The organism is Evansella tamaricis, from assembly GCF_019042215.1.
Lineage (GTDB): Bacteria > Bacillota > Bacilli > Bacillales > Salisediminibacteriaceae > Evansella > Evansella tamaricis.
Window position 1 is genome coordinate 1 of sequence record NZ_JAHQCS010000100.1, and the last position, 57671, is coordinate 57671.

At 39.0% G+C, this 57671-nt stretch carries 53 protein-coding genes and 1 other annotated feature; of the genes, 49 read left to right on the forward strand and 4 right to left on the reverse strand.

Going from position 1 to position 57671, the window contains the following annotated elements; genetic code table 11:
* Nucleotides 1-567 precede the first annotated feature (567 nt).
* Complete coding sequence (locus tag KS419_RS11695; RefSeq protein WP_217066586.1) at nucleotides 568-1800, reverse strand: nucleotidyltransferase; 1233 nt, start codon at nucleotides 1798-1800, stop codon at nucleotides 568-570.
* A 425-nt stretch (nucleotides 1801-2225) separates the two neighbouring features.
* On the opposite strand from KS419_RS11695, the gene KS419_RS11700 reads away from it, so the two are divergent.
* The 4 genes from KS419_RS11700 to KS419_RS11715 all read left to right on the forward strand — a co-directional run bounded on the left by KS419_RS11700 (nucleotide 2226) and on the right by KS419_RS11715 (nucleotide 4494).
* Complete coding sequence (locus KS419_RS11700; RefSeq protein ID WP_217066587.1) at nucleotides 2226-2732, forward strand: YceD family protein; 507 nt, start codon at nucleotides 2226-2228, stop codon at nucleotides 2730-2732.
* Nucleotides 2733-2788: 56 nt separating this feature from the next.
* On the forward strand, nucleotides 2789-2962 hold the full coding sequence (gene rpmF / locus KS419_RS11705; RefSeq protein ID WP_088075815.1) for a 50S ribosomal protein L32: 174 nt from the start codon (nucleotides 2789-2791) through the stop codon (nucleotides 2960-2962).
* Nucleotides 2963-3028: 66 nt separating this feature from the next.
* Nucleotides 3029-3775, forward strand: coding sequence for an enoyl-CoA hydratase/isomerase family protein (locus KS419_RS11710; protein ID WP_217066588.1), 747 nt, complete (start codon nucleotides 3029-3031; stop codon nucleotides 3773-3775).
* Nucleotides 3776-3930: 155 nt separating this feature from the next.
* On the forward strand, nucleotides 3931-4494 hold the full coding sequence (locus KS419_RS11715; RefSeq protein WP_217066589.1) for an RsfA family transcriptional regulator: 564 nt from the start codon (nucleotides 3931-3933) through the stop codon (nucleotides 4492-4494).
* Nucleotides 4495-4613: 119 nt separating this feature from the next.
* Here KS419_RS11715 and KS419_RS11720 read toward each other — a convergent pair whose 3' ends face one another.
* Complete coding sequence (locus KS419_RS11720) at nucleotides 4614-5090, reverse strand: N-acetyltransferase (protein ID WP_217066590.1); 477 nt, start codon at nucleotides 5088-5090, stop codon at nucleotides 4614-4616.
* Between the two features lie 191 nt (nucleotides 5091-5281).
* Between KS419_RS11720 and KS419_RS11725 the strand changes: the two genes are divergently transcribed.
* The 31 genes from KS419_RS11725 to ileS all read left to right on the forward strand — a co-directional run bounded on the left by KS419_RS11725 (nucleotide 5282) and on the right by ileS (nucleotide 37894).
* The gene (locus KS419_RS11725; RefSeq protein WP_217066591.1) at nucleotides 5282-6172 is read left to right on the forward strand and encodes a 2-dehydropantoate 2-reductase; all 891 of its coding nucleotides are present in this window, start codon (nucleotides 5282-5284) and stop codon (nucleotides 6170-6172) included.
* Nucleotides 6165-6557, forward strand: coding sequence for a DUF3397 domain-containing protein (locus KS419_RS11730; protein ID WP_217066592.1), 393 nt, complete (start codon nucleotides 6165-6167; stop codon nucleotides 6555-6557). The genes KS419_RS11725 and KS419_RS11730 overlap by 8 nt, the downstream gene beginning before the upstream one ends.
* Before the next feature lie 86 nt (nucleotides 6558-6643).
* The gene (gene bshC, locus KS419_RS11735; RefSeq protein ID WP_217066593.1) at nucleotides 6644-8272 is read left to right on the forward strand and encodes a bacillithiol biosynthesis cysteine-adding enzyme BshC; all 1629 of its coding nucleotides are present in this window, start codon (nucleotides 6644-6646) and stop codon (nucleotides 8270-8272) included.
* Nucleotides 8273-8565: 293 nt separating this feature from the next.
* A complete protein-coding gene (mraZ, locus tag KS419_RS11740) occupies nucleotides 8566-8997 on the forward strand; it encodes a division/cell wall cluster transcriptional repressor MraZ (protein ID WP_217066594.1) in 432 nt (143 codons plus the stop codon).
* 26 nt (nucleotides 8998-9023) lie between these two features.
* Nucleotides 9024-9965, forward strand: a complete 942-nt coding sequence (rsmH, locus tag KS419_RS11745) for a 16S rRNA (cytosine(1402)-N(4))-methyltransferase RsmH (protein WP_217066595.1) — start codon at nucleotides 9024-9026, stop codon at nucleotides 9963-9965.
* Nucleotides 9966-9980: 15 nt separating this feature from the next.
* Nucleotides 9981-10346: a cell division protein FtsL gene (gene ftsL, locus KS419_RS11750; RefSeq protein ID WP_217066596.1), complete on the forward strand. Its 366-nt coding sequence runs from the start codon at nucleotides 9981-9983 to the stop codon at nucleotides 10344-10346.
* A 26-nt stretch (nucleotides 10347-10372) separates the two neighbouring features.
* Nucleotides 10373-12583, forward strand: a complete 2211-nt coding sequence (locus KS419_RS11755; protein ID WP_217066597.1) for a penicillin-binding transpeptidase domain-containing protein — start codon at nucleotides 10373-10375, stop codon at nucleotides 12581-12583.
* An 89-nt stretch (nucleotides 12584-12672) separates the two neighbouring features.
* A complete protein-coding gene (locus tag KS419_RS11760) occupies nucleotides 12673-14610 on the forward strand; it encodes a stage V sporulation protein D (protein ID WP_217066598.1) in 1938 nt (645 codons plus the stop codon).
* A 143-nt stretch (nucleotides 14611-14753) separates the two neighbouring features.
* A complete protein-coding gene (locus tag KS419_RS11765) occupies nucleotides 14754-16223 on the forward strand; it encodes a UDP-N-acetylmuramoyl-L-alanyl-D-glutamate--2,6-diaminopimelate ligase (protein WP_217066599.1) in 1470 nt (489 codons plus the stop codon).
* A 1-nt stretch (nucleotide 16224) separates the two neighbouring features.
* Nucleotides 16225-17142, forward strand: coding sequence for a Mur ligase family protein (locus tag KS419_RS11770; RefSeq protein ID WP_217066600.1), 918 nt, complete (start codon nucleotides 16225-16227; stop codon nucleotides 17140-17142).
* Between the two features lie 275 nt (nucleotides 17143-17417).
* Nucleotides 17418-18392: a phospho-N-acetylmuramoyl-pentapeptide-transferase gene (gene mraY, locus KS419_RS11775; protein ID WP_217066601.1), complete on the forward strand. Its 975-nt coding sequence runs from the start codon at nucleotides 17418-17420 to the stop codon at nucleotides 18390-18392.
* On the forward strand, nucleotides 18393-19754 hold the full coding sequence (gene murD, locus KS419_RS11780; protein WP_217066602.1) for a UDP-N-acetylmuramoyl-L-alanine--D-glutamate ligase: 1362 nt from the start codon (nucleotides 18393-18395) through the stop codon (nucleotides 19752-19754).
* Between the two features lie 75 nt (nucleotides 19755-19829).
* Nucleotides 19830-20930, forward strand: a complete 1101-nt coding sequence (gene spoVE, locus KS419_RS11785) for a stage V sporulation protein E (protein ID WP_217066603.1) — start codon at nucleotides 19830-19832, stop codon at nucleotides 20928-20930.
* 417 nt (nucleotides 20931-21347) lie between these two features.
* Complete coding sequence (murB, locus tag KS419_RS11790; protein ID WP_217066604.1) at nucleotides 21348-22262, forward strand: UDP-N-acetylmuramate dehydrogenase; 915 nt, start codon at nucleotides 21348-21350, stop codon at nucleotides 22260-22262.
* A gap of 253 nt (nucleotides 22263-22515) precedes the next feature.
* On the forward strand, nucleotides 22516-23298 hold the full coding sequence (locus KS419_RS11795) for a cell division protein FtsQ/DivIB (RefSeq protein ID WP_217066605.1): 783 nt from the start codon (nucleotides 22516-22518) through the stop codon (nucleotides 23296-23298).
* Nucleotides 23282-23989, forward strand: coding sequence for a DUF881 domain-containing protein (locus tag KS419_RS11800; RefSeq protein ID WP_217066606.1), 708 nt, complete (start codon nucleotides 23282-23284; stop codon nucleotides 23987-23989). Before KS419_RS11795 ends, KS419_RS11800 begins: the two co-directional genes overlap by 17 nt.
* A 2-nt stretch (nucleotides 23990-23991) precedes the next feature.
* A complete protein-coding gene (locus KS419_RS11805) occupies nucleotides 23992-24690 on the forward strand; it encodes a DUF881 domain-containing protein (RefSeq protein WP_217066607.1) in 699 nt (232 codons plus the stop codon).
* A 1-nt stretch (nucleotide 24691) separates the two neighbouring features.
* Nucleotides 24692-25066: a small basic family protein gene (locus KS419_RS11810; protein WP_217066608.1), complete on the forward strand. Its 375-nt coding sequence runs from the start codon at nucleotides 24692-24694 to the stop codon at nucleotides 25064-25066.
* Nucleotides 25067-25348: 282 nt separating this feature from the next.
* Entirely contained in the window at nucleotides 25349-26635 is a 1287-nt protein-coding gene (gene ftsA / locus KS419_RS11815) for a cell division protein FtsA (RefSeq protein ID WP_217066609.1), read from the forward strand.
* A 39-nt stretch (nucleotides 26636-26674) separates the two neighbouring features.
* Nucleotides 26675-27817, forward strand: a complete 1143-nt coding sequence (gene ftsZ / locus KS419_RS11820) for a cell division protein FtsZ (RefSeq protein WP_217066610.1) — start codon at nucleotides 26675-26677, stop codon at nucleotides 27815-27817.
* Nucleotides 27818-27945: 128 nt separating this feature from the next.
* Nucleotides 27946-28224 (forward strand): hypothetical protein, encoded by a 279-nt coding sequence (locus KS419_RS11825; RefSeq protein ID WP_217066611.1) that lies wholly within the window; start codon nucleotides 27946-27948, stop codon nucleotides 28222-28224.
* A gap of 86 nt (nucleotides 28225-28310) precedes the next feature.
* Nucleotides 28311-29222, forward strand: coding sequence for a sigma-E processing peptidase SpoIIGA (gene spoIIGA / locus KS419_RS11830; protein WP_217066612.1), 912 nt, complete (start codon nucleotides 28311-28313; stop codon nucleotides 29220-29222).
* Between the two features lie 32 nt (nucleotides 29223-29254).
* Nucleotides 29255-29974, forward strand: coding sequence for an RNA polymerase sporulation sigma factor SigE (gene sigE / locus KS419_RS11835; RefSeq protein WP_217066613.1), 720 nt, complete (start codon nucleotides 29255-29257; stop codon nucleotides 29972-29974).
* 15 nt (nucleotides 29975-29989) lie between these two features.
* A complete protein-coding gene (gene sigG / locus KS419_RS11840) occupies nucleotides 29990-30889 on the forward strand; it encodes an RNA polymerase sporulation sigma factor SigG (RefSeq protein ID WP_281419798.1) in 900 nt (299 codons plus the stop codon).
* Nucleotides 30890-31058: 169 nt separating this feature from the next.
* Complete coding sequence (locus KS419_RS11845) at nucleotides 31059-31325, forward strand: YlmC/YmxH family sporulation protein (RefSeq protein WP_217066615.1); 267 nt, start codon at nucleotides 31059-31061, stop codon at nucleotides 31323-31325.
* A gap of 514 nt (nucleotides 31326-31839) precedes the next feature.
* Nucleotides 31840-32520 (forward strand): YggS family pyridoxal phosphate-dependent enzyme, encoded by a 681-nt coding sequence (locus KS419_RS11850; protein ID WP_217066616.1) that lies wholly within the window; start codon nucleotides 31840-31842, stop codon nucleotides 32518-32520.
* Between the two features lie 37 nt (nucleotides 32521-32557).
* The gene (locus tag KS419_RS11855; RefSeq protein ID WP_217066617.1) at nucleotides 32558-32968 is read left to right on the forward strand and encodes a cell division protein SepF; all 411 of its coding nucleotides are present in this window, start codon (nucleotides 32558-32560) and stop codon (nucleotides 32966-32968) included.
* 30 nt (nucleotides 32969-32998) lie between these two features.
* On the forward strand, nucleotides 32999-33265 hold the full coding sequence (locus KS419_RS11860) for a YggT family protein (protein WP_217066618.1): 267 nt from the start codon (nucleotides 32999-33001) through the stop codon (nucleotides 33263-33265).
* Between the two features lie 29 nt (nucleotides 33266-33294).
* The gene (locus tag KS419_RS11865) at nucleotides 33295-34068 is read left to right on the forward strand and encodes a YlmH family RNA-binding protein (RefSeq protein ID WP_217066619.1); all 774 of its coding nucleotides are present in this window, start codon (nucleotides 33295-33297) and stop codon (nucleotides 34066-34068) included.
* A gap of 93 nt (nucleotides 34069-34161) precedes the next feature.
* Complete coding sequence (locus tag KS419_RS11870) at nucleotides 34162-34671, forward strand: DivIVA domain-containing protein (RefSeq protein ID WP_217066620.1); 510 nt, start codon at nucleotides 34162-34164, stop codon at nucleotides 34669-34671.
* A 121-nt stretch (nucleotides 34672-34792) separates the two neighbouring features.
* Nucleotides 34793-35016: a binding site (T-box leader), on the forward strand.
* 112 nt (nucleotides 35017-35128) lie between these two features.
* Nucleotides 35129-37894 (forward strand): isoleucine--tRNA ligase, encoded by a 2766-nt coding sequence (gene ileS / locus KS419_RS11875; protein ID WP_217066621.1) that lies wholly within the window; start codon nucleotides 35129-35131, stop codon nucleotides 37892-37894.
* On the opposite strand, the gene KS419_RS11880 is transcribed toward ileS, so the two are convergent.
* Nucleotides 37891-38079 (reverse strand): hypothetical protein, encoded by a 189-nt coding sequence (locus KS419_RS11880; RefSeq protein WP_217066622.1) that lies wholly within the window; start codon nucleotides 38077-38079, stop codon nucleotides 37891-37893. The genes ileS and KS419_RS11880 overlap by 4 nt on opposite strands.
* A gap of 168 nt (nucleotides 38080-38247) precedes the next feature.
* Here KS419_RS11880 and lspA point away from each other — a divergent pair, with 168 nt between their 5' ends.
* The 14 genes from lspA to KS419_RS11950 all read left to right on the forward strand — a co-directional run bounded on the left by lspA (nucleotide 38248) and on the right by KS419_RS11950 (nucleotide 55758).
* On the forward strand, nucleotides 38248-38709 hold the full coding sequence (gene lspA, locus KS419_RS11885; protein ID WP_217066623.1) for a signal peptidase II: 462 nt from the start codon (nucleotides 38248-38250) through the stop codon (nucleotides 38707-38709).
* Between the two features lies 1 nt (nucleotide 38710).
* Entirely contained in the window at nucleotides 38711-39643 is a 933-nt protein-coding gene (locus KS419_RS11890) for an RluA family pseudouridine synthase (protein WP_217066624.1), read from the forward strand.
* A 296-nt stretch (nucleotides 39644-39939) separates the two neighbouring features.
* Entirely contained in the window at nucleotides 39940-40494 is a 555-nt protein-coding gene (pyrR, locus tag KS419_RS11895) for a bifunctional pyr operon transcriptional regulator/uracil phosphoribosyltransferase PyrR (protein WP_217066625.1), read from the forward strand.
* A 151-nt stretch (nucleotides 40495-40645) separates the two neighbouring features.
* Nucleotides 40646-41965, forward strand: a complete 1320-nt coding sequence (locus tag KS419_RS11900; protein WP_217066626.1) for a solute carrier family 23 protein — start codon at nucleotides 40646-40648, stop codon at nucleotides 41963-41965.
* 200 nt (nucleotides 41966-42165) lie between these two features.
* Nucleotides 42166-43077 carry an aspartate carbamoyltransferase catalytic subunit gene (locus KS419_RS11905; protein ID WP_217066627.1) on the forward strand — a complete coding sequence of 304 codons (912 nt, stop codon included), beginning with the start codon at nucleotides 42166-42168 and terminating at the stop codon, nucleotides 43075-43077.
* Nucleotides 43061-44365, forward strand: coding sequence for a dihydroorotase (locus tag KS419_RS11910; RefSeq protein ID WP_217066628.1), 1305 nt, complete (start codon nucleotides 43061-43063; stop codon nucleotides 44363-44365). Before KS419_RS11905 ends, KS419_RS11910 begins: the two co-directional genes overlap by 17 nt.
* Complete coding sequence (gene carA, locus KS419_RS11915) at nucleotides 44362-45456, forward strand: glutamine-hydrolyzing carbamoyl-phosphate synthase small subunit (RefSeq protein WP_217066629.1); 1095 nt, start codon at nucleotides 44362-44364, stop codon at nucleotides 45454-45456. The genes KS419_RS11910 and carA overlap by 4 nt, the downstream gene beginning before the upstream one ends.
* Entirely contained in the window at nucleotides 45449-48658 is a 3210-nt protein-coding gene (gene carB / locus KS419_RS11920) for a carbamoyl-phosphate synthase large subunit (RefSeq protein ID WP_217066630.1), read from the forward strand. Before carA ends, carB begins: the two co-directional genes overlap by 8 nt.
* On the forward strand, nucleotides 48655-49434 hold the full coding sequence (locus KS419_RS11925) for a dihydroorotate dehydrogenase electron transfer subunit (RefSeq protein WP_217066631.1): 780 nt from the start codon (nucleotides 48655-48657) through the stop codon (nucleotides 49432-49434). The genes carB and KS419_RS11925 overlap by 4 nt, the downstream gene beginning before the upstream one ends.
* Nucleotides 49431-50366 carry a dihydroorotate dehydrogenase gene (locus KS419_RS11930; RefSeq protein ID WP_217066632.1) on the forward strand — a complete coding sequence of 312 codons (936 nt, stop codon included), beginning with the start codon at nucleotides 49431-49433 and terminating at the stop codon, nucleotides 50364-50366. Before KS419_RS11925 ends, KS419_RS11930 begins: the two co-directional genes overlap by 4 nt.
* On the forward strand, nucleotides 50342-51058 hold the full coding sequence (pyrF, locus tag KS419_RS11935; protein ID WP_217066633.1) for an orotidine-5'-phosphate decarboxylase: 717 nt from the start codon (nucleotides 50342-50344) through the stop codon (nucleotides 51056-51058). The genes KS419_RS11930 and pyrF overlap by 25 nt, the downstream gene beginning before the upstream one ends.
* A 4-nt stretch (nucleotides 51059-51062) precedes the next feature.
* Complete coding sequence (gene pyrE, locus KS419_RS11940; RefSeq protein WP_217066634.1) at nucleotides 51063-51695, forward strand: orotate phosphoribosyltransferase; 633 nt, start codon at nucleotides 51063-51065, stop codon at nucleotides 51693-51695.
* 455 nt (nucleotides 51696-52150) lie between these two features.
* Nucleotides 52151-53905, forward strand: coding sequence for an ABC transporter ATP-binding protein (locus KS419_RS11945; protein ID WP_217066635.1), 1755 nt, complete (start codon nucleotides 52151-52153; stop codon nucleotides 53903-53905).
* Nucleotides 53906-53922: 17 nt separating this feature from the next.
* The gene (locus tag KS419_RS11950; RefSeq protein WP_380086928.1) at nucleotides 53923-55758 is read left to right on the forward strand and encodes an ABC transporter ATP-binding protein; all 1836 of its coding nucleotides are present in this window, start codon (nucleotides 53923-53925) and stop codon (nucleotides 55756-55758) included.
* Nucleotides 55759-55806: 48 nt separating this feature from the next.
* Here the strand turns inward: KS419_RS11950 and KS419_RS11955 are convergent, their stop codons facing one another.
* Nucleotides 55807-57510: an Rqc2 family fibronectin-binding protein gene (locus tag KS419_RS11955; RefSeq protein ID WP_217066636.1), complete on the reverse strand. Its 1704-nt coding sequence runs from the start codon at nucleotides 57508-57510 to the stop codon at nucleotides 55807-55809.
* Between the last annotated feature and the right edge of the window lie 161 nt (nucleotides 57511-57671).

A 57671-nucleotide genomic window follows, 5' to 3' on the forward strand; every position in this document is an offset into this window, starting at 1 on the left:
GTAGCCGTCGCAATCTTTAAAAAGCATGATAGGAGTGGTTTTCTCCTATCATGCGAGCGACGAGCGCAGCCATTGCCATACTAATAAAAGGAACTCAAAAAGTGGTTTTAAACTTTTTCAGTTCCTTCCTACTCGCTACGGGGCACTTCGGAAGTGACAACTGAAGTCAAAGAGCGGACTTCTGTTGTCATTCCTCCACTGCCCTACGCTCGTGTTCATAGGCGCTTGCGCTTTTCTTATTGTCTAGCTCCAGCGCCTACTCGCATGGGAACTGAAAAAGTGGTGCTTTTCCACTTTTACAGTCCCTAAGCAATGAGAGTAGCCGTCGCAATCTTTAAAAAGCATGATAGGAGTGGTTTTCTCCTATCATGCGAGCGACGAGCGCAGCCATTGCCATACTAATAAAAGGAACTGAAAAAGTGGTTTTAAACTTTTTCAGTTCCTTCCTAATCACTGCGGGGCACTTCGGAAGTGACAACTGAAGTCAAAGAGCGGACTTCTGTTGTCATTCCTCCACTGCCCTACGCTCGTGTTCATAGACGCTTGCGCTTTTCTTATAATCAGATCTCATTTCCTGTCAGCTAACTTGTTCTTTTCCAACTGAATTGGAATTGCCTTATATTCCTTCAATAAAGAATCCTTTTTCACCAAAGGCAAGGAATGGATGTGGCTTGCTAAAGTATCTTTTGCTAAGACAGGATGATTTGATTCTCCGGCCCTTGTAATGAGTGGAATAGGTAAAGAATTTTTGACACTGGATAAGTAATTTCTCCCTTCGGATGACATTCCCAGCACTCGAATATATGGTGGGGACAAGGGGTGACAATGTTCCTCCATAAAAGATTTTGGCGTGTTCATTAAAATATGTACAAATAAGCGTTGCAATCTTGTCCATGTATATCTTTTCGTTTTCACAGACTCCATAAATTCCTGAAAGGAAGAACATTGATTTATATGTTTTTTCAGACGATATTCTAATCCCTCTTCACACTCATAAATTTTCCCTAGTGATTCTGTTGGTTCAGTTAAAATACGATACTGCAAAAAGGGAAAGTATAATTCCCAATGGGCAAATGATCCAATTTCCTCCATATGGGTTTGTAATTCATGTAACGTCGTTTCAGGAAGGAAATGGTCTATTTGGTCCAATGGTTTGCCTTTCTGTATAATCTCATTTCGGATAGCGGTTGCACTGGCAATCTGATTTGTAAGTTCCTTCTGATGATACCCTGCCTTTTCTCTTAAAATTGTATGAGCTTGCATAGAGGATGATAGCTTTTTTATGGCCTTTACATAATGGTAACCAAGAATGTTATTTGGCTTTGTTAAATCCAGTATCTCCTCCCCTTGAAATAGAGTTCGGAAAGCAACGGAGAACGCTTTAGGATAACTATAACCGGCTTTCATGTTTTCTTTTAAAAGTGTGTCAAGTTCCCCTTCCCTTACTTCGATGGCATTCACAGTATTAACAAAGGAAGTAATATCACCTGATTCACTTCCAAAGCAAAGATGATTAACCTCTAACGTATTCAGAAGGCTGACTGCTCCGTCAGAGAATATTTCAGCTTTCTGGGTGGAATAAATGTAGGGTAGTTCGATGACTAAATCAACACCAGATGTTAAAGCCATTTTTGTTCTTTTCCACTTGTCAATTAAAGCAGGTTCACCCCGTTGTAATAAAGATCCGCTCATAACCGCAACTGTAATATCCGCGTCTGTCTTTTTCTGGGAGGCTTTTAAATGATGAAAATGGCCATAATGAAATGGGTTATATTCCACAACAATACCAAGAATATTCAAAGATGTATTCCCCCTTTCTTTGGGACAAAGTTTTCAAATGGGGATATCGTCCCCTGTTATTGTCCATTCTAAACAGAAACAAAGAAAAATAACACATAAAAGGATCAAAAGGAGTATAAAATAACCTGAATTACCCTCGTTAATCTTTTTTGTATTAGTACTGATTTAGAAGAAACGAAACGAAAATTATTACCCTCTCTCCATTTGATACTAAATTCGCATCAGATTCACTAAATATGTTATCCTAGGTAGTATAAGATTTTCCAGATGACTTTCGCTTTTTTTTAGAGAGAAGAAGGATAAGAGGCACTGCCCTACGCTCGTGTTCATCGTCGCTTGTGCTTTTCTTACTTTGTAAAGAAATTAACTTGACAAAAAAAAAAACGAAAGCTATAATTACATTTGTTGTCTTGAGGTGAAAACCTATGAAATGGTCGGTTCCACAGTTGATGGTCTTTAAAGAAAAGGGCCTTCACATTGATGAAAAAGTTGATGTGAGTGGAATAAAAGAATTAGACCGTGAATGCAACATTGATTCTGTTCGTGTAACTGGCGATGCTTACTTCTCAAAGGAAGCTATTACGTTTCGCCTAACGATAACAGGAACAATGATATTGCCATGTGCCAGAACATTAAATGATGTGGAGTATCCATTCTCCATTGATGCTACTGAAATATTTCAGTTAGTTGATTGGGCCACCTTCCAGGAAGATGAAGAAATTCACAAGGTGAAGGAAAATACGGTTGATTTAATCCCTTATATTAAAGAGCGAATATTATTGGAAAAACCAATGCAAGTCTTTTGTAATAAAGACGATGGTCCTGCCCCTGCAACAGGCAGTGGTTGGGAGTTGCAAACAGAGGAACAAGAGAGTACAAATCAAATTGATCCTCGTTTAAAAGACTTAGAAAAATTTTTTGATGGAAAATAACATGACCTGGTAACTCAGCATGTTTTTTGAATGATCTCCAAGGAGGTGGGACGAAGATGGCAGTACCTTTTAGAAGAACAAGTAAGACAAAGAAAAGAATGCGCCGTACACACATTAAATTACGTGTACCTGGTATGGTAAAATGTCCTAACTGTGGTGAAATGAAACTTTCACACCGTGTTTGTAAGGAATGTGGTTCATACAAAGGCGAGGACGTTGTAAACAAATAGTTCTAGTACACAAAACAGAGAGGGCAATAACCCTCTCTGTTTTTTATGTAGAAAGGGAGGAAAATGATGAAAGTTTACAGTGGGAAGAGGTCAGAAACCGTAGCGGAAATCGTTATCAATCGTCCAGAAGTACGGAATGCAGTAGATTTTGATGTCATTAGTCTTCTTGAGAAGAATGTAAAGGAAATCAAGCTGGATGAAAAGATAAGAGTCTTGATCATTCGTGGAGAAGGGGAGGCTTTCTGTTCCGGAGGCGACCTTCATGCCTTCCATCAGTTAATGACAATGGAAGAGGCCAAAACCATGTTAACGTCAATGAGTAAGGTTTTAAAGGAAATTGTTGCCTTTCCAGGGATCACAGTATCATATTTAAACGGGTCGGCGGTTGGAGGAGGTGCTGAATTGGCAGCAGCAACTGACTTTTCCCTATCCAATGGGACAGGGAAGTTAGGTTTTATCCAAGGTTCCCTTCATTTAACGACTGGTTGGGGAGGTGCATCGCTTCTTTCCCGTCGTGTGGGAAAACAAGCCGCCTTATCCATGTTGGGAACAGGGGAAACTTTCACCATGGCCACTGGGATGGAGTTAGGTTTTATTCAAGACATCGTTCCCGATCTCGAGGGAGTGGATCGTTGGACAAAGAAGTGGCTAACACGGGATGTCATTCAAGCGTACAAGGGAATTATTTATCCAAAAGGGGAAATGGAAGAATTGTTTCTATCGATTGATAAGGAAGTAGAGGCCTGTGCTAGTCTTTGGGAAAAAAAAGAGCATCATGATGCTGTAGCACGATTTTTACAATCTAAAAAATAGACTTGATCCCTCTTTTTTTCACTAAAAAATCCTTCATGATAGCTTGTGAATGTTAGAAAAGAGAAAGGTTCATACTATTTCTAGAACATAAGTCTATCTTTTCTACTAATTGCATACATATAAGGTGATAAAAGAAAGAAGGAGGGATCGGTTCATTGGTAAGGCAGGATGCATGGAATCAAGATGAAGATTTGCTCTTGGCAGAAGTGGTATTGAGACATATTAGGGAGGGAAGTACCCAATTAACAGCTTTTGAAGAAGTGGGAGAGAAGTTATCTCGTACTCCTGCGGCATGTGGTTTCCGCTGGAACTCCTCTATTAGAAAAAAATATGAATCAGCCATCCAGTTAGCTAAGAAGCAAAGAAAACAGCTGAAAATGAAAGATATGAAATTAGATCTCAATGTGCATGATGTACAAACTGCAGAATTATCATCTGTAGGGGAACGCTCCGACAGCTCACTGGTTCAAACGATTGATGAGATGGTGAATTGGCTTCTTGAGAAGAAAAAGGAAATTGACGCGAAAGAAGAAGAAACACAGCAAATTACTGGTGTTTCCAGTCAATTAAGAGAATTAATGGAAGAGAACGAAGCGTTAGAAAAGGAATTGGCAAAACTGAAACATGAATATGAAATTGTTAAAAATGATTACCAATTAATGATCAATGTAATGGAAAGGGCAACGAAACGAAATCAAAATACATTGTCTGCTAAATAGAAAGAGGTTGGGACAAAAGTGTTTTACGATGTAAACACTTTAGTTGTGTCCCAGCCTCTTTCTATAGATAACTGTATATGGTAATATGCAACGTACCCCTTTAGTTTAAAACTTTATTTTTAATTTTCTTGCTCAGATACTCCTTCAGGAAACCATACATAAGGGTTTTCTCCCCGATCACGGTCGGAATGATAAGTAATTGGCTCGAACCCCATTTTTTCCCAAAAACTGTCCGATCGTTGACGGGCATTTGTTTTAACAGGGAGTCCAAGGCTTTTCGAGAAGTTTACAAGACTTTCACCAATCCCCTTTCCCTGATATCCAGGCAAAACTTCTAACTTCCATAACTCATAATAATCTTGAGGAGGATCAAAATAACGGTCAAATTTCTTATCTATTTTGTATAAACTCATCCGTCCTACTAATTTATTCCCGAAATAAACGCCATAAAAAGGTGACTCAATATCATTTTCAATAATATTACCTTCTAAATCTTCTTTCATGGATAACTCCTGCTGTCCGTACTCCCTAAAATTTTCAAACTCTTCTAATGTCTTAAAATTAATATTTAGTCGTACAACTTCATGTTTTTCCAAAGAGATCTCCCCCATTTATGTTAGCAGTCTTAATTGAAAAACAATAGCTTGAATTATCTATATATTATTATAATTTAAAAAAGAATAAAAAGAAAACGATTTCTCCTTTATTTATCGCTAAATTCGACATATTTTGTGCTAAAATAAGGAAAACGGCGGAAACCAAAAGTCCTAAGTGAGGTGATAGTCCTTTGAGAGTTTCCATTATTGGTGCAGGAGCAATTGGCCTCTTGACAGCCAGTCATCTGTCTTTTCAAGGATATGATGTACAACTGATCACTAGAACTAAAGAACAAGCGGAAAAAATCAATGAATACGGCATTACTTTGAAAACAGAAGGACAGAGTCGAACTGTGCCTATTTTTGCATCGAACCATGTGGAGAATAGGAGTTTTAACGATCTTTGGATCATTACTTTAAAACAATGGAAATTAAAAGAATTCTTTCGTGATTGGGAGAACAAAACGCCTTTACCACAAATGTTGTTTCTTCAAAACGGTATGGGGCACCTAGAAGCGGCAGAATCTTTCTTTCCATCGGCGCCACTATTTGCAGGTATTGTAACTCATGGTGCAATGAAGCTTGATGAAAGGACTGTTCGGCACACTGGCATTGGGGAGATAATTATCGGAACATGGAAGGGGTCCAATTCAATACCACTTATGGAAACTCATACGAAACCTTTTCCAATTTTATGGTCCCATGACATTTTGAAATCTATGAAACAAAAGTTATTAGTGAATTTGGTAGTGAATCCATTGACAGCTCTATATGGAGTTAATAATGGAGAGTTATTGACACGTCCTGCTCTTAATAAAAATGTATACGCCCTTTTTAAGGAAGGGATCATGGCGCTGGAACTTCCTGAAGGAGAATGGGGTACTGTTTTACGCGTCATTCAGCAAACTGCTGAGAATGAATCATCCATGTTGAGGGATATAAAACAGGAAAGATCAACAGAAATTGAATCTATTACAGGATATGTTCTGAAATTAGGGGAACAAAAGGGGCTACATTTACCAATAACTTCTTTTGTTCATCAATCAATCTTAGGATTAGAGAGGAGGGGAAAAGATGAGTGAAGTGATTGTCTATATTGCCGCAACATTAGTTACGGTTCCAATCCTTGGGCTTTATGCTGTATATATTATTGCGGTAAAGTCGACACATAATAAAATCTTTTCTCTAAAATTGGCGGTTGATTGCACGACACTTCTTTTCATGGTTGCTGTTTATTTTATTATTTTTCAAATATGGAATGTAAATCTCACATGGCTATTTGTGTTATTCTTCTTAATTACTGGTGTCGCATTTACGTTACTTCATTGGAAGCTTTATGATGACATTAATATCCAAAAGGTAATGAAGGGAGTATGGAGATTCCAGTTTTTTGTTTTCTTCCTTTTGTACTTTTTACTTTTACTATTTGGCATCTTTTCGCACATGTATGCATATGCCAAAGGATAGGCAAGTTTTTTGGTGGGGGTATCAAACTTTGATATAATGTAACAGATTACTATCCCCATCTATTGATGTGAAAGGTTGAATAGAATATGAAACTGGTTTCTAAGGATTTGAATGATCCACAGTCCTTTATTAGTAAATACATAAATGAAGACAAATTACTAATGGATTTTTATGATTATTCCTTAAGTATAGAGGATCTACATAAACGATACGGGGAATTATCCAATAGAAACTATCAGAGGGCGGAACTGGTAGTAGCCTTAACTGACTATAACAAAAAATATACTTCATCAGAAAAGACATTTTCGCAAATTAACCGTTTATTGTCTGACGATACTGTTGTTTTGGTCGGGGGGCAGCAGACAGGTGTTCTATCAGGCCCCATCTATACCCCTAATAAAATTATATCTATTCTTCATTATGCGGAAACAATGGAACAACAGTTAAATAAACCAGTTATTCCTATATTCTGGTTAGCTGGAGAAGATCATGATGTGGATGAGATAAACCATACGTATGTACATCATGGTTCTTATGTCAAAAAGGTTCGTATACTGGAGCGTAATGACATAAAGACGCCTGCTTCAGAGAGGAAAATTCCCCGAGCAGAGGCACTTGAAATGATTAAAACGATGTTTCGGAGTTTGCGAGAGACAGAGCAGACACCGGAGTTATATCAATCTCTAGTTCGTGATCTAGACAAGGAATTGACGTATGTGGACTGGTGTTCCCTGATCCTTCACCGATTATTTAAAGATACGGGAATTATTTTAATGGATGCTCACGATCCACAAATTCGCGCTTTGGAAAAACCATATTTCAAGGACATGATCAAGAAGAATAATATAATAAGGGAAGAGTTTTTAAGTGGTGCAAATCGGTTTAAGTTAGCGGGTTTTGGTGAACCGATTGAAATGGACGAAGTAAATGCGCATCTGTTTTTTCATGAACAGAAACAACGATTTCTTCTGGAGTCTAGCGGTAATATCTTTAAGGAGAAAAATGGAATAAGATCATGGGAGACCTTGGACTTGTTGCGATTATTTGATGATGACCAAATAGAGTTAAGTAACAATGTGGTAACACGGCCGATAATGCAAGATCTTCTCCTTCCTGTCATTGGATTCATGGCTGGCCCAGGGGAATTAAAGTATTGGGGTACATTACAAAAAGTTTTCCATACATTTCAAATCAAAATGCCACCAATTATCCCAAGACTTCATATTTCTTTTGTTTCTAGAAGAACGAAAAAAAACTTATTTTGGATAGGTGTGAATCCGGATACTGTCTCACAGAGAGGGGTGCAGGATCTCAAGGAAGAATGGATTGTGAAAAATAAAAGTACTGATATACAAGACAGTTTCGTTGTTGTAAATAAAACAGTAGAGGATATTTTTCTAAAACTGGGAACAACTATAGATCCATTTGGAGAAGAGGGTAAAAACATTCACCATAAATATAAAAAAATTGTACAGGATCAGTTTGCTCAATTTGAAAGGAAATTGGACGATCTTATCGTTGGCCAACTTACCCACGGGACCAGGCGATTTGATGAAGTGGAAGCAGAATTATTCCCAGATGGGAACTTACAGGAACGGTACTTAAATATTTATCCATTTTTAAATGAGTATAGTACAGATTTACTTCAGAGAGTAGTTAAGGAATTAAGACCAACTATGGATTTGAAAGGAAAGCATTTATATATCTATCTGTAACGGAATAACGTTTGTGGAGGCTGTTTCCAGGAGAGAATTCTCTTGGAAGCAGTCTTTTTTTAAAAGGTAAAGAAAGTATAAGTTTTTGCACCTTGGGCAATGTCTAGCTCCACTGCCCCACGCTCGTGATCTTAGGCGCTTGCGCTTTTCTTAAGCAAACCAGAATCTCACTACACTCTCGAAACCCAAAAATAGGTAAAATCTATGAAAATATCTAAATTTTAAAACAAAAGTGGTGAAAAGTGGGGGGATGTGGTAAATTAGTGTTAGAAAGTGGGAGAGGGGTGGATTCTATGTTCATGGGCGAATATCATCATACAATTGATGAAAAGGGACGGATGATTATTCCGGCCAAATTCCGTGAAGAATTGGGATCCACTTTCGTTGTAACAAGAGGGATGGACAAATGTTTATTTGTTTATCCTGAAAAAGAATGGAGACAATTAGAACAAAAGCTAAAATCCCTTCCTTTCACCAAAAAAGATGCCAGGGCATTTACACGATTTTTCTTCTCTGGTGCCACAGAATGTGAACTGGATAAACAAGGACGTGTGAACATCGCACAGACTCTTAGGTCCTATGCAATCCTTGAAAAAGAGTGTGTTGTCATCGGGGTATCCAACCGTGTGGAAATTTGGAGTAAAGGAATTTGGGAAGAGTATTTTGCAGAGTCTGAAGATTCTTTCGCAGAAATTGCAGAAGGAATTGTTGACTTTGAACTATAATGCACCGTTAGAGGAGGTCTCATTCTTTGGTTGAGCAGTTTGAGCATGAAACAGTATTGAAAGAAGAGACAGTAAAAGGATTGAATATTAAAAATGATGGTATATATGTGGATTGTACGTTAGGTGGTGGTGGACATAGTGAACGAATCCTTTCGGAATTGGGGGAAGGTGGGAGACTGATTGCTTTTGATCAAGATGAGATTGCATTAGCTCATGCCCAAAAACGTTTAGCTGTCCATGGGAATAAAATCACTTTTGTTCATAGTAACTTTAAGAATTTAAAAAGGGAATTAATTGATTTAGGAATAGAAAGTGTGCAAGGTTTTGTGTTTGATTTAGGAGTATCGTCCCCCCAATTTGATGAACCGGAAAGGGGATTTAGCTACCGTTTTGATGCCCCGTTGGATATGAGAATGGATCGGGGACAAACGTTGACAGCTCACGAAGTATTGAATTACTGGTCGTTTGAAGAAATAGTAAAAATCATAGCAAGATATGGAGAGGAACGGTTTGCAAAACAGATCGCCAGAAAGATAGAGAAAGCTAGGGAGAAAAAACCGGTAGAAACGACTTTTGAATTGGTCGATTTAATCAAGGATGCCATTCCGGCACCTGCCCGCAGGAAAGGTGGGCACCCTGCAAAGCGAACCTTTCAGGCGATCAGAATTGCAGTTAACAATGAACTGAATGTATTTGAAGAAGCGTTGAATGATGCAATTGACATGACAGCATCGGGGGGGAGAATTGCAGTAATAACTTTTCACTCCCTAGAAGATAGAATCTGCAAACACGTATTTAAATTTAGAAGTTCACCGCAAGAACTTCCTAGGGGGTTTCCAGTTATACCTGAAGGGTATGAACAGGAACTTAAATTAGTAAACCGTAAACCAATCCTTGCAAGCGAGGAAGAATTAGAACTGAATTCCCGTGCTCAGTCCGCAAAATTAAGAATTGCAGAGAAAAACTAAAAGGAGGAATGTACCATGAGTCCATTAGTGCAAAAACAACTTCATCAACCTAATCCAACACCTTCTAAAGGAAAAAAAGTAGGTAAAAAGAGTGCATACAAATCACGTATTACAAAGGGAGAAAAGTTCATTTATGCAGTTGCCCTTGTGGGGATTGTATTTGCTTTTTTTCTTGTATTAACAAATTATGCCTCAATCTATATGACAAATCATCAAATTCAGCAAACGGAAACGGACATAAGAGAGCAATTAAGTGTTAATGAAGGGTTAGATCTTCAAGTGATGGAACTATCCGATCCGGAACGCATTTTGGCCATGGCAGAAGATATGGGAATGGTTTTAGACGAGGAGAATGTAAGATATACTCATTCAAATGATTGACACATTTCGGGAGAGGGAGGCTTTCCATGGGAAGGAAAAAAAGTAGAAAAGTCACCATTAGAGCACTAATTATTTTAGTCATTTTTCTCCTCGGTGTTTCAGGAATGTTTTCCCGTTTTGTATACATACAGGCTTCAAAAGAAGTACAGGGACACAACTTACAGGAATTGTTGGAGAGACGGTGGACTACTTCCGTAACTCTAGACGGAAAACGGGGAACCATTTTTGACCGAAATGGGGAGTCGTTGGCGGAAGAGATCCCATCATATACGGTGATCGCCATCCTTGATGAACGATTTGACAACCGGGTAAAGGATCCAGTAGAGACTGCCAGGCAGTTAAGTTCTGTACTTGAAATTGATGCTGAAACAATCGAAGGATTCTTAACGAGGGGAATAGATGATGGAAGGGTCCAGGTAGAATTAGGTCCACGTGCGAAATATTTAAGCTTTGAAAAAAAGGAAGAAGTAATGGCACTAGAGTTGTCTGGTATACAGATGCGTGCAGACCCAAGGAGGTTTTATCCTAAACAGACGTTTGCATCCCATATCCTTGGGTATACGGAGAGGGATATGTCTACCGCCAGGATGGGTCTGGAATACAGACTGGATGAATATTTAAAGGAAGAGGATGGACGAATTTCTTATCAAAAAGATGGAAAAAATCGACGTCTGACCAATGCCAACGAAGTGATAGATCCCCCAAAAAATGGTGATGATGTTTATTTAACATTAGATACTCGAATTCAGATGACGATTGAACAGACTATGAATCAAGTAGAGGCAGAATTTTCTCCGGAGCGGATGATGACCATTGTGGCAAATGCCAAAACAGGTGAGATTCTAGGAATGTCAAACCGTCCCACTTTTAATCCTAACCAATATGAATCGATAGAAAATTATACGAACTTTAATGTTCAGTCCCGGTTCGAACCAGGTTCAACCATGAAGATTTTCACCCTTGCTGCTGCGATTGAAGAAGGCGTCTATAATGGGGAAGAGTTCTATCAGTCAGGCTCAATCCAGGTGGGTCCAGATACGATTAGGGATCATAACCGTTATGGTTGGGGCCAGATTACATTCGATGAGGGTTTTCAGCGTTCCTCAAACGTGGCATTTTCTATTCTTGCTTTAGAAAGACTAGGTTCTGATAGACTTTATCATTATGTTGATGCATTTGGGTTTACAAACCCAACTGGTATTGACCTCCCAAACGAAGCTAATGCATTAATAGCTAAAGGTGCCAGGAGTGATGTGGCTACTACTGCATTTGGTCAAGGGACGGCCGTAACCCCCATCCAAATTGTGCAAGGGGCGACTGCGATAGCAAATGGCGGGAAAATGATGAAACCTTTTATAATTGATCGAATAGTGGACGGAAACAGCAATGAAATAGTGATGGAGAACATTCCAGAAGTGGTGGGAGAACCAATTTCCGAAGAGACATCAAAAGAAGTATTGAGATTAATGGAGTCTGTTGTTTCTGCAGAAGTGGGGACAGGGCGACCATTTGCAATCGACGGTTTTCAAGTTGCAGGAAAAACAGGAACTGCTCAAATAGTAGGGGATAATCGGAGATATATGACAGGACATGGGAACTCTATTTTTTCCTTTATTGGTATGGCACCTGCGGAAGATCCGGAAATAATCGTCTATGTAGCAATAGATCGGCCTAAATTAGCTGAATATGAAGTGGGCTCTACACCAGTAGCCATGATCTTTAAATCTGTTATGAAACAAAGTTTGCAATATTTTAATATTTCTCCAACGGAAGGGTCAAGAGACAGGGAAGATAATGAAATCATACTAGATGACTATACAGGTTATTCCGTTTCTGAAACAACAGCTTTTCTAAAGCAAAATGGAATGGATGTTATTGTTATTGGCGATGGTAATCTGGTGGAAACCCAATATCCGACGAGTGAGATTGCAATTATTCCTGGTGAGCGGGTTCTACTAAAGACAGATGGAGATCAAATGCAAATCCCTGATTTAAGTAATTGGTCTCTACGACACATATACGCTTTTCAAGAGTTAATAGGTATTCCTGTTGATGTCACAGGACATGGATTTGTTCATGAACAGATGCCTGCTCCGTTGATGGAAATTTCTAACGTGGAGAGGATTAAAGTCTCTTTATACCTTCCAGGAGATGCTCCAATCGAAGAAGTTGTGAATGAATGGGAAGAAGATTTGGAATCGGAAGATGGAGAAGAGGAAAGTTTCTTTATGGATTAATAGGAAAAATGTAATGGACGGGTTCTAACCTGTCCATTTTTTTCATATGACTGAACCAAGCCAAAGTGTTTAAACATGGGAGGTTCACGATGAAACGAGTATCTAATGTAACGGTTCGTAAACGATTAATATTTGCTTTAAGTATTGGATTAATCGTCTTTATTGTCATGATCATCCGATTAGGGGTAGTACAGCTGATAATGGGGGACGAAATTTCGTCAAAAGCAGAAGACTTATGGAGCAGAAATATACCCTTTGAGGCAAAGCGCGGAGAGATTCTTGACCGAAATGGGGTCCCATTGGCGACGAATATCAGTGCTCCATCAATTCTTGTTGTTCCTAGACAAATTAGCGATCCAACCAGTGTGGCAAAGCAATTAGCTGACGTTCTCTCAATGGATAAGCAGAGGGCATATGAATTTATAACAAAAAATGAATCAATCGTTCGCATCAATCCTGAAGGAAGAAAAATCAGTAATGAACTCGCCCATGAGGTAAGAAGTCTCAACATAGAAGGGATCTATATTGCGGAGGATAATAAAAGGCACTACCCAAACGGAAAATATTTATCTCATGTACTTGGTTTTGCCGGAATTGATAATCAAGGTTTAACTGGTTTGGAATTGTTTTATGAAGAACGTCTTTCTGGTGAACCGGGACATGTCTCCTTCCATTCCACAGCAAAAAATACACGAATGCCTAACTTAGCGGATGAGTATACAGCGCCAATTGACGGACAACACTTAAAACTGACAATTGATTCTAATATCCAGACGATAATTGAGCGTGAACTGGATATCGCAGAAGCAACCTATAATCCTGATGGGGCAATTGCAATTGCGATGGACCCTAATACAGGAGAGGTATTAGGAATGTCGTCTAGACCAGATTATGACCCAGAACGCTTTAGAGAGGTGCCACCTGAAATATATAACCAAAATAAGCCTGTATGGAGTCAATATGAGCCAGGTTCTACATTTAAAATCATTACCCTTGCTGCAGCATTGGAAGAAGGAATTGTTGATTTAGATGAAGATGACTTCCATGACCCCGGTTACATAGAAGTGGCTGGTAGAAACATCAAGTGTTGGAAAAAGGGTGGACACGGTTCTCAAACGTATTTAGAAGTAGTTCAAAATTCCTGCAACCCTGGGTTTGTGGCATTAGGGCAAGAGCTAGGGAAAGAAACCCTTTTTGATTATATTCATAATTTCGGTTTCGGTAAGAAAACGGGAATTGATTTACAAGGGGAAGGGACTGGGATATTATTTGATATAGAGAATGTGGAGGCTTTAGAATTAGCAACAACATCCTTCGGTCAAGGTGTATCCGTGACACCCATTCAACAAGTGGTGGCAGTTGCAGCAGCTGTGAATGGGGGGTATTTATATAAGCCTTACTTGGCTAAGGAGTGGGTAGACCCGGAAACAGAAGAAGTGATATCACGGAATACCCCTACGATGAAGCAGAGAGTAATATCTGATGCAACATCTGCGGAGGTTCGAAGAGCATTAGAACATGTAGTGGCAAAAGGTTCAGGTCGAGGGGCTTATGTGGACGGATATCGTGTTGGTGGAAAGACAGGTACTGCACAGAAGGCGAAAGACGGAAGATACTTAGAAAATAATCATATTGTATCCTTTATTGGATTTGCGCCTGCAGATGATCCTCAAATTGTAGTTTATGTGGCAATCGATAATCCGAAAGATACGATTCAGTTTGGTGGAGTAGTTGCAGCACCTATAGTGGGGAATATTATGGAGGACAGTCTACGAGCATTAGGTGTAGAGAAGAGGGATGGACAAATTGAGAAAGAATTGCAGTGGAACGATGAACCCCTCGTTGAAACTCCTGATTTACTTGGACTTTCCATAAAGGAAATTAATCAGGCTTATTATGAACTTCAATTAGATCTTTCTGGAGATGGCAAAGAAGTAGTTGTTCAATCTCCTGAACCAGGTGTCAAGGTGAAAACAGGTTCCACTATCCGTGTTTATATGGGTGACAAGGAAGACGAGGAACAGTAAAATGGTATATGGACATGATAAGTATCAAATAGTATGATCATCAGAGAATGTTTTTTCCATACAATACATGCCCGCAAGGAGCGGGCATGTATTTACAATGAATTAATCCAAAAGCTTTTTAAAGGAAAGAGAGTTGAGACATTTTGAAACGTCTAGATTCACTAATATCTGCACTGCCATCTTATGTAACAGATGCGGTTGATTATCCCATGATTAAAGACTTACATATGGATTCAAGGGATGTTACAGAAGGAAGTCTATTCTTTTGTATATCAGGATATACAGTGGATGGACATGATTATGCTCCACAGGCCGTAAAAAATGGAGCTGTGGCAATAATCAGCGAAAAAAAATTAGATGGAATTGATGTCCCTGTAATAATTGTAAGAAACTCTAAGCGTGCGATGGCTATTATCTCCTCCTGTTTCTATGATTATCCAACGGAAAAACTCAAAGTTATTGGGGTTACAGGAACGAACGGTAAGACAACAACAACCCATCTAATCGAAAAAATACTGTCTGACCATCACAAGAAAACAGGTATAATCGGTACAATGTATATGAGGTATGATGGGAAAGAAGTCCCTGTAAAAAATACCACACCTGAGTCACTCTTACTTCAAAAGGGTTTTTCACATATGGTGGAAAGTGGCGTCGAAGCAATCACCATGGAAGTTTCATCCCATGCCCTTGAAATGGGAAGGGTACATGGAACAAATTTTGATGTTGCTGTATTTACCAACTTATCCCAGGATCACTTAGATTATCACGGAACAATGGAACGCTACGCCCACGCGAAGGGGCTATTATTTGCCCAACTAGGCAACGGATACCGTAATGGGAATCAACCACTAGCAGTCATGAACATGGATGATGAGTATTTTACACAGTTAGAAACAATGACTGCAGCCCCAATTATGACATTTGGGATAAATGGGGAAGCGGATATGAAGGCGGTGGATATAAATATCCATGAAGAAGGGACGAACTTCAAGCTTGTATTGGGTTCTAACTCCGTTCCGGTAAACATGAAAATGACAGGAACATTTTCTGTCTACAATGCATTAGCTGCTGCTGCTGCCTGTTATTCTGTGGGGATTAGTCTGGAAAATATCTCAAAAAGCTTAGCTTCACTGGAAGGGGTATCCGGTAGGTTTGAAAGGGTGGAGTTAAATCAACCTTTTCATGTTATTGTTGATTACGCCCATACACCTGACAGCCTCGAAAATGTATTACATACAATTCGGGAGTTTGCCAAAGGTAAAATCTCTGTTGTTGTGGGATGTGGAGGAGACCGGGATAAAACGAAACGCCCGCTGATGGCAGAAATAGCTGAACGTCTTTCTGACTATGTTTATTTAACTTCCGATAATCCAAGGTCTGAAAACCCTATGGATATATTAAAAGATATGGAACATGGCATGAAGGGGAAGGATTATAAAGTAATAAAAAGCCGTAAAGAGGCAATCTATGAAGCAGTTAGAAATGCGGAAACGGATGAAATTATATTAATCGCCGGTAAAGGACACGAGACATACCAGACGATAGGAACTGTCAATCACCATTTTGATGACCGTCTCGTTGCGAAGGAAGCGGTAGAGGAGTGTCGTTAATATGATAAATGAGCTAATTAGGGAAATTATTGATCCTCGAGAGGGAACGATTCGAGGTGTGTTTTCGGATGACCTTCCTATGACTAATCTTAGTTTTGACAGTATGACCATTAAGGAAGGAGAAGTCTTTGTCCTTGTTTCCAAAGACACGGCAGATGAATCAGTCAATATGTTACGGGCTATCGAACGAGGTGCTTCTGCTGTACTTATGGAAAAGGATTTGAAGCACTCAGTAAAGTTCCCAGATCACTTTCCAGTTATAGAAGTAAATAATGTAACGTCGATTATCGAAAAAATGGCAAAGAAATATTTACTTGAAGTGGATCCAACCATTATCACAGTTTTAGGGTGTGATGGGAAATTAGTAACGAAGAATCTACTATACGATATGTTAAAAAATGATTTTCAAGTCTTGAAAACGAAAGAAAACGGGAATTTCTATGATACAGCTAAATCAATTTTTCAAATGGACAGGTCTACGGATATTCTCTTATGTGATATACCGATTATAGAGAAAAATACAGATCTTGAAGAATACCGAATTATTGAACCTAACTTTGCAATTGTGACTGATCTTGGAAGTGATGAAGAACTGCGGGAAGCTGTTGTAAGATTGGAAAGCAAAATGAAACCAAGTGCTGTGTTTGTCATTGATGGGGATGATCCGTTAATGAAGATGGAGTGGAAGTGCGATGTGGTTACTTGCGGTAGAAAAGAAGGAGCATTATTTCAAATCCATGAACAGACTCAAAAGGGTAATTTTACTGAGTTTTCCCTACAAGGAATCCGGATGCCGTTTTCGATTCCCAGTACTTCTGAGTATAACGTTAAATATGCAACCTATGCCATCGCTATCACAGTTCATCTAGGGATGCTGCCTGATAATGTGGTTAATGTATTAAAAAATTATAAGTTTTAGTGGGAAAATACATAATAAGTATGTTAGGTAAATTTCCTTATTTTATAGTTATTCATAGAGACCATGATTCAGAAGAAAAAAACCTTTTTTCACTCTATGGGCATTAATTTCCTTCGGAGTAGATAAAATGTATAAAGACTACTATCAGATTAGTCTATTATCATTAATAAAATTCGGGTTGTTATACGTTTACTGTTTATTTTCGCTGCTACTAAATAGCACTATTAACATAGCTTTTTATTAAATTCAACCGTAGTAAGAAAGGAGTTCCTACAATGTTGGAACAAGGTTTACTGTTTACATTATTACTGTCATTTTTAATATGTGTTTTATTATCTCCCATTTTTATTCCTTTTTTAAGACGGTTAAAATTCGGGCAAAGTATTCGTGAGGAAGGTCCTCAATCCCACCAAAAGAAAAGTGGAACACCAACAATGGGTGGCCTGATGATTTTACTCGCCATTATCATGTCTACTTTTATTATGAGCTATCAGTTTCAATCCGTAGATGTGGAAATATGGCTCCTGATTTTTGTTTCATTAGGGTTTGGTTTACTGGGATTCCTTGATGATTTTATAAAAGTAGTAAAAAAGAGGAATTTAGGTTTAACATCAAAACAGAAATTTTTAGGGCAGGTTGCCATATCTGTGATAGTTTTTTTTGTGTTACTTCAAGGAGATCTTTCAACGGCGATTACACTTCCTGGAACGTCATTATCCCTCGATATTGGATGGTTCTACCTCCCCTTAATAGTATTTATGCTAGTAGGGACTTCCAATGCGGTTAACTTAACAGATGGATTAGATGGTCTTGTTGCAGGATCTTCCGCCCTGGCTTTTGGTGCTTTTGCGATTATTGCGTTTGATCAATCCATGTTTACGGTATCCCTATTTTCAGTTGCTGTAGTTGGAGCAGTGCTGGGTTTTCTTGTTTTCAATTCTCACCCTGCAAAAGTATTCATGGGAGATACAGGTTCCTTAGCATTAGGAGGGGCACTTGCCATGATCGCCATTTTAACTAAAATGGAGATTGTACTTATTATCATCGGTGGGGTTTTTGTTATTGAAACTTTATCCGTAATTATACAGGTTATATCTTTTAAATCCACAGGAAAACGTGTATTTAAAATGAGTCCACTTCATCATCATTATGAACTTTCAGGATGGAGTGAGTGGCGGGTAGTTGTAACGTTTTGGATGGTAGGTTTATTACTTGCCGTTACAGGAGTATATTTAGAGGTGTGGATGTAAATGAAGAAGATTAGTCAGTTTAAAGACAAGCAGGTTTTAGTACTGGGGCTCGCAAAAAGTGGGACTGCCGCGGCAGAACTATTATTGAAACTTGGAGCGAACGTTACAGTTAATGACAGAAATCCCCTTAAAGAGAATCCAGATGCTCAACGACTGCAAGAGTTAGGAGCAGAGGTAATTTGCGGTTCTCATCCCATCGAGTTGATTCATGCTCAGTTAGATTATGTTGTAAAAAATCCAGGCATACGTTATGACAATTCCTTAGTTGAGAAGGCAATATCGTTGGAGATTCCGGTTATCACCGAAGTGGAGCTGGCTTTTTTAATTAGTGAGGCAGATATCATTGGTATAACAGGCTCTAATGGTAAAACCACTACCACTACTTATATTTATGAAATGATGAAAGGGAGTAAACGAGAACCTTTTATTGCTGGAAATATAGGCAAAGTGGCATGTGAAGTTGCTCAAAAAGTTACAGAAAAAAATGTAATGGTCACAGAATTGTCCAGTTTTCAATTAATGGGAATCGAAAAATTTGAACCCAAAATTGCCTTATTATTAAATATAGTTGAAGCACATATCGACTATCATGGTTCCCTGAACGAATATATGACGGCAAAAGCAAAAATCTTTAAAAACCAAACAGAAATGGATTATTTAATTTACAATGCTGACGATGTGGGTGTTTCTGAATTAGTAACATCGGGACAAGCTAAATCCAAACTGATTCCCTTTTCCACCACAAATCCAGTGAATTGGGGAGGTTGTGTAAAAGATGGATGGTTAGAAGTTTTTGGAGAATCATTGATTCCATTGGAGGACATGTCCCTCCCAGGAGAGCATAATGTGGCAAACGGTTTAGCTGCTGCTTGTGCGGCGATTCTTTCAGGGGCGAAAAAAGAACAGGTAATTGAGGTTTTAAAGAGTTTCCGTGGGGTTGAACACCGGCTACAATTTGTTGCATCACATGAGGGACGGAAATTTTATAATAACTCAAAAGCAACAAATGTTCCTGCCACAATAACGGCATTGAAAGCGTTTGAGCAACCCGTTATTCTACTGGCGGGGGGATTGGATCGTGGTCTTTCTTTTGATGGGCTTCTTCCTTATTTAAAAGGGGTCAAATCTGTTATTACCTATGGAGAAACAGCTGAAAAAATTGCAGCAACTGCCAGGGAGGCTGGGATAGATAATATACATGTTAGACCATCCCTAGATTTGGCAGTTCCCACAGCATTTGAGCAATCGGAACAAGGTGATGTCATTCTCCTGTCACCAGCATGTGCGTCATGGGATCAATTTAAGACTTTTGAAGAGAGAGGTAACCATTTCGTCCAGGCAGTAAAAAAGATTGTCCAGTAGAAGTCATGTTTGTCCATATCAAACATAAATATAGGTAATAGAGAGATAATGCATATGAAATTGAGGTGTTCTCTATTGCCGAAAAAAATAAAAACAGCACCTGATATTTTGTTAATTACAGCAACGCTAAGCTTACTCGTAATTGGGTTAATAATGGTTTATAGCGCAAGTACTGTTTGGGCCCAATATAATTTTGGGGATTCTTTTTTCTTTTTAAAGCGACAGTTATTTTTTGCTATCTTAGGAATTATAGCCATGCTTTTTATGATGAACATTGATTACTGGACATGGCGCCGCTTTACAAAGTTTCTGATTTTAACTTGTTTTGCCCTTCTCATCATTGTGCTAATTCCTGGAGTAGGTCTTGTTCGTGGAGGAGCACAAAGTTGGCTAGGTGTAGGTGCCTTCTCCATTCAGCCATCAGAATTTATGAAAATGGCAATGATCTTTTTTTTAGCAAAATATTTATCCGAAAATCAAAAGTATATTACCACTGTGAAATACGGACTGTTTCCAACATTGGGTTTAGTTATGTTAGCTTTTGGCTTAATTATGCTTCAACCTGACTTAGGAACAGGAGCAGTCATGGTGTTAACGAGTGTTGTCATGATTTTTATTGCAGGAGCCAGGATAAAGCATTTTGTCATTTTGGGAGTAGTAGGGCTAGTTGGATTTGTTGGGTTAATTTTATCTGCACCATACCGGTTACAACGAATTGTCTCCTTTTTGGATCCTTGGCAAGATCCCCTTGGTGCAGGTTTTCAAATTATCCAATCACTCTATGCCATTGGGCCAGGTGGGTTTTTAGGATTAGGATTAGGCGCAAGCAGGCAAAAGTACTTTTATTTACCAGAACCTCAGACCGACTTTATCTTTGCGATTCTTTCTGAGGAATTAGGTTTTATTGGCGGAGCATTTGTTTTAAGTTGTTTTGCAGTCCTCCTTTGGCGCGGGTTACGGATTGCATTGTATGCACCAGACTTATATGGCAGCTTAATGGCAACTGGTATCATTGGAATGATAGCCATACAAGTGATGATTAATATTGGGGTGGTTATAGGCTTAATGCCTGTAACGGGTATTACGTTGCCATTGTTAAGTTACGGAGGATCTTCCCTTACCCTTATGTTAACTTCCATTGGTGTATTACTAAATATCAGTAGGCATATGCGTTAAGTTTTCAGCTAGATCTTATAAAATAACTCTGATTTATGTTATAATGACATTTGCTTCCATAAGCAAGTGTCTTTTTTATAAGGTAATAATTAATAAGTTTTGGCACCTTCGGGCAAGGTGTCTAGCTCCAGCTCCTACTCTCGATCGAAGTTAAATGATCTTCCAAAATAAATGCACTTGCTTGTCGTTCGTGTGCAACGGGCTTATGCTATTGTTATTAATGAAGGGAACAATCGGGAATAATTAGGAAGGTAAAACAATTTACTTCTGTAGATTTTTTGTTTATTCTAAGTCGAGCGGAATTCATTTTTTTAATAATCAAGACAGGTGGTTTTTAGGCTATAATATAGTAAGAAATTGACTCTGTCGATTGATAAAGGAACAGTTGAACAAGAAACAACGATGATGGAGGGTTATATGAATTCTTTAAAACAAATTCTTGATTCATTGAATGTGGGTAAGGTAACTTCTAATGAACCATTAAAAAACCATACAACGTGGAAGATCGGCGGCCCTGCAAAGTTATTCTTTGAACCTTCGTCTATTGAAGGTTTAAAACTTGCAATGGAAGAGATTAATAAGTCTGGGGAAACGTGGTTTATTATCGGAAAAGGATCAAACCTTCTAATTTCAGATGAAGGTATTGACGGTGTTGTTATAAAACTTGGTGAGAGCCTCACTGAAATAAAGGAGAACGGAGAAATCATTAAGGTTGGGGCAGGGTACTCATTGATTAAATTAGCCACAATCATGAGTAAAAAGGGATTGTCTGGACTTGAATTCGCCGGAGGTATTCCTGGTTCTGTCGGTGGTGCTGTATTTATGAATGCTGGCGCACATGGATCTGATATGTCAAAGATACTTGTTAGGGCGCATGTTCTACTTCCTGACGGAACATTTAAGTGGTATAGCAACGAGGAGATGGATTTTTCTTATCGTACCTCACGTCTTCAAAGGGATCATGGAATATGCATTGAAGCAGAGTTAAAGTTAGTATCGGGAGATAAAGAGGCAATAAAAAAAGAATTACAGGGAAATAAAGATTATAGACGGAAATCCCAGCCTTGGAATTATCCTTGTTGCGGAAGTGTCTTTCGAAATCCATTGCCCCATTATGCAGGTAAATTAATTGAGGAAGCAGGCTTAAAGGGATATTCTATAGGTGATGCACAAATTTCAGAGATGCATGCTAATTTTATTGTAAATAAAGGAAATGCCACGGCGAAAAACGTGATAGACTTAATTACACATATACAACAAACCATAAAAGAAGATTTTAATGTGAAATTAGAGACCGAGGTGGAGCAAATCGGGAAAGTCACATTACCTTAAACATTTGACGATAAGAGAGCAGATATAAAAAGGCAGGAGTACTTTCTGCCTTTTCCTGTTATAACTTAATAGCAAACTTTTGTTCCTTAGGATTCTCACATACTTTTAATTGTTTTTGTCTAATTAATGTAGTATAAGGTATATTTGACTAGTATAATAGAAGGATAAACGGGCATTTTGTCTCTTTTTGACGGAATTTGATAAATTGCAGTTTTCTCACCTATTCCCTTGCTATACAATGGAGGAAAGACCGATGAGTAATAGAAAAGTTGTGGAAATAGATGAACGTATTCCAACACTAAAAGAACGGAGACGTCAAAGGACAAACCGTCGAGTAATTGTTTATGTTTCTTCCTTTTTTATCTTAATGACAATAGTGATGTATTTTCAAACATCTTTCAGTCATGTGAAAAAGGTTGAAGTAACAGGTAATCAATATGTGGATACTGAATGGATTATCCAAAAGGCAGCGTTAATTCCAGATGTAAGTATGTGGAGGATACAAGAAGAAAAAATTAAGGAAAACATCTCAGAAAACCCAGAGATTTCATCGGTCAGCATTATGAGAAAATGGCCCAATACCGTTTTACTGGAAGTAGATGAGTATGAACGGGTGGCTTATATTTCTGAAAGCTCTTCCTTTTATCCTTTGCTGGAAACAGGAGTTGTTCTCACTAGTACAAACAAAGAAGTAAGTTCACCTTTTGATGCTCCTATCTTAAGTTCATTTTACGGTGAAGAAGAAAGGACACAATTAGCTAATGAATTAGCTATTGTTCCAGTTTCTTTAAGGCAACTCATATCAGAGATTCACCATTCACCTGTGGAAAGTGATCCGTTGAGAATCTTTCTTTATATGAATGACGGCTTTGTTGTAAGTTCTACGATTCGAAGGTTTTCAGAAAGAATTACACCGTATCCCTCCGTTGTGACACAATTAGATCCTGAAGTGGAGGGAATTGTTCATATGAGAATGAACCCCTATTTTGAACGTTTTGATATTGAGGAGGAAGAAGAAGGTGAGAGTGAAGGGTAGTCACGTTATTTTTTCCCTTGTCCTATTGATAACAGGCTTTATTCTAGCCTTAAGTTATCAATTTGCAAGTGAATCGAACTCTGCCCCTAATCAAATGTCCAATTCACAATGGCGTGAAGAGGATCAACTTCGAAATCAAGTGCTATTGGAGCAATCCATTAATCGGAGTTTGGCAGAGGAGTTACGTGATATACAAAATCAGATAAAAGATATTGAAGAGGAAGCTGCGAATCAGGAAAGGACATACTATAACTTGGTAGAAGATTTGGACCGGTTAAGGATGATAACTGGTTTTGTCGGTGTGACAGGAGAAGGGTTAAGTGTCACTTTGAGCGATGCAGATTACGTAGAAGGTGAAAATCCAAATAATTATATTGTCCATGAACAGCATCTCCAACTGTTAATTGATGAGTTACTTGTTACTGGTGCAGAAGCAATAGCAATTAACGGATATCGTCTAAATCACCAATCCTACATTCATTGTATCGGACCTGTGATAGAAATAGACGGAAATATATCATTTGCACCATTTGAAGTCACTGCAATTGGAGATAGTGATACATTAAACGAGGCGATTAACATGGTCGGTGGAGTAAAGGACCGGCTTTTAAGTGATAATATTGAAGTACGTGTTGAAAAAATGAATGCAATTATCCTCGATCCATACTTCTCGGAAAGAGGTGGTAATTAAAAATGAAAGATCGTATGATTATTTTCACCTGTGTTACGACAATAATTGGATTTATGATTGCTGTTCAATTTCAGACAACAAAAGAGCCTGAGATCCGCGATACAAGAAATCTACTGGAATTGCGCCAGGATTTAACTTCGGAAAAAGAGCGCCAGGCTGAACTCAACTTGGAAATTGAAAAACAAATGGAATTATTATTTCAGTTACAGCAAACCGAAGATGTGGAAGAGGTTATGACAAACGCAATTTCAGAGTTGAGGGAAAGGGCAGGACTAACGGAAGTTTCAGGACAAGGTATTGTCATTGAAGTTACTCCAATTTTTGATGAAAATTATTCCAGTGGTCCAATCCGTTCTGTTCCAGCTTACTTAGTGAGGATGCTGATTAATGAATTAAACATTAATGGAGCAAAGGAAATTGCAGTTGGAAATCAGAGAATAGTTTCCACTACACCAATCCGTGAAGCTAATGGCGTGACACTTATTAATAGCAGTCGAATGGCACAATTCCCATTGGAGATAAAAGTAATTAGTGATGATCCGGAAGGTTTGCATCACGCGATGATGTCGTCTCGCTCAAAGGAATTTTTTGCTTATGAAAATTTATCCTTAGAGTCAACACCAATTAATTATGTAAAACTTCCATCCTATGATAAAGCACTGCGTGTGAGATACATGGAAACTGTAAAGGAGGAGTCATAAAATGTGGCTACCATTTATTGGGCTATTAGTAGGTCTCCTTCTCGGATTGTTTACTGATTTTCGGGTACCTGACGAGTATTCCAGTTATCTATCTATCGCAGTTCTTGCTGCATTGGATACGTTGTTTGGTGGCATCCGTGCCCACTTAGAGAATAAGTTTGATGAGAAAGTGTTTTTAACTGGTTTTTTCACAAATATTCTCTTAGCAGCGGGTTTAGCTTTTCTAGGTGTCCATCTTGGTGTAGACTTATATTTAGCGGCAGTGTTTGCCTTTGGTGTTAGATTATTTCATAACATCGCATTAATCCGTCGAACATTACTGGACAAATGGTTTTCAAAAGAAAAACGTCCCGCAAAAACGAAAGAAGATAATTAAAATATTTTTTTCCTAGGAGTAATACAATAATTGGTTTATTTGATCCGGGGGATGAATTCCACTTTTTCTGACTTCCCAATTTTTATGGAGATTATAGGTTAGTTTCATTAAAAATCCTGTGAAAAAAAAGGGGAATGAAGAGTAAATGTTGAATATTCTTCATAACCCTTATTTTAGTAATATTCTCTTAAAATAATGAAGCGTTGTCTGGAAGCTAGGATAGGACAAATATGAGAAACTTAGAAATGTAAATGGAGCAGGATATGAAGGAGGTGCCAACCAATGAACAACCATGACATTTACGTCACACTAGATATCGGCACATCGTGCGTTCGCGTTGTTATTGGAGAAATGACGAACGGAACGCTGAATATCATTGGAGTTGGAGAAACGAAATCGGAGGGAATCAAAAAAGGTTCCATCGTCGATATAGATGAAACAGTTCACTCTATTCGAACTGCTGTAGAAAAGGCAGAAAGAATGATTGGACTCTCCATCGAAAATGTCATTGTAGGGGTGACAGGGAATCACATTCAATTACAGCCTTGTCATGGAGTTGTTGCAGTTTCTAGTGAGGACCGTGAAATTGGAGATGAGGATGTGACAAGGGTGTACGAGGCTGCCCAAGTCGTGTCTATTCCACCTGAACGGGAAATTATTGATGTTATTCCAAAACAATTTATTGTTGATGGATTAGATGAGATAAACGATCCCAGGGGAATGATAGGGGTACGTTTAGAGTTAGAAGGTACTATTATTACTGGGTCTAGAACAATGTTACATAATGTATTACGATGTGTAGGGAAAGCAGGTTTAAATATTGCCGATATCGCCTTGCAGCCACTGGCTGCAGGTACCATCGCCCTGTCAAAGGATGAGAAAAGTCTAGGCGTCGTACTAATTGATATGGGTGGAGGCTCCACAACTGTTTCCGTTTTTGAAAATGGTACACTTCAAGGTACGAAGCAAATACCTATTGGTGGAGATCATATAACCAATGATATTTCCGTCGGTTTCCGAACTTCTACGGAAGAAGCGGAAAAAGTAAAAACCGAAAATGGCCATGCTTATATTGATTACGCCTCCGATGATGAAACTTTCGAAGTTTCGGAGATTGGTAGTGATCAAAAACAAGAATTTTCTCAATGGCAATTAGCAAATATTATAGAACCTCGTATTGAGGAAATGTTGTTGCTTTCATTAAAGGAGATTCAGCGTTTTGGTTATAATGATCTGCCTGGAGGATTTGTCTTAACAGGTGGAACAGTCAAAATGCCAGGTGTCTTAGAATTGGCGAGGGAAGTCCTTCAAAAAAATGTCCGCATCGCAATACCGGATTATATTGGGGTTCGTGAACCGCAATATACAAATGGTGTCGGTTTAATCACTTTTGCCCATCGTAATTTTAGAATTCAAGGCAAAGAGGTAGCCGCTGGTGTGGCGCCCCTATCTGAAGGACCCCATGAACGTAAAGAGAAGAAGGAAAGACCTTCTAAAGTAAAACAACATAAAGATGGACAAGACGTTAAAAAGAAGGTAAAAAGTTTGTTTAAAGTATTTTTTGAATAAGGATGATGATGGAACCAAGGAAGGATTGGGGGATCTGAAATGTTGGAATTTGAAATGGATATGGATCAGTTAGCGACAATAAAAGTAATCGGTGTAGGCGGCGGAGGTAGTAACGCTGTTAACCGAATGATTGAAAATGGATTACAAGGTGTAGACTTTATTGCTGTAAATACGGATGCGCAAGCCCTTCATTTATCAAAAGCAGAAACCAAACTGCAACTGGGAGGGAAGCTTACCCGTGGATTGGGTGCAGGTGCAAATCCAGAGGTTGGAAAAAAAGCTGCTGAGGAAAGCCGAGAGCACTTAGAGGAAATCCTTCATGGAGCAGATATGGTATTTATTACAGCAGGTATGGGTGGAGGAACAGGAACAGGTGCTGCTCCTGTTATTGCAGAAATCGCTAGGGAAGCAGGAGCCTTGACTGTCGGTGTTGTAACACGCCCATTTACCTTTGAAGGCCGAAAGCGAATGATGCAGGCAGGGGGAGGGATTTCCCTGTTAAAAGAAAAAGTAGATACTCTTATTGTGATTCCGAACGACCGCTTGCTTGAAATTGTGGATAAAAATACACCTATGCTTGAGGCATTTAGAGAAGCTGATAATGTGTTGCGTCAAGGTGTGCAAGGTATCTCCGATTTAATTGCAGTACCTGGGCTCATTAATTTGGATTTTGCCGATGTGAAAACTATTATGAGTGAAAAAGGTTCTGCCTTAATGGGTATTGGTGTAGCAACCGGAGAAAATCGTGCGGCAGAAGCTGCAAAAAAAGCGATTTCCTCACCGTTACTTGAGACTTCTATTGAAGGTGCCCAAGGGGTATTAATGAATATTACCGGTGGTGCTAATTTAAGTTTATTTGAAGTCCATGAGGCAGCAGAAATTGTATCCTCTGCTTCTGATAGTGAAGTAAACATGATATTCGGTTCTGTAATTAATGAAGAACTGAAAGACGAGATTGTTGTAACCGTTATAGCAACAGGCTTTGATGAGCATCAAAATGCCGAAAAGCCTACTGTGAATCGCCCGACGGCAATTAACAGATCAAAACCTTCTTCTGCAAGGGGAGACAATGTCAAGCAGGATATAAGTGGTACTCAAGGAACAAAGAAACCATCATCTGATGATGAACTGGATACTTTGGATATTCCGACATTTTTACGTAATCGCCGCAAACGGACATAATACAAAAAACAACCTTTAAGCAAATTTTTTGCCAAAGGTTGTTTTTTTGCTTCTAAAAGAAAGCAAAAGTTTTCAAAATAATGTCTATAGTTTCAGCGACGAGTGTTTACTGCGGAAGTATCTTCCAATTGTCTCGACGGACAGGACGTCCTAATATCGGGCATGCCACAGGACGTGGCGCTTTGCCCGATGAACGGACAGGACGTCCTAATATCGGGCATGCCACAGGACGTGGCGCCTTGCCCGATGAACGGACACTCTTCTATGTAATACTCGTAGAAGAATACACATCGGCGCTAGCACTTTTCATAGAAGGCAATGGTGTCATAATTTCTCACAATATAAATAGAATTACAACATGTTCGAAATTACCCACTGACATAAACCTTGAAAAACTGTCAAAATAAGTTGCTTTTACATGGCAAATAGTGACAGACTTAAAAATTATCTTGAGATATACTAGGTTCAAATTCCATTCGGACGGTGGATACTCTTGCAAATCTATTTAGATATTATATGGCTCTTAAATTTTTTAATTGATATGATGCTCCTTTCATTAACGGCAATCGTTTTAAAAAGGAAAATCAAAAAATACAGGGTTGTAATCGGTGGTTTCATTGCCTCCCTTTACGTATTATTTTTGTTTACTCCCTTAGAAGCCATAGCACTGAACCCATTTGTCAAAGGAATTTACTCTATTTTAATCATCCTTGCTAGTTTTGGATTCCTGCGATTTCGACTTTTCATCCAAGCCTGGTTAACTTTTTATTTTGTGAATTTTGCAGTTGGAGGTGGATTGTTAGGACTACATTTTTTCCTTGAAACAGATACAAGCTTTATTAAAGGTACATTTGCTACTCAAACAAGTGGTTTTGGAAGTCCAATTAGTTGGGTTTTTGTTCTCATTGGTTTTCCGATAATGTATTACTATTCAAGAAATAGATTGGAAAATATGGAGACAGAAAAATTGCGTTATGACCAAATATATCCCGTTCGAGTGCAGGTAGCTGGATTGGAACTTGAATTAAAGGGTTTCTTAGATAGTGGGAATCGTTTGGAAGATCCTTTAACTAGGCGTTCCGTCATGATTATAGATATGACACAAGTGGGGAATCAATTCCCTGAATCAGTCGTAAATCTAACAAAAAGATCAATAGTGGCAGACGGACAACTCCCAAAACAATTTGAAGGGAAAATGACAATGGTGCCATTTCGGACGGTGGGAGATACACAGCGGTACTTATGGGCAATCAAACCAGACGAAGTGGTTGTTTATGAAAATGGTATACCACACCTTTGTCATCACGTATTATTGGGGATGAGTTATACAGCATTGTCTGATCGTAAGGACTATACCTGTTTATTGAACCCTAAAATGATGCAGCAGAAAAGGCAAACATCGTAAGTAACACATATTATAGAAGGGGGAAACAAAACATGAAAACTTTGAAATTGCGATTTAAACTCTGGTGGTATAAATTATTAGCAAAAATCGGAATAAAATCAGATGAAGTATATTACATAGGCGGAAGTGAGGCTCTTCCTCCACCACTTACGAAAGAAGAAGAAGCATATCTCCTGAAAAAGCTCCCCAACGGCGATGAATCTGTCAGATCCGTATTAATCGAAAGGAACCTTCGACTCGTTGTGTATATTGCCAGGAAGTTTGAAAATACAGGGATTAATATTGAAGATCTGATCAGTATTGGAACGATTGGTCTTATTAAAGCAGTAAACACATTTGATCCTGAGAAAAAAATTAAACTTGCCACTTATGCTTCTCGATGTATTGAAAATGAAATACTGATGTACTTAAGACGTAATAACAAAATTCGTTCAGAAGTTTCATTTGATGAACCACTTAATATTGATTGGGACGGGAATGAATTATTATTATCTGATGTCCTTGGGACAGAAGAAGATATCATCACAAAAGGTATTGAAGATAAGGTTGATAGAAAGCTACTCGTTAAATCATTAGAGACATTGAATGATCGGGAGAAGCAAATTATGGAGCTTCGTTTTGGCCTTGCTGGAGACGAAGAAAAGACACAAAAAGATGTGGCAGATATGCTTGGAATTTCCCAATCCTATATTTCCAGATTGGAAAAACGGATAATCAAACGGCTCAGAAAAGAATTTAATAAAATGTTATAGTGATTTTTGATAGATATGACAAGGCTTGAAGGAATTTCAAGCCTTTTTGTGATTAGGAAGCTCTGCATAAATTTCCCTTTCAAGGAGATACTGATTCTTGTACATCAGCTCCTGTTGGGAGGGAAGACATTGACTCGCAATAAAGTAGAAATTTGTGGAGTGGACACATCAAAACTACCAGTGCTGAAGAACAAGGAAATGAGAATCCTCTTTGAGCAAATGCAAAATGGGGATGAAACAGCAAGGGAAAAGCTCGTTAATGGTAACTTAAGACTTGTTTTAAGTGTCATTCAGCGGTTTAACAACCGTGGTGAATATGTGGATGACTTGTTTCAAGTAGGCTGTATCGGATTAATGAAATCCATTGATAATTTTGATTTAGGCCAAAATGTAAAGTTTTCCACTTATGCTGTTCCCATGATCATTGGAGAAATCAGAAGATACCTGCGGGATAACAATCCAATTCGTGTCTCTAGATCGTTAAGGGACATTGCTTACAAAGCTCTTCAGGTAAGGGACAACTTAATGAGTGAAAAGACAAGGGAACGTGAACCAACAGTACAGGAAATTGCCAAGGTACTGGATGTACCAAAGGAAGATATCGTATTTGCCCTCGATGCTATTCAGGATCCTGTATCACTATTTGAACCAATATATAACGATGGGGGAGACCCTATTTATGTAATGGATCAAATTAGTGATGACAAACAAAAGGATATTCAATGGATTGAGGAAATTGCCCTTAAAGAGGCCATGGTTCGCTTAAATGACCGGGAGAAGATGATTCTTGATATGCGATTTTTTCAAGGAAAAACTCAGATGGAAGTTGCAGATGAGATTGGAATTTCCCAGGCTCAGGTATCACGGCTAGAAAAAGCGGCAATTCAACAAATGAATAAACACGCAAAGGAATGAGTTCCTTTACATAGACTGTCTTTAAAGGTCTTTAACAAAAAGATCATTTTTAAGGCAGTCTTTTCTTTTACATTTTTGAAATCACTTTTCTCTTTTTTTCAAAACAGAATTGATATAACATGACCAAGTTGTGCATAGACTGTATTGAACGGGAAAGGGGAGGACGAGGATGCTTAAAATATCCGATATTCAATCAAAGGATATCGTTAATTTATCAGATGGAAGATTACTGGGTCATATTTCTGATTTAGATATTAATTTGAATACTGGAAGAGTGGAAGCAATCATTTTAGGTGGGGGAAGAATGATGAATTTATTTAATAGGGAAGAAGAAGTCATCATTCCTTGGAAGAACATCGTTAAAATCGGATCAGACGTCGTTCTTGTACGCTATAAAGGACATGGTCAAGAAGTAGATGATGATGATAATGACTAACGAAACCTCACTTATGTTGAGGTTTGTTTTTTTATAAAAAATAATGGTTATGTTTTGGCACTTTCGGGTAAATTGTCTAGCTCCAGCGCCTACTCGCAAGGGACTGCAAAAGTGGTGCTTTTCCACTTTTGCAGTCCCACTAAGCCACTTCGGAAGTGACAACAGAAGTCAAAGAGCGGACTTCAGGTTGTCATTCCTCCACTGCCCTACGCTCGTGTTCATAGGCGCTTACGCTTTTCTTTGTCTAGCTCCAGTGCCTACTCGCTGCGGGGCACTTCGGAAGTGACAACAGAAGTCAAAGAGCGGACTTCAGGTTGTCATTCCTCCACTGCCCTACGCTCGTGTTCATAGGCGCTTACGCTTTTCTTATTTTCATTTTTTTGACAAAATAGCCTATTTTACAGCAGTTTTTTAAGAAAAGTTGAATGGACCTATAGGATAATCATTGATTGATAAGCCAAGATTCATTATGATAATGATATATGATTGTTGAAAATTGGAAGGAGATCGTACAGTGTCAATTTTGAATCGATTAAATGAAATAAGAGCAACCATTGATGCTGCTTGTGAACGATCAGAATCAGGGGCAAAAAATGTAAACATCATTGCGGTAACTAAGTATGTTTCTGTAGAAAAAACAAAAGAAGTATTGGATGCTGGCGTTCTACATATTGGAGAAAATAGAGTGGAAGACAGTATGGAAAAAGTTCACACTCTCGGAGAACGGGGAATATGGCACTTTATTGGAAATTTACAATCTAAAAAAGTGAAACAGATGATTGATAAGTTTGAATTCATCCATTCATTGGATCGTTTATCTTTAGCAAAAGAAATCAATAAGCGTGTTGCTCAAGGGGCAAAAGTAAAATGTTTTGTCCAAGTCAATGTTTCTGGAGAGGAAAGTAAGTCGGGTCTGAATCCAGAAGAAACATTCTCCTTTATACAAAAACTTGCTGCATTTCCTGCTATTGAAGTGATTGGATTAATGACAATGGCACCTTTTGTGGACGATGTGGAAACGGTTCGACCGTATTTCCGAAAATTACGGGAGTTAAGAGATGAGATTGCAGAAAAGGACTTAGAACACGCTCCCTGCAGAGAATTATCTATGGGAATGTCGAATGATTATGTGGTTGCTGTGGAAGAAGGAGCAACATTTGTTCGAATTGGTTCTGCATTAGTAGGAAAAGAATAATGTATTCGAAGGAATTAACAATGTGAGGTGGGAAGGTATGGGACTTAAAGGGAAGTTTAAACGATTCTTTGAACTTGAAGATGAATATACTGAAGTGGATCTGGACGATAATGCAGTTAGAGACCAGTCCTTTGACACAAGAAGTGACCGGGATAAAAAAAATGTGGTCAGCCTTACGAGTATTCAAACCCAGGCTAAAGTAATGTTAATTGAACCCCATAGTTATGATGAAGTACAGGAAATAGCAGATCATTTAAAAAACCGAAAATCAGTTGTGATAAATTTGCAGCGTCTTCCTCACGAACAGGCTAAAAGAATTGTTGATTTTATCAGTGGGACAGTGTACGCTGTCGGAGGTAATATACAAAAATTAGGTTCCAATATTTTTCTGTGTACCCCTGATAATGTGGATGTTTCAGGTTCTATTTCAGAGATGCTTCATGAGTAATTCATTAAATTATTGAAGAGGAGTTTTATAATGCTTGAAACACTAAGAATAGCAATAAATAACATTATTTTAATGTACTCTTTCCTTTGTATCATCTATATATTTATGTCCTGGTTTCCAAATGCAAGGGAATCTGGATTTGGACAGTTTGTGGCAAAGCTAGTAGAACCTTATCTAGCACCTTTCCGTCAGATTATACCACCTCTAGGAATGATTGATATTTCCCCTATTGTAGCTATTTTAGTTTTACGTTTTTCTACAAATGGGGTGAACTTCCTCTTTTCATTAATACAATAATTATTTAATTGAAATCGGAGTGGGATGTTATGAGTTTATATGTGCACTTTCGTAAGGAAGAGCACCCATTTGTGGATCAAGTACTGGAGTGGAAGGAGTTGGTTTTAGACCAATACCGTCCAAAGCTTACCGATTTCCTCGATCCGCGCCAACAGGAAATTGTACGTTCCCTTGTAGGTCACCAAGATGATTTACATGTCTCCTCCTGGGGAGGCCATAGTGATGCTGAAAGAAAACGAATATTACTGTATCCATCCTATTTCGAACCTGATATATCAGATTATGATATTGTGGTCTTTGAATTGGAGTATCCTAGCAAGTTTATAACGATAGAGCATCGCCAAATACTGGGTGCCTTAATGAATGTTGGACTAAAGCGTGAAAAATTTGGGGATATTTTAAATAATGACATCCGTTTTCAAGTAATACTTGCAAAAGAAGTGGCAGATTTTGTGAAATGGAATTTCACATCTGTGGGGAAATCAAAAATTTCCTTGCGGGAAATTCTAACTACTGATATTCTCTCGTTAAAGGAACAATACACACATTTGGAAGTAACTGTCTCCTCCCTTCGTTTGGACACAGTTATCGCTGAGGTGTACAAGCTTTCAAGATCAAAAGTAAAACCATTGATAGAATCGGGATTTGTTAAAGTAAATTGGAAAGTAATTGAGGATCCAAGCTTTTCTCTTCAAGTAAATGATGTTCTTTCGGTCCGTGGGAAGGGAAGATGTGAATTCGTTTCAAACAATGGAAAAACGAAAAAGGATAAATGGCGTATTAACGTACGTTTTCCAAAATAATTTGTCGTTTAAGAAGGGAATAACGACAGAGTTGTCGAAAAAGAATAGATAGGACTTGGAAAGATTTTAAAATTTGTTGGAGGTGGCTTTCTGATGCCGTTAACACCCTTAGATATCCATAATAAAGAATTTACTAGAGGGTTTCGTGGTTATGATGAGGATGAGGTAAATGAATTTTTAGATCAAGTAATAAAAGATTATGAAATGGTCATCCGCGAGAAGAAAGAATTATATGACCGTGTGAATGAATTAGAAGAGAAGTTAGGACACTTCTCGAATATTGAAACAACCTTGAATAAATCCATTTTAATCGCTCAGGAAACTGCGGAAGATGTGAAAAGAAATGCAGAGAAAGAAGCGAAGCTCATTATTAAAGAATCCGAGAAGAATGCGGATCGAATCATTAATGAAGCTTTGTCGAAGTCCAGGAAAGTTGCATTGGAAGTTGAAGAACTGAAGAAGCAGGCATCTGTGTATCGAACTCGTTTTAAAATGTTAATTGAAGCTCAACTAGAACTTTTAAGCACAGAGGATTGGGACGATTTAAGTAGTAAGGAAGAAAATTTAGATATTGATAACCATAGTCGTTATGAAAATGTATAAAGTAGCTTGACGCAAACTCAGGTATTATCATATACTTTAATAAGATTTTTGCATAAGTTTAATAGAAACAGGAAATGGTCTATTTTAAACTAAAAATGGTAATAATTCGTGATAAGGAATAAAAATGACGATGACAGGGAAATTACATTTGTTTTTCTAGCCCAAGCGAGTCGGGGATGGTGTGAGCCCGATGCTAAGAGCATTTGGAAAATCACCCTTGAGTTGCACACTGAACAATCTTTAGTAGGCTGTGCCGAGTAATTTCACGTTACGAAATTTTCGAGTGAACAAAAAGCTTTTTTGTTTATTAGGGTGGTACCGCGGGTTTTCCTTCTCGTCCCTTATGGATGAGAGGGTTTTTTTATTTCTATTTTTTAGCGCTGTTAATCGTCATAGGTACAATAGCAGAGCCTTATTTTTCAAAAATAAACTAAATAATTGAAGGAGGAGCGGTCTAATGGATTATAAAGACACGCTACTAATGCCAAAAACAGAGTTTCCAATGCGTGGGAACTTACCAAATCGGGAACCGAAAATGCAGGAAGATTGGAATCAAAAAGATATTTATAAGAAGGTACAGGAGAGAACATCAGGACGTCCCCTTTTTGTTCTTCATGATGGACCTCCCTATGCAAACGGAGATATTCATATGGGGCATGCCTTAAATAAAATTCTGAAAGATTTCATTGTACGCTATAAATCCATGTCAGGGTTTAATGCCCCTTATGTTCCAGGATGGGATACCCACGGTTTACCTATTGAAACTGCCCTTACTAAGAAAGGGAAAGTGGACCGAAAAAAATTGAGTGTAGCAGAATTCCGGAAAAAATGTGAAGAATATGCTCTAGAACAAATCGATAATCAACGGGAACAATTTAAACGTCTTGGTGTACGTGGAGATTGGGAAAATCCATACGTGACACTAACCCATGAATACGAGGCTCAGCAAATTAAAGTGTTTGGCGATATGGCTAAAAAAGGATATATCTATAAAGGGAAAAAGCCAGTTTATTGGTCTCCCTCATCAGAATCAGCCCTTGCAGAAGCAGAGATTGAATACCATGATAAGCGTTCTCCATCTATCTATGTTGCTTTCGATGTTAAGGATGGAAAAGAAGTATTGGATGGAGATGAAAAATTTGTTATCTGGACAACGACTCCATGGACTATTCCAGCGAACTTAGGGATCGCTCTACACCCTGAATTGGAATACGTGACTGTGAAAGTGAAGGAAGACAAATATATTGTTGCAAAAGGCTTGTTAGAGCAATTAGAAAAAGAACTGCAGTGGCCTGAATATGAGGTTTTAAAAACACTTAAAGGTGCTGCACTAGAATACACTGTAGCGAAACATCCACTATACGAAAGAGACTCTCTCGTTATGCTTGGGGATCATGTTACATTGGAAGCAGGTACGGGGTGTGTTCATACAGCACCTGGACACGGGGAAGATGACTATCTCATTGGTCAAAAATATGGTTTGGATATTTTAACTCCTGTTGATGACAAAGGGGTGATGACGAAGGAAGCCCCAATGTTTGAAGGGTTATTTTATGATGAGGCGAATAAACCGATTACTGAAAAACTGAAAGAAGCGGGGGCACTTCTTCACTTAACATTTATGACTCACTCCTATCCACATGACTGGAGAACAAAGAAACCGGTAATTTTCCGTGCTACTGCTCAATGGTTTGCATCCATTAAAGATTTTCGTGAAGATCTCCTTCGGGAAATTAACGAAGTGAAATGGGTTCCAAAGTGGGGAGAGACAAGATTATTTAATATGGTACGGGATCGTGGTGACTGGTGTATTTCCCGTCAACGTGCTTGGGGAGTGCCAATTCCGATTTTTTACGGCGAAGATGGGGAGCCAATCATCAGTGATGAGACAATCGACCATGTCTCAAGTCTATTCCGTAAGCACGGTTCAAATATCTGGTTTGAATGGGAAACAAAGGACCTTCTCCCTGATGGCTTTACTTCTGAACATAGCCCTAACGGAACATTTACGAAAGAGATGGATATTATGGATGTCTGGTTTGATTCCGGTTCGTCTCATCAGTCTGTATTAGAAGAACGGGATGATTTACAGCGTCCGGCTGATCTCTATCTGGAAGGTTCTGACCAATACCGCGGATGGTTTAACTCTTCCTTATCCACCGCAGTGGCGGTGACAGGAAAAGCACCTTATAAAGGTGTCTTAAGTCATGGATTCACGTTAGATGGAGAAGGCCGAAAAATGAGTAAGTCCATCGGTAATGTAGTTGTTCCAGATAAGGTAATGAAACAATTAGGGGCAGATATTCTTCGTCTATGGGTTGCTTCCGTCGATTATCAAGCCGATGTCCGTGTTTCAGATAACATCTTAAAACAAGTTGCGGAAGTATATCGTAAGATTCGTAACACATTCCGGTTCATGCTAGGGAATCTTCATGACTTTGATCCTAAAAAGGATGCAGTTCCATTCGAGCAACTTTCAGAACTGGATCAATACATGTTAGTCAAATTAAACAAACTTGTCGAAGAGGCAAAAAATGGATATGAGGAGTATCAATTTGCAACAGTATATAATAAAGTCCACAACTATTGTACGATTGAATTAAGCTCATTCTATATGGATATTGCAAAGGACACATTATATATCCAACATGCCGATCATCCTGATCGCAGAGGTATTCAAACAGTCATGTATGAAACGCTCATTGCATTAACAAAAGTGATGTCTCCAATTCTTTCACATACTGCAGACGAAGTTTGGGAGCACATTCCAGGTGTCGAAGTGGAAAGCGTGCAATTAACGGATATGCCAGAGGCGAAAGAATTTAATGAAACTGCTCAAGAGTTGTTAGTAAAATGGGATCGGTTTATGAAACTCCGTGATGATGTGTTAAAAGCGTTAGAAGAGGCTCGCCATGAAAAAGGTGTGAAAAAGAGCCTAGAGGCACAAGTAATTATCTATGCCGATGGAGAAGATAAAGCGTTATTAGAAGGAATTACCAATCTTAACAAATTATTCATTAGTTCGAAGGCTGTTGTATCAGGATCTAAAGGTGACGCTCCATCATCAGCTAAAGGATATGATTTCTTACATGTTGAGGTGGACTTCGCAGAAGGGGAAAAATGTGAACGTTGCTGGGTAGTATCCCCATCATTAGGAAAAAATGACGATCATCCGGGATTATGTGATAGTTGTACGGATGTTGTTGTAAATCATTATTCTTAAGTATTAATTGACTGGACTGGAACGTTAAAAAATAGTTGATAGTTGACAAGACCGTCTCCGGGAAGATCCCCTTTTTGCTGATCTTTGCGGAGGCGGTTTTTAAGTCTCAGTTTGATTGAAACTGCTGATTTTGGAAACAATACAATATAATAGATCTCAATCAAATCAGATCTGATTTCCAGCATAGGAACTGACCCTAAGTCAGAAAAAAATTGTTTGTCCTTCCTTGCTATGCTAAAATGCATAAAGGATAGATTTGCCTTAAAAAATTTAACAAAATGTTTTTTAGTGAATCGGGGCAACGACTTATTGTTACTTTAGAAACAGAATTGATTCTGATTGGGGGAAGCTTCGTGGTTTATTACGTCATTGCAATAGTAATTATTCTTATTGATCAATTTACAAAATGGCTAGTGGTACAGAATATGGAATTAAGGGAAAGTATTCCGTTAATTGAAGGTGTTATACATCTAACCTCCCATCGCAATGCTGGGGCGGCTTTTGGTATGTTACAAGGCCAGATGTGGTTATTTTATATAGCTACAGTAATTGTAACTGCAGTGGTAATATATTACATTCAAGTCCATGTGAAGGAAAGCAGATGGTTTGGAATCTCTTTAGGATTAGTCCTCGGTGGAGCAATCGGGAACTTTATCGACCGAGTGTTCCTTGGAGAAGTAGTTGATTTTATTGATGTATACATTTTTACATACAATTTTCCAATTTTTAATGTAGCGGACTCAGCCCTTGTCGTTGGGGTGTGTATGTTGATTATTCATGTAATTAAAGAAGAAAAAAAACAAGGGAAGTTATAATATGGAAATATTTAAAATTAAGACAGAGGAAAAGGGAATAAGATTAGATAAGTATATTTCTGAACAATTTCCTCAATGGTCACGATCCCTCATTCAGCAATGGATAAAAGATGGTAATGTTGTTGTAAACGGGGTAGCCACCAAGAGTAACTATAAAATAGCTTACGGTGATGAAATAGAAATCACAGAGCCAGATCTAGAACCGCTAAATGTTGAAGCTGAAGAAATGAATTTGGACATCGTATATGAAGACTCAGATGTACTCGTTGTCAATAAGCCAAGGGGGATGGTAGTGCACCCTGCACCTGGTCATCATAGAGGGACATTGGTAAATGGATTGATGGCACATTGCAAAGATTTATCAGGAATCAATGGGGTCATGCGCCCAGGGATTGTCCATCGGATTGATAAGGATACTTCTGGTCTACTGATGGTTGCTAAAAATGATTTGGCTCATGAATCCCTTGTGGAACAGCTTAAAAATAAGACCACAAAACGGATGTACTCAGCCATTGTTTCTGGTGTAATTCCCCATGATAAGGGGACAGTTGATGCACCGATTGGGAGAAACCCTGAAGACAGACAGAGTATGGTTGTCACCGATCAGAATAGCAGGGAGGCAGTCACTCATTTTGAAGTAATGGAACGGTTTAATAACCATACGTATGTGGCATGCCAATTGGAAACTGGCAGAACTCATCAAATTAGAGTGCATATGAAGTATATAGGTTTTCCTATTATTAATGATCCCAAATACGGTCCAAAACGGAAGCATCATAAATTTCCAATTGAAGGGCAAGCACTCCATGCGGAAATTCTAGGGTTCAGTCACCCGAGGACAAAAGAAGAAATGAGTTTTCGAGTACCTTTGCCGGAAGATATGGAGGATTGTCTCACATATCTACGGAAAAATGATATTGAAAATCGTATTTAACACTAATGCTATAAAAAAAACACCGTTGACAAACTACGACATGAGTGACATAATGACTAGAGAATTGAATGAAATACGGATACCTTTAATATCAGTCCCGTGAGGCTGGGAAGGGCACTAGACATTCTAATGGGAATGTCTACCTAGGATACGTGTGCATAATCGCCCCCCATGCTTAGTCGGCAATGGGGGTTTTTGTATGTCTGGAGAGGGAGATTGATTTTATCTCTAGCTGCAAAATATAAGTACACGGACCATAAAGGATCCTCCACGTAAATAAAGGAGGTTAGCTGATCATGAACAAAGCGATATTAGATGAACAGGCAATCCGCAGGGCACTCACCCGAATTGCCCACGAAATTATTGAACGGAATAAGGGAGTTAATAATTCTATCCTAGTGGGAATTAAAACAAGGGGAATTTATTTAGCTCAACGTTTGGCAGAACGAATTGAACAAATTGAAGGACAAAAAATTAATGTTGGTGAAGTGGATATTACGTTATACCGGGATGATTTACAAAAGAAAACAGAAGATCATGAACCTGAGTTAAAGGGAACAGATATTTCTGTGGATATTACAGATAAGAAAGTGATTCTGGTAGATGATGTGTTATTTACGGGAAGAACCGTCCGTGCAGCATTGGATGCCCTCATCGATTTAGGTAGACCGGCACAGATACAACTGGCAGTTCTTATAGACCGGGGCCATCGTGAACTTCCGATACGTCCGGATTTTGTTGGGAAAAATGTACCAACTTCCAAATCGGAAGTCGTTGTAGCAAAGTTAGCAGAAGTGGATGGATTAGATGAAGTTATTATAAAACAAAAAACAGCCATTAAAACAGTTTAATGAAACTTGTATGGGGTATACTTCCAACCTATTATTAAAACAATATGGGTAGAATGATCTTCTTTAGGAAGGAAGTATAGTGGTTTTTCTTATAAAGGGCAGTAATAAAAGTGGAATAAATTGTACTACGGATCTCGAGGAGGATATAGAAATGAGTGGACAAAAATCGATTGGTATTCAAGAAGTACCTCGTGCAGATAAATGGCTTGTCTTAAGTTTTCAGCATTTATTCGCCATGTTTGGGGCAACCATTTTAGTGCCATATTTAGTAGGTATTAGCCCTGCTGTTGCCCTTGTCTCCAGTGGGTTAGGGACACTTGCGTATTTACTGATTACAAGAGGACAAATTCCGGCATATTTAGGTTCATCCTTTGCATTTATTGTACCAATGCAAGCGGCTATCGGAGATTTCGGGATAGAAGGAATGCTTGTGGGTAGTTTCGCAGCTGGGGTTGCATACGGTATTGTAGCAATGTTCATTAAAACAAGTGGAGTACGCTGGTTAATGAATGTTTTACCACCAATCGTTGTGGGTCCTGTAATCATGGTAATTGGCTTAAGCCTTGCACCAGTGGCTATCGGAAATTCCATGTATGAGCCTGGTACGGATATCTACAATGGCACGCTTCTTACTGTAGCCCTTATCACACTACTAATTACCGTAATTGGTTCCATTTTCTTCAGGGGATTTTTTGGTCTCATACCAATCCTAATCGGTATTGCAGGGGGGTATATTGCCTCCATTTTCCTTGGAGTGGTAGATATGTCACCAATAGCTGAAGCGGAATGGTTAGCTGTTCCTGAATTTTATGTTCCATTTGTTACTTTCACCCCTGTTTTTTCCTGGACTGTTCTCTTTATTATGGTACCGGTAGCCGTTGTAACGCTTTCCGAACATATCGGTGATCAGCTCGTTTTAAGTAAAGTGGCAGGAAAGAACTTCGTGGAAAAACCAGGTTTACACCGTTCCATCTTCGGGGATGGGGTAGCAACGATGATTAGTTCCTTCCTAGGTGGACCACCGAATACAACGTATGGTGAAAATATCGGTGTCGTAGCCATAACGAGGGTTTTCAGTGTGTTTGTAATTGGCGGTGCAGCAGTAATGGCAATCTTGTTTGGATTTGTAGGTAAAATCGCTGCTTTTATTGATACTATTCCTACCGCAGTAATGGGTGGGGTGTCCATTCTACTGTTTGGTATTATCGCATCAAGCGGACTGAGAATGCTGATTGATAATAAAGTTAATATAGGAGAGAAGCGAAACTTAATTATCTCTTCCGTTATTTTGGTAATCGGTATTGGTGGAGCGTATATTCAAGTGACGGATGAAGTAACAATACCTGGCGTTGCACTGGCCGCCATTATCGGTATTCTATTAAATCTTATTCTTCCAGGAAGAACGATCATTAAAGACACAAATGAATTGTTTAAAACAATGACAGAATCGACTGAAGAAAAAACAGAATAGAAACATCCTTTAACTAAGTCCCGTGAGACTTAGAAGGGTGGCACAAGGAGTTAAGTGGAAGGGGAGGAATTGTTGTTGGTCCCCCTAATCTATAACTCCATTCTGACTGGCTACAGGCAGAACGGTGAGCACCCTAACAGATAAGTAGGGTGCTTTTTTATGCCTTACTTCCCATTCATTCTAAAAAGGAGAGGGTAGTAATGAGACACTTAAGAACACTAGAGGATTTAACTGTTGATCAGCTTGAAAAATTGTTGGCAGAAGCCAATAAACAAAAAGACTATTTAACTGGATGGGGAAAACCTCCAATAACAGTGGCAAACTTATTTTTTGAACCAAGTACTAGGACGAAATGTAGTTTTGAAATGGCTCAAAAGGAACTTGGCCTCCATACTCTTCATTTTGATGTGGATTCTTCCAGTGTTCAAAAAGGAGAAAGCCTTTATGATACGGTAAAAACATTAGAAGCTATTGGATGTAAAGCAGTGGTCATTCGTCATCCTGAAGAAGCTTATTATAACCAATTGGAAGGGATTAATATCCCTATCATTAATGCTGGAGATGGTTCAGGTAACCATCCAACACAGTCCTTATTAGATTTGCTTACGATTCAGCAGGAGTTTCTAATTTTTCAAGGGGTCCATGTGGTTATCTGTGGAGATATACGACATAGCCGTGTGGCGAGAACAAATGCGAATATATTAAGGAAACTCGGGGCAAAAGTTTCCTTTTCTGGACCGGAAGAATGGATGGATGACTACATCACTCAAGGGAATGTCATCTCCATGGATGAAGCAGTGGAAACAGCGGATGTAATGATGATGTTGCGAATTCAGACAGAAAGGCACGGAACAGAAGGTGGTTGGTCGAAGGAAGACTATCATCAGGAATTCGGATTAACCATTGAAAGAGAAAAACGGATGAAGGACAATGCCATTATTCTTCACCCTGCTCCTGTAAACAGAGATGTGGAATTGGCAAGTGAATTGGTGGAATGCAATCGTTCCAGAATTTTCAAGCAGATGGAGAACGGGGTTTTAATACGAAAAGAAGTTCTGGCATATGTACTACAGTTGGTGGAGGAGGAAAAAGTTTATGAACGTATTATATAAGAATGGCTACAGGTTAGGTGGAAATGGTGAGAAAGAAACAATTCATTTAGTTGTAAATACTAGTACAGGAAAAATAGAAGACATCTTGGATGAATCCATTCGTGTGGATGAAAGTAAATTTGATCATGTGATTGATTTAAACCATAAACTAGTTTCAGCAGGGTTCGTTGATCTTCATGTTCATCTTCGGGAACCTGGTGGAGAGAAAAAAGAAACGATAGAAACAGGGACTTTGGCAGCGGCAAGAGGGGGATTTACTACCATTGCTGCAATGCCAAATACACGACCTGTTCCAGATACTCCTGAACATTTTTCTGAAATCTATGATGCTATGAAAACAAAAGGTCATGTCCGTGTACTTCCTTACGCCTCCATTACGGAAAGACAGGCAGGAAAAGTGTTGACAAATATGGAAAAATTGGCACAGCTTGGAGCATTTGCTTTCACAGATGATGGGGTTGGTGTTCAAGAAGCAGGGAAAATGTATGAAGCGATGCAGTCTGCCGCAAAGGTGAATAAAGCGATCGTAGCCCACTGTGAAGATAACTCTCTATTGTATGGAGGTGCAGTTCATAAGGGCAGTTTCTCGGAGAAAAGGGGAGTACCTGGTATCCTTTCGGTGTCAGAATCAGTTCATATTGCAAGGGATGTATTATTAGCAGAAGCAACAGGTGTCCATTATCATGTCTGTCATGTTAGCACAAAGGAATCTGTCCGTGTGATCCGGGATGCTAAACGTGCAGGTATTAGGGTAACAGCAGAAGTTAGCCCACATCATCTACTATTATGTGATGAAGATATTCCAGGAATGGATACGAACTATAAGATGAATCCGCCACTAAGGGGCCCAGAGGACCGTGATGCTCTAATTCAAGGTCTGAAAGATGGCACATTGGATTTTATTGCAACAGACCATGCACCACATACAGCTGAAGAGAAGGGCTTGTCCATGGAAGAAGCGCCGTTCGGCATCGTGGGATTGGAGATAGCATTTCCACTTTTGTATACAAAGCTTGTGGTACAAGGCATTATACAATTACACGAATTAATAGACTGGATTACCGTAAAACCTTCGACCGTGTTTGATCTACCTTATGGAAGATTAGAAAAGGGCAGCGTGGCCGACTTTACAGTAATTGATCTAGAGAAACGGGAAACAGTGGATCCAACAACATTTTTATCTAAGGGGAGAAATACCCCATTCGCATATGAATCACTTATTGGATGGCCAGTACTGACCGTTGCATCAGGGAAGACAGCTTGGAATATGGAGGAGATCAGTATATGAAACGTCAGTTAGTGTTAGAAAATGGGGAAGTTTTTATTGGGAAATCCTTTGGTAGTGAAGAGGAAAAGATGGGAGAGGTTGTCTTTAACACCGGAATGACTGGTTATCAGGAGATTATGTCTGATCCCTCCTATTGTGGACAGATTGTAACGATGACTTACCCTTTAATTGGTAATTACGGTATTAATCGGGATGATTTTGAAAGCATTACACCAAGTATTCACGGATTAATAGTGAAGGAAGCGGCATTTTATCCGAGCCATTTCCGATCAAATCTTACCTTAGATGAATGGCTTAAACAGCATGATATTCCTGGTTTGCAAGGAATTGATACAAGAAAACTCACAAGGATGATTCGTGAAAATGGAACATTGAAGGGGAAGCTTTGTCCAATGGATGTGAATGTGGAAACGGTCATTTCCGAGCTGAAGGAAACAACGCTCATGACGGATCAAGTATCACAGGTATCCACAAAGAACCGCTTCTTTAATCCTGGCAGCAAAGAACGGATTGTTTTAATGGATTTCGGAGTGAAAAAAGGAATTGTTAAAGACCTCGTCTCAGAAGGATATGATGTTGTTGTTGTTCCATATAATACTACAGCAGAGGAAATCCGTTCTATCCATCCAGATGGGATCGTGTTAAGCAACGGTCCTGGGGATCCTACGGATGTTCCAGAAGCCATTGAAACAGTTAAAAACCTAATCGGGTTTGTACCGATGTTTGGAATTTGTCTTGGCCATCAACTTCTTGCTTTAGCGTGTGGTGCAAAGACAGTGAAGATGAAGTTTGGACATCGAGGTAGTAACCATCCTGTTAAAGATCTCCGGACAGGACAAATCACAATCACTTCTCAAAACCATGGTTATACAGTAGATCCAGAGAGTTTGCTTGATACGGAGTTGGAGATTACTCATATAAATGTAAATGATGGTTCTGTGGAAGGATTCCGCCATGTAGAAGAACCTGCATTTAGTGTCCAGTACCATCCAGAAGCGTCCCCAGGACCGGAAGATGCAAAAGGACTTTTTAAAGAATTTAAGACGATGCTCCAAGAACGTGCAACTAGAGAGGAGACTACCCATGCCTAAACGTCAAGATGTAAAGAAGATACTTGTAATTGGATCAGGGCCAATCATTATCGGTCAAGCTGCAGAGTTTGACTACGCAGGTACACAAGCCTGTCAAGCACTCATGGAAGAGGGGTTTGAAGTTGTCCTAGTGAACTCTAATCCAGCAACGATCATGACTGATGAAACGGTAGCAGACCGTGTCTATATTGAACCACTTACACTTGATTTTGTGAGCAGGATTATCCGTCAAGAACAGCCTGACGGGTTACTAGCCACTTTAGGAGGTCAAACAGGCCTAAACTTAGCAGTGGAGTTAGCTGAATCAGGAATTTTAGAAGAATATAATGTTCAATTGCTCGGTACAAATCTTGATGCCATCCAGATGGCGGAGGACAGGGAACAATTCCGTACTCTCATGAATGAATTAAATGAACCTGTACCCCCAAGTGATATTATCCATTCACTGGAAGAAGCAAAACGATTTGTAGAGGAGATTGGTTTTCCAGTTATCGTTCGCCCAGCTTATACGCTTGGGGGAACAGGTGGCGGACTTGTATATAACGATGACCAATTGAGAGAAATTGTAACAGGCGGTCTTCACCAAAGTCCCGTAAACCAGTGCTTGATTGAAAAAAGTATAGCAGGTTTTAAAGAAATCGAATATGAAGTGATGCGTGACGGTAATGACCAGGCAATCGTAGTCTGTAATATGGAAAACATTGATCCAGTAGGAATTCATACAGGAGATTCTATCGTTGTTGCACCTAGTCAGACGATGACAGACCGTGAGTATCAGATTTTACGTAATTCTTCCTTGAAAATAATTCGTGCTCTAGGAATTGAAGGGGGATGCAATGTTCAATTCGCACTAGATCCACATAGCGAAAATTATTTTATCATTGAGGTAAATCCACGGGTAAGCCGTTCGTCTGCTCTTGCCTCTAAGGCAACAGGGTACCCAATCGCTAAACTTTCAGCCAAAATTGCAGTGGGTTACCATTTAGATGAATGTAAAAACCCTATTACATTAACAACTTACGCAAGTTTTGAACCGGCATTGGACTATGTAGTGACAAAAATTCCACGCTGGCCATTCGATAAATTTGATGCAGCGAACCGTAAATTAGGAACACAAATGAAGGCAACGGGAGAAGTGATGGCCATTGGAAGAAACCTTCCAGAATCCTTACTAAAAGCAATCCGTTCCACAGAGGTGGACTTAGATCATTTACGATTCCAGACAAAAAAAATACTGTCTCATGAAGAGTTGAGAAATAGATTAGTCCATGCAGACGACGAGCGAATCATTCTTGTAGCGGAAGCTTTTCGCTTAGGGTATGACATTGAAGAATTACACTCCATGACAAAAATTGATCGATTCTTTTTATATGAAATCAGTCGTATTATCGTCTTGGAAAAGGAAATTGTTCATCAGCAATGGAATGAAGAAACGTTGCGGGATGCGAAATCATATGGTTTCTCGGATCCGGAAATTGCTAGTCTTCTCCAATCTACGGTGGAGGAAGTGGAGGCTTTCCGAAAGAAGCATAACATTAATCCGGTTTATAAGATGGTGGATACTTGTGCATCGGAATTCGCTTCTGAAACACCTTATTACTATGGGACATACGAAGATGAAAATGAATCCGTATTAACGAAAAAACCATCTGTACTTGTTCTTGGATCCGGACCTATTCGGATTGGGCAAGGTATTGAATTTGACTATGCCACTGTACACACAGTGAAAGCGATCCAAGAGGCAGGGTATGAAGCTATTATCATTAACAATAATCCAGAAACGGTTTCAACAGACTTCCAGATATCAGACAAGCTGTATTTTGAACCATTAACTGTAGAAGATGTCATGCATGTAATCGAACATGAACAACCGATGGGTGTTATCGTTCAATTTGGTGGTCAAACAGCATTAAATCTAGCATCTGATTTAGAGAATCGGGGCGTTAAACTCCTCGGGACATCCCTTGAAAATATGGATCGTGCAGAAGACCGTGACAAGTTTGAACAAACACTTCTCCAACTGGAGATCCCTCAACCGGAGGGGAAAACGGCAACATCCGTATCAGAATCCATTGATATTGCCAATGGTATTGGGTATCCCGTATTAGTAAGACCTTCCTATGTTCTCGGCGGTCGTGCCATGGAAATTGTTTATAATGAAAAAGATTTATTAAAATACATGGACCGTGCAGTTAAAGTAAATGAAAAACATCCTGTTTTGATCGACCGATATTTGTTTGGAAAAGAGATTGAGGTGGATGCAATCTCAGACGGAGAAACGGTTGTTATTCCTGGAATTATGGAACATATTGAGCGTGCAGGAGTACACTCAGGGGACTCCATCGCTGTATATCCAACACAAAACATCAGCAAGAAATTGAAGAAACAATTGGTGGATTATACGATTCGTATGGCACGGGGGTTCCAGATTATTGGTCTATTGAATATCCAGTTTGTTATTCACCGTGATGAACTTTATGTGTTAGAAGTAAATCCACGTTCCAGCAGAACAGTGCCTTTTTTAAGTAAAATTACGGGCATTAACATGGCTAACCTTGCAACAAGGGCTATTCTAGGTCAAAGTTTAGCTAATCAAGGATTCAAAACGGGATGTTTGCCGGAGCCGGATATCGTTTCTGTTAAAGTCCCCGTGTTTTCATTTGCGAAACTGAGAAGTGTTGATATTACTTTAGGACCAGAAATGAAATCAACTGGGGAAGTAATGGGCCGCGACTATACTCTTGAAAAGGCGTTATATAAAGGATTAATCGCATCTGGAATGAAAATACCAACACACGGATCCGTCCTGTTTACGATGGCAGATAAAGATAAAGAAGAAGCAATGATTCTCGCCAGGAGATTCCACCGAATTGGTTATAAACTTTTGGCAACAGAAGGAACAGCACGTAGAATTCAAGAGGAAAACATTCCTGTTACTGTAGTCTCTAAGATTGGCGGAGAAACTCCTGATATGCTTGATGTTATTGAAGGTGGCCAGGTGCAATTTATTATCAATACGTTAACGAAAGGCAAGCAACCAGCCCGGGATGGTTTTAGGATTCGCAGGGAAGCTGTGGAACGGGGGATCGTTTGTATGACGTCCATGGATACGGCAGAAGCATTACTTCGGGTGATTGAAACGATTACTTTTTCCGCAGAAGCAATTGGATCACCTGCGAAGAAGGAGCTGGCAAGAGTATGAGATTAGAAAACATGATGATAACTGCTCAGATGGAAATCGCCCCAAAGATTTTTCAAGTGACATTGAGAGGGGCATTGGCTCAAACGCTCGAAACTCCAGGTCAGTTTATCCATGTTCAAATTGAAAAAAGCATCGATCCCATGTTACGGAGACCGTTAAGCATTTGTGATGTGGATATGGACAAACAAGAGCTGACACTTATTTATCGTGTAGAGGGAAAAGGGACGAAACGTTTAAGTGAAAAAAAGTTGGGGGAAGAGGTTAATGTCCTAGGCCCTCTTGGGGAAGGGTTTCCCATTGAAGAAGTAAAGGAAAATGACACGTGTCTGTTAGTAGGTGGAGGGGTTGGAATTCCCCCTCTATATTACCTAGCAAAACAATTGGTTAAAAAGGGAGCCAATGTGATTACTATCCTTGGATTTCGCTCAGAAGGAGACATCTTTTTGGAATCTGAGTTTGAACAATTAGGGAAAGTGATTATTACTACAGAAGATGGGTCAAAGGGAACGTTAGGATTTGTAACAGATGCGATTCATGATTTAACGGAAGAGTATAGTGTTTACTACACGTGCGGTCCAAAGGGGATGCTCCGTGCGGTAGAAAACAGTATCGTCTCTCCTGGATATATCTCTTTAGAGGAACGTATGGGCTGTGGCGTAGGTGCGTGTTTAGCGTGTGTCTGTGACCTGGCAGAAGCAAATGTAGAAACTGGGAAAGTGTATGCAAAAATATGCAGTGACGGACCGGTTTTCAAAGCAGGAGAGGTGATAATATGAACCGCTTAGAAGTAAACCTTCCAGGGTTAGTAATGAAGAATCCGGTCATGCCTGCTTCTGGTTGTTTTGGATTTGGGCAAGAATATGCAAAATTTTATGATTTAAACCGTCTCGGTGCTATCTGTGTCAAGGCAGTTACCGTGGAACGACGCTCAGGGAATCCAACTCCTAGGGTTGCCGAAACCCCAGGTGGAATGCTGAATGCCATCGGACTTCAAAACCCTGGATTAGAACATGTTCTCCAACATGAACTGCCTTGGTTGGAAAAATATGAATCTCCTATTATCGTCAATGTTGCTGGAAACCTTCCGGAGGATTATATGGAAGTAGCCCGTGAAATTTCAAAAGTAAAAAATGTCAATGCCATAGAGTTAAACATCTCCTGCCCTAATGTAAAAGAGGGTGGAATTGCTTTTGGTACCAATGCACAAACGGCAGCAGACTTAACTGAAAAAGTAAAATCCGTTTCTAAAGTTCCTGTGTATGTAAAGCTTTCACCGAATGTAACGGACATTGTAGAGATTGCAAAAGCGGTGGAAAGTGCAGGGGCAGACGGATTAAGCATGATTAATACACTTCTCGGTATGAGAATTGACTTGAATACCGGAAAGCCCATATTGGCAAATCGTACAGGGGGTCTTTCTGGAGCAGGCATAAAACCGGTGGCTATTCGAATGATTTATGAAGTGAGCCAAAAAGTCCAGATTCCAATTATTGGAATGGGTGGTATCTTTGAAGTGGACGATATCCTTGAATTTATGATGGCTGGAGCGAGTGCTGTAGCAGTAGGTACTGCCAATTTCATAGACCCGTTTGCCTGTCCTAATTTAATCGATGGTCTTGAAGAACGGCTCGATGAACTTGGGTTTGATTCATTAACATCCATAGTGGGGAGGAGCAGTGCCTTATGCAATCTCAATCACGTCCGTTAATTATTGCTTTGGATTTTTCTACGAAGGAAGAAACACTCCAATTTCTAACTCAATTTGAGGAACGTTCCCTCTATGTTAAAGTGGGGATGGAGTTATTTTACCGGGAAGGTATCCCCCTTATTCAAGAGTTAAAGGAAAGGGGACACCTGATTTTTCTCGATTTAAAGCTTCATGATATCCCAACAACTGTAAATCGTGCCATGAAACAATTGGCAAGTCTAGGAGTTGACATGGTGAATGTCCACGCATTGGGTGGGATGGACATGATGATCGCAGCAAAGGAAGGACTGTTAGAAGGGGCAAACTCTTCCCAATCCATTCCCACATGTATTGCTGTTACACAATTGACAAGTATGTCTGAGAAAAAAATGAATCTGGAATTAAACATTCCATCATCACTATTAGATTCTGTGATGCATCTTTGTCATGGAACGAAGGAAGCGGGTCTTGACGGTGTTGTATGTTCCGCACAAGAAGTTCCGACAATTAGGAGTGTGTTCGGTGAGACGTTTTTCACAGTAACCCCTGGTATCAGAAGACAAGAGGATACATCAGATGATCAGCACCGCGTTGTTACTCCAGATAAAGCACGGGAATTGGGCTCTAGTGCCATTGTAGTGGGCAGGGGTATAACAAGGGCAAAGAACCCGCTGGAGTCATACTTAAAATATGAAAAAGAATGGAGAGTGTAACGATATGAGTTCAAGAGAAATCGCATCAGCACTATTGTCCATTGGGGCAGTTTCTTTAAGCCCGCAAAATCCATTCACTTGGAGTTCCGGGATGAAATCACCAATATATTGCGACAACCGGTTAACGATGTCTTTCCCAGAAGTCAGAAAGATTATAATTGATCATTTCGTGGAATTGATTCAAACGGAATACACGGAAGTGGAAGTGATTGCAGGAACAGCGACTGCTGGCATTCCCCATGCGGCATGGATAGCTGACCGACTTGGATTACCAATGATTTATGTCCGTTCGAAAGCAAAAGGTCATGGAAAAGGAAATATGATTGAAGGTTACTTGGAAGAGGGGAAAAAAGTACTCGTTATCGAAGATTTAATATCAACTGGAGGTTCTTCCATTCAGGCGGCTAAAGCAGTAAAGGAAGCTGGGGGAAGCGTAAGCGGTGTTTGTTCTATTTTTACGTACGAACTGGAAAAGGGAAAGGCAGCTTTTGAAAGTGAGAAACTATCGTATCATTCGTTAACTACATTTTCTTCCCTTTTAGATGTGGCGTTAGACAATGGGAGTATTAATGAATTAGGGTTAGAATTATTGCATAACTGGCGTCAAGATCCGCAAAATTGGAAATCGGCAACGTAGTCTTAGTCAGAATAGGAGATTTGCTAGTCTGTAATGTGGTGTGAATAAAATAGTAAATGAATGTGGCCTAACAAGTAGTCTTGTTGAAGGCCATTTTTTTTGGGATTAGAAAGATGTTCTAATTCTTTACCGTAAAAATATACTGATAAAAGTGTCGTTTTAGAAATGTAATAATCTGAACGCAAATTATTTTATTTTATTTAATGATGAAAAAGAGAGTAAATTTAATAGAAATGGTGTTATTCATAAGATAACCAAAACAAATGACCTAATATGACGGAATAAGAGGGAATTAACAGTTAGAAAAATATTTCGGAAACCGATATATTAGTATTACTGTTCTTTTTTGATGTCAAAAAATCTACTTAATTCTCAGAATCTTGGAAGTTGAAGAAATAAATAATCTAGTTCTGAGCATTTATTCAATCGTTTTATAATAATAGGAGGTGTTTCGATTGAATACGTTTAAACGTCTCAAGGAGTTTTATTGGCCATATAAAATGTACTTTATTATCTCCATACTTACATTACTTGCTGTAACTGGAATTACCCTTGTCTATCCAATTATTTTACAACAGACGATAGACAACATCGTTTTAGCCGGTAATTATCATCTTGTTCCATATGTAGCGGTCGGATTTATCATATTGATGGCAATTAAAGGTGTTGCAACCTATTACCATCAGTACTTAGGTGATTTATTCGGAATCCGATCTGTTTATGAACTACGTAATGCACTTTATCGTAAATTGCAATTTTTGCCATTTCGCTACTACGATAATGCTCGAACGGGTGATCTCATGTCGCGGTTAACTGCAGATGTTGAGGGATTCCGTTTCTTTTTGTCTTTTGGATGTGCTCAGTTAATCAACCTTCTGATGCTAGTGGGTCTAAGTATGGGTATTATGTTTTTTTACAGTCCATCATTAGCACTTCTTACATTGGGAGCGATGCCGTTCTTGGTATTGACTGTCTATCGATTTGATAAAAAAGTCCACCCGGCATTTAAGGATATCCGGAAATCTTTTGCACAAATGACAACAAAGGTTCAGGAAAACATCAGTGGGATGAATACAGTGAAGTCCCTTTCAAAAGAGAATTTTGAAATTGGCAGATTTGAAGATAAAAATTCAGACTACAGGGATAAATTTATTTACACATCCGGTATTTGGGCAAGATTTTTCCCAATCATGGAACTCATCGGTCATATTTGTGTGGTTGTATTACTTGGGTATGGGGGATACCTTGTTATTACTGAAGCGATTCAACCTGGAGTTCTCGTGGCATTCTTTAGTTTAATTTGGTATATTGTTGGACCGTTAATGAACTTAGGATTCATTATTAATATGTTTTCCCAATCGAAAGCATCTGGAGAACGACTTCTTCAAGTATTAGATGAAAAGGAAGATATATTTGACCAACCAGAGGCACTTCATGTGGAGCGGTTAGAAGGATATGTTGAATTTAAAGATGTTACCCACCAGTATGATAGTGAAGATGAAATGGCATTAAAGAACATTACGTTTGATGCACCTCCAGGAAAAACAATTGGTCTCATTGGGGCAACTGGGTCTGGAAAAACTTCCATAACCCAGCTAATCTCCCGCTTTTATGAGCCAAGTCGTGGAGAGATTCTAATCGACGGGCAACCAATTAAAAACTACACTTTAAAATCGATCAGGCATAATATAGGAGTTGTTTTACAAGAATCATTCTTATTCTCCTCTTCAATTAAGGACAATATCTCTTATGGTTCACCGAATGCTTCCATGGATCAGATTATAGATGCAGCGAAACGTGCTCAAGCACACGACTTTATCATGGATCTTCCTAATGGGTACGACACTGTTTTAGGTGAGAGGGGAATGGGTTTATCAGGTGGTCAAAAACAGCGTATTGCTATCGCAAGGGCAATTTGCATTGATCCTTGTATTCTTATATTAGATGATGCAACAAGTGCTGTTGATATGGAAACAGAAGCGAAAATTCAAGCAGCATTCGAAGAAGTCATGAAGGGAAGAACCACGTTTATTATCGCTCACCGTATCTCTTCCTTAATGCATGCGGACGAGATCATCGTATTGGATAACGGAGAAATCGTTGAACGTGGAACACATCATGAACTATTGCAGATAACAGACGGTCATTACCGAAAAATTTATGACATTCAATTTAAAGACAGAAAAACTTTTTTACAAGAAGCACAGTAAACGGGAGGTGAAGAACAATGAAAGAAATGGAAAAAATCGATTATAAGACTCAGGATCGCACGTTGAAACGGTTCCATTATTCCATGGATCAAGCGATCGAAAAACCGTTTAACTGGAAGCAAATGATGCGGTTATTTAACTATTTAAAGCCCTATGGTAAAAAGCTGTTGCCACTTGCCATTTTTGGAATGCTGTTATCCACAGCAGTCCGGTTAATCGCTCCAATTCTAATTGGTAGTGTTGCCTTAGATAACATTATTTACGAGGGGGATTTAAACTTCCTTTGGCTTATGGTTGGTACAATTGCAGGAATGTATATTGTTTCCTGGGTAGGAAATGTCATTCGAATCTTTTACATGAATAAAGTGGGGCAAAATGTCATATTTGATTTGCGGAAGGCTTTATTTGACCATATTCAGCGATTGTCACACCGCTTTTTTGACCAACGTTCCGCAGGTTCGATTCTTGTAAGGATTACGAATGACGTAAACTCACTGCAGGATTTGTTTACAAATGGGGTTATTAATCTATTAATGGACTTAATTATGTTGTTTGGTATTATCTTTATCCTCTTCATGATCAGTCCGGAACTTACTTTAGCCATTATGGTCATTCTGCCGATTATGTTTTTCATTTCCACAAAACTGCGCAGAAACATCCGTAGATCGTGGCAGGATGTTCGTATTAAACAATCCATGATTAACTCCCATTTAAATGAGAGTATTCAGGGGATCCGTGTTACACAATCGTATACACAGGAAAAAGAAAATATAGGATTTTTTAATAAAATGAATACAGAAAACTATGAAGCATGGAGAAATGCTACTCAGAAAAATGCATTGTTCCGTCCATTTGTGGAAATGAGTAGTGCCATTGGGGTTGCCGTTTTGCTGTGGTACGGGGTCTTCCTTATTCAAGGTGGAAGTATTTCCATCGGTAATTTTGTAACATTTGCTTTATTTGTAGGAATGTTCTGGGAGCCAATTTCAAGGCTAGGGCAAGTGTATAATCAGTTATTAGTGGGGATGGCTTCCTCGGAGCGTATATTTGAGTTTTTAGATGAAAAACCATCTGTTCCTGAGAAAAAGAAAGCCAAAAAACTGAATCACATTCATGGGGAAATTGAATTCAGTAATGTGGAATTTGCCTATGACGAAGAACGAAAGGCATTAAACGGAATCAATTTACGTATGGAGGCGGGTCAAACGGTTGCTCTCGTCGGTCATACAGGTAGTGGGAAAACAACGATTGTAAACTTAATCTGCCGTTTCTATGATCCTACTAACGGTACGGTGAAGATAGACGGTAATGACTTACGTGATATTACATTAGATAGTCTTCGAGAAAAAGTGAGTATTGTTTTACAGGATACATTTATTTTTTCCGGTACGATTATGGATAATATCCGGTTCGGACGTCCAAATGCAACAGATGAGGAAGTCATGGAATCTGCGAAAACAGTTGGTGCTGACAAGTTTATCAGTCAATTAAAAAATGGTTATGAAACGGAAGTGGAGGAGCGGGGGAATGTCCTTTCCGTTGGAGAGAGACAGTTAATCTCGTTTGCCCGTGCCCTATTGGCCGATCCACAAATCTTGATTCTGGATGAAGCAACTGCATCTATTGACACAGAAACAGAACAGGTCATTCAGGCAGCCCTTAGGCGGTTATTACATGGCCGGACGGCAATAATGATCGCCCACCGTTTGTCTACTATCCGGGAGGCAGATAACATTATTGTGTTAGAACAAGGTAATATCATTGAAGAAGGTAATCACGATGAGTTAATGAGCCAAAAAGGGGAATACTACTCTCTTGTAAAGGCTCAATTCAAAGTTCTTGATGCAGGGTAAAAAAAGTGGTGCTCACCAATAATCAGGTGAGTACCACTTTTATTTCCGTTATTTTTTTAACTTTAATACTAAATCTTCATCTGGTGTAACATAAACGGTCGTTTGATTATCATAAATGACATATCCTGGTTTTGCCCCGCTTGGCTTTTTAACATGACGGATGAGTGTGTAGTCTACAGGAACTTGACTGGAATGACGTCCTTTACTGAAGTAGGCTGCAAGCTTTGCCGCTTCCATTAAGGTTTCTTCTCCAAATTGTTCACTGCGAATAACGACATGAGATCCTGGAATATCCTTTGTATGGAACCATGTATCATTTTGTCTTGCAAGACGATTGGTTAAATACTCGTTTTGTCTGTTATTTTTACCCACATACATTTCAATCCCCTCAGAAGAAATGTACTTTTCGATAACTGGCTTATCCACTTTTTTCTTTTGTTTCTTCTGATAGCGTTTTTTAATATAACCCTCTTCCGCCAGCTCGTCCCGAATATCTTCAATATCTTTTGGGGAGGCAGTTTCCACTTGCTGAATGAGTTGATCCAAATACTTCATTTCTATGATGGTTTTATCAATTTGTTCTTCCACTACTGCAACGGAGTTTTTTAACTTATGATAACGTTTAAAAAATAGTTGAGCGTTTTCAGAAGGGGATTTGTGCTCATCTAAAGGAATTGTCACTTCTTTTTGTTCTGGGTCATAATAATCAATCACTGTAACATCTTTATCCCCAGTTTTCACTAAATGCATATGGGCTGTTAAAAGTTCCCCAAACCGTTGTTGTTTCTGCGCTTTTTCCGCATCAACCAATGTTTTTTCCAACTTTTTAATTTTCTTTTTGTTTTTATTGTATTCATTCCTTAAGAACTTCTCTAAATCGTTAGCCTGCTGTTTTACCCGGTCCCTTTCGGCTTTCCCGGAAAAATACCTGTCAAGAAGTTCGTGAACAGAATCAAATGTCCGTCGTTCTCCTTTAAGGTGTGTCAATTCAATCACAGAGAAGCCTTCATGGTCCCCCACTATCATTTGAGGTTCATACACATGCTCTTTTATCGGTTGTAATGTTTCGAAAAAAGCAGGGGGGACAGTCTCTTGATTGGAAAATTTCGCCCGATATAAAATCTCTTTGATAACTTGTGGGGACAGGCCGCTGAACGTGTTGAGAAGTTGCTTATCCATCTTTCCTTCGTTAAATCTCAGTTTTCTTAATAAATCTTCCTCCGTTACCTCTAAGGGATTAAGCTTATCGATATGGGGAGGTTCTTTATATGGCTGTCCAGGTAAAACTGTCCTGTAAGAAGAAAGAGAAGGTGGAATATGTTTCATGCTGTCAATAATCGTTAAGCTTTCAGAATCAATAAATATGATATTACTATGACGTCCCATTAATTCAATGATTAATTTTTTGTAAGAGACATCTCCCAGCTCATTTCGCCCTTTAAAGGAAAAAGTAATGATTCGTTCTAATCCCTTTTGTTCCACCTGTTCCAAGATACTTCCTTCCAGGTGTTTTCGCAACAGCATGCAAAACATAGGTGGTTCTTTCGGGTTTTCATATTTCTCATTTGTTAAATGAAACCTTGCAAACGAAGGATTGACGGATAAAAATAATGAATGATTTTTCCCGTTCGCCCTGATGGTCATCACAAGGTCGGTTTTGAATGGTTGGTGTATTTTAGATATACGGCCAGTTACGATCTGATTCTGTAGATCGTTGGTTACTGCCCGTGTAACAATTCCATCAAATGACATGGGGATTCCTCCAAATCGCTTATCAATTAGCTTTTCATCAGATATAATGTACATCCCTTATTATAACAGAGAGAATCAGAGAAAATAAGTTTATTACATCCATATAATATTTTTGACATAAAAGATTCAATGGTAAGTTTCGTCTGAACGTGATTAAATGA

Coding starts and splice junctions, on each gene's coding strand:
- KS419_RS11805 (WP_217066607.1), top strand. CDS start 23,992: ATGAAAGATCGTATGATTATTTTCACCTGTGTTACGACAATAATTGGA.
- KS419_RS11890 (WP_217066624.1), top strand. CDS start 38,711: ATGGAAATATTTAAAATTAAGACAGAGGAAAAGGGAATAAGATTAGAT.
- ileS (WP_217066621.1), top strand. CDS start 35,129: ATGGATTATAAAGACACGCTACTAATGCCAAAAACAGAGTTTCCAATG.
- ftsZ (WP_217066610.1), top strand. CDS start 26,675: ATGTTGGAATTTGAAATGGATATGGATCAGTTAGCGACAATAAAAGTA.
- pyrR (WP_217066625.1), top strand. CDS start 39,940: ATGAACAAAGCGATATTAGATGAACAGGCAATCCGCAGGGCACTCACC.
- KS419_RS11925 (WP_217066631.1), top strand. CDS start 48,655: ATGAGATTAGAAAACATGATGATAACTGCTCAGATGGAAATCGCCCCA.
- KS419_RS11845 (WP_217066615.1), top strand. CDS start 31,059: ATGCTTAAAATATCCGATATTCAATCAAAGGATATCGTTAATTTATCA.
- mraY (WP_217066601.1), top strand. CDS start 17,418: ATGTTGGAACAAGGTTTACTGTTTACATTATTACTGTCATTTTTAATA.
- KS419_RS11865 (WP_217066619.1), top strand. CDS start 33,295: ATGAGTTTATATGTGCACTTTCGTAAGGAAGAGCACCCATTTGTGGAT.
- KS419_RS11950 (WP_380086928.1), top strand. CDS start 53,923: ATGAAAGAAATGGAAAAAATCGATTATAAGACTCAGGATCGCACGTTG.
- mraZ (WP_217066594.1), top strand. CDS start 8,566: ATGTTCATGGGCGAATATCATCATACAATTGATGAAAAGGGACGGATG.
- ftsA (WP_217066609.1), top strand. CDS start 25,349: ATGAACAACCATGACATTTACGTCACACTAGATATCGGCACATCGTGC.
- KS419_RS11900 (WP_217066626.1), top strand. CDS start 40,646: ATGAGTGGACAAAAATCGATTGGTATTCAAGAAGTACCTCGTGCAGAT.
- KS419_RS11700 (WP_217066587.1), top strand. CDS start 2,226: ATGAAATGGTCGGTTCCACAGTTGATGGTCTTTAAAGAAAAGGGCCTT.
- KS419_RS11855 (WP_217066617.1), top strand. CDS start 32,558: ATGGGACTTAAAGGGAAGTTTAAACGATTCTTTGAACTTGAAGATGAA.
- KS419_RS11770 (WP_217066600.1), top strand. CDS start 16,225: ATGATAAATGAGCTAATTAGGGAAATTATTGATCCTCGAGAGGGAACG.
- murD (WP_217066602.1), top strand. CDS start 18,393: ATGAAGAAGATTAGTCAGTTTAAAGACAAGCAGGTTTTAGTACTGGGG.
- pyrF (WP_217066633.1), top strand. CDS start 50,342: ATGCAATCTCAATCACGTCCGTTAATTATTGCTTTGGATTTTTCTACG.
- KS419_RS11860 (WP_217066618.1), top strand. CDS start 32,999: ATGCTTGAAACACTAAGAATAGCAATAAATAACATTATTTTAATGTAC.
- KS419_RS11870 (WP_217066620.1), top strand. CDS start 34,162: ATGCCGTTAACACCCTTAGATATCCATAATAAAGAATTTACTAGAGGG.
- KS419_RS11955 (WP_217066636.1), bottom strand. CDS start 57,510: ATGTCATTTGATGGAATTGTTACACGGGCAGTAACCAACGATCTACAG.
- KS419_RS11755 (WP_217066597.1), top strand. CDS start 10,373: ATGGGAAGGAAAAAAAGTAGAAAAGTCACCATTAGAGCACTAATTATT.
- KS419_RS11730 (WP_217066592.1), top strand. CDS start 6,165: ATGAGTGAAGTGATTGTCTATATTGCCGCAACATTAGTTACGGTTCCA.
- sigG (WP_281419798.1), top strand. CDS start 29,990: ATGACAAGGCTTGAAGGAATTTCAAGCCTTTTTGTGATTAGGAAGCTC.
- KS419_RS11880 (WP_217066622.1), bottom strand. CDS start 38,079: ATGCTGGAAATCAGATCTGATTTGATTGAGATCTATTATATTGTATTG.
- ftsL (WP_217066596.1), top strand. CDS start 9,981: ATGAGTCCATTAGTGCAAAAACAACTTCATCAACCTAATCCAACACCT.
- KS419_RS11795 (WP_217066605.1), top strand. CDS start 22,516: ATGAGTAATAGAAAAGTTGTGGAAATAGATGAACGTATTCCAACACTA.
- KS419_RS11710 (WP_217066588.1), top strand. CDS start 3,029: ATGAAAGTTTACAGTGGGAAGAGGTCAGAAACCGTAGCGGAAATCGTT.
- rpmF (WP_088075815.1), top strand. CDS start 2,789: ATGGCAGTACCTTTTAGAAGAACAAGTAAGACAAAGAAAAGAATGCGC.
- murB (WP_217066604.1), top strand. CDS start 21,348: ATGAATTCTTTAAAACAAATTCTTGATTCATTGAATGTGGGTAAGGTA.
- bshC (WP_217066593.1), top strand. CDS start 6,644: ATGAAACTGGTTTCTAAGGATTTGAATGATCCACAGTCCTTTATTAGT.
- KS419_RS11930 (WP_217066632.1), top strand. CDS start 49,431: ATGAACCGCTTAGAAGTAAACCTTCCAGGGTTAGTAATGAAGAATCCG.
- pyrE (WP_217066634.1), top strand. CDS start 51,063: ATGAGTTCAAGAGAAATCGCATCAGCACTATTGTCCATTGGGGCAGTT.
- sigE (WP_217066613.1), top strand. CDS start 29,255: ATGAAAACTTTGAAATTGCGATTTAAACTCTGGTGGTATAAATTATTA.
- carB (WP_217066630.1), top strand. CDS start 45,449: ATGCCTAAACGTCAAGATGTAAAGAAGATACTTGTAATTGGATCAGGG.
- KS419_RS11810 (WP_217066608.1), top strand. CDS start 24,692: ATGTGGCTACCATTTATTGGGCTATTAGTAGGTCTCCTTCTCGGATTG.
- KS419_RS11760 (WP_217066598.1), top strand. CDS start 12,673: ATGAAACGAGTATCTAATGTAACGGTTCGTAAACGATTAATATTTGCT.
- KS419_RS11905 (WP_217066627.1), top strand. CDS start 42,166: ATGAGACACTTAAGAACACTAGAGGATTTAACTGTTGATCAGCTTGAA.
- carA (WP_217066629.1), top strand. CDS start 44,362: ATGAAACGTCAGTTAGTGTTAGAAAATGGGGAAGTTTTTATTGGGAAA.
- KS419_RS11910 (WP_217066628.1), top strand. CDS start 43,061: ATGAACGTATTATATAAGAATGGCTACAGGTTAGGTGGAAATGGTGAG.